Here is a 55,243-nt window from a genome sequence, read left to right on the forward strand (position 1 = left end):
GTGCGAACGGGTGCAGCACCCACAGGCCCTCGGCGCTTTTGCGAAAGCAGTCGGTGCTGCGCGTGTCGAGGTCAATGAGCGCGTATTCCTCGAGGCTCTCGAGGCGCCGGTAATGGCTGAACTTGAGGCCGCGGTCGTAGGCGGCGGTGCTCGGCGAGAGCACTTCGACGATCAGTTTGGGCTCGGTCTTGACGAGCGGGCTCGCGAGGTCGCGGGCGCTGCAAGTCACCATCACATCGGGGTAAAAGTAGCCATTGGCCGCGGCCACATGCAGGCGCATCTCGCTCATGTAGGTGCGACACGGGCTGCCGCGCAGGTGCTGGCGCAGCGCAAAAGCGAGGTTCATGCTGACCGTCACGTGCCGGTCTTCGGCGCCGGCCATGGCGAACACTTCACCGTCGAGGTATTCATGGCGCTCGGGCTGCTCGGCCTCCCAGGCAAGGTAATCCTGTGGAGTGAAAACAGGTTTTTCTGCGGCTTGGCCCATGGCGAGGTCCTCGGGTGGTGGATGAAAGCGCAAGGCTCAATCGATCACATCGGCAAACAGCTGCTCTGGCGGCAGCTCCAGGCCCACGCTTGCGAGCACCACGGTTTCGTCGCATGCGAACGGGTGCAGCACCCACAGGCCCTCGGCGCTTTTGCGAAAGCAGTCGGTGCTGCGCGTGTCGAGGTCAATGAGCGCGTATTCCTCGAGGCTCTCGAGGCGCCGGTAATGGCTGAACTTGAGGCCGCGGTCATAGGCAGCGGTGCTGGGCGAGAGCACTTCGACGATCAGCTTGGGCTCGGTCTTGACGAGCGGGCTCGCGAGGTCGCGGGCGCTGCAAGTCACCATCACATCGGGGTAAAAGTAGCCATTCGCCGCGGCCACATGCAGGCGCATCTCGCTCATGTAGGTGCGGCAGGAGCTACCGCGCAGGTGCTGGCGCAAGGCCATGTAGAGGTTGCCGGACACCGTCACGTGCCGGTCTTCGGCGCCGGCCATGGCGAACACTTCACCATCGAGGTATTCATGGCGCTCGGGCTGCTCGGCCTCCCAGGCGAGGTAGTCCTGCGGCGTGAAAACGGGTTTTTCTGCGGCTTGGCCCATGGCAACTCCCCGGTTGGTAGGTAGGGCATATTACCGGCAAACAATACGGGTGCGACGCTGGTCAATGATTTCAAGCGTTTTTGGCCTTCTGACAAGGCATATCAAGCGCTGAAGGCTATGATTAAAGAAGCATCTGCACCGATGGGACAATCTCCGCCATGAACACCGCAGCCACCACCCTGACCCTCACCCGCCCCGACGACTGGCACCTGCATGTGCGCGACGGGGCCGCACTGCAGACCGTGGTGCCGCACACGGCGGCGCAGTTCGGGCGCGCGATCATCATGCCCAACCTGCGCCCGCCCGTGACCACGACGGCGCAGGCGCTCGCGTACCGGCAGCGCATCCTTGCCGCCGTGCCTGCGGGCCTGCACTTCGAGCCGCTCATGACGCTGTACCTCACCGACCAGCTCGCCCCCGCGGAGGTCGAGCGCGCGCACGCGGCCGGCGTAGTCGCGGTCAAGCTCTACCCGGCCGGCGCCACGACCAACAGCGACGCGGGCGTGACCGATCTGCGCAAAACCTACCCCACGCTCGAAGCCATGCAGCGCCTGGGCATGCCGCTGCTGCTACACGGCGAGGTCACCGACCCCGCGGTCGATGTGTTCGACCGCGAGGCCGTGTTCATAGACACGCGCCTGATCCCGCTGCGGCGCGACTTCCCCGCGCTCAAGATCGTCTTCGAGCACATCACCACACGCGAGGCCGCGCAATACGTGGCCGGCAGCGACGCCTGCACGGCCGCGACGATCACCGCGCACCACCTGCTGTTCAACCGCAACGCGATCTTCCAGGGCGGCATTCGGCCGCATTACTACTGCCTGCCCGTGCTCAAGCGCGAGGTGCACCGCCAGGCGCTCGTGCAGGCGGCCACGAGCGGCAGTCCCAAGTTCTTCCTCGGCACCGACAGCGCCCCGCACCCCGCGCACCTCAAGGAGCACGCCACGGGCTGCGCGGGCTGCTACACCGCGCACGCCGCGCTCGAGATGTACGCCGAAGCCTTCGACGCGGCCGGCGCGCTCGACAAGCTCGAAGCCTTTGCGAGCTTCCACGGCCCGGCCTTTTACGGCCTGCCGCGCAACCCGGGCCGGGTGACGCTGCGCCGCGAAAGCTGGACGCCGCCCGAGCGCTTTGCCTTTGGCGAGGGTGAACTCAAGCCGCTGCGCGCGGGCGAGGCGCTGCCCTGGCGCCTGGTGAGAAACGGGGTATAGGAAAAAGAGAAGGCAAGCATCCCCTCGTTGTGACAGAATCCGCGCGCATTCATTTTCGGAGCACATATCTTCATGGAAAGTCCCAGTTGTCAGCCACTCATTGGCACACCAGAGGCAGGTGTCACGACCGGGTAATGCGCGGTTGCTACCCTGCCTCAGCGGCGGGTAGTGAAGCACTGGCGGTAAGGCAAGGCCGTTTTCTCACTTCCCAAAAATCAACGAAAACAGGTTTGGAACTCGGGCTCCTACAGGCGTCCGAGCCGGGAAGTCATGCACAAAATCCCTTCTCAGCGCCGTAGGGCGCTCGCTTCCATGGTGGCCCTTTGCGGCTGTATAACGTTCACCGGCGAGGCACTGGCCGGCCAGGACGCAGGCAGCGAATCCTGGAATGCCAAGTTCCAGGCAACCTATATCTGGCAGGCCAAGAATGCGTTTGCTGCAGCGTATTCAGGGCCGAACAGTCTGTCGCCAGCACACGAAAAAAGCTATTCTTTTACGAGCACCGCCTTTTTCGGATTCCGTCCCTGGCCGGCTGGCGAGCTCTATTTCAATCCGGAGGTCGCGCAAGAGGCGCCCTTGAGCAATTTGACCGGTCTGGGTGGATTCACCAACGGCGAAATGGCGCGCGGCGCCTCGACCACGCTCAAATTCAACGTGGCACGTTTTTTCCTGCGCCAGACCTGGGGTGAAGAGGGTGAGCGCACGGTGGTCGAATCGGGGCAGAACCAGCTCGCAGGCTCGGTCGCTGCGCGGCGTTGGGTGTTTACTGCCGGTAAGCTTGCCGTGACGGACATTTTCGACGCCAACGCCTACAGCCATGACCCGCGCACCCAGTTCATGAATTGGGCGTTGATGGCAAATGGCGCTTACGACTACCCCGCAGATGCGAAAGGCTACACCTGGGGCACCGTGCTCGAGTGGTACCACGACGCCTGGGCCGTGCGCGCCGGGCGCTTCATGCAACCCAAAGATCCCAATGGTTTACCCATAGATACGCGTATCTTCGAGCACTACGGCGATCAGGTCGAACTCGAGCATGCCCACAAAGCCCTCGGCCACCCGGGCAAATTGCGTCTGCTCGTTTTCCGCGGCCGCGCAAAGATGTCGCGCTTTCAGGATGCACTTGACGTCGCTGCGACCACTGGCACGACACCCCATCTCGATGCGGTACGTTGGCGCGAACACCACAAGACAGGTTGGGGGTTGAACATCGAGCAGGAAGTGGCTTCTGGCGTAGGTGTGTTCGTCCGCGCAAGCCGCTCCGATGGCAAAACCGAGACTTACGCTTTTACCGAGATCGACAACACTGTCTCTGGCGGTGCGCTCGTGCAAGGCCAAGCGTGGGGTAGAGAGCAGGATGTCGTGGGCGTGGCGGCCGTGCGCAACGGCATCTCCGGCCAGCGGCAAGCCTACCTGGCCCGCGGCGGTATCAGCGCCTTCATTGGTGATGGCAGCTTGGAGTACCGTTGCGAAAAGATCACCGAGGTTTTTTACAGCTGGGCAGCCGTGCGGCACGTGTGGTTGACCTTTGACTGGCAGCATGTCGAACATCCTGCCTACAACGCGTCTCGTGGTCCGGTGAACTTTTTTGCCGTTCGCCTGCACTCCGAGTTTTGACACCCACAACGCATCCACCCAGGCGGCCGCCGCTGGCGATTGATTTCTGTGCGGTCGCAAGGAGCCAACCATGAACCTGTCCCTGCTCAAAGAACTCTTTGCCAGCTTCGTGCGCTCGCGTGGACTTGGGCGGCACTTTCGGCGCCTGGTCATGCTCGACAGCGTCGCCAGCACGACCGTGAGCCGCGAGGTGCCGCCTGCGCTCGCGCAGACTCTGGTGGCCGCGGCGCAAAGCGATCCGGATGCGCTGCTGCAGCAGCTCGGCAGCCATCCCGAGGGCCTGACCGAGGCGCAGGTCGAGCAGTTGCGCGAGCGTGTCGGCCCCAATGTGATCGAGCAGGACAAGCCCGTGCCTTGGTGGTTGCACCTGTGGCGCTGCTACAAGACACCGTTCGACCTGCTGCTGACGCTGCTTGCGGTGATCTCCTACCTCACCGAGGACATGAAGGCGACCATCGTGATCGGCTCCATGGTCGTGCTCTCGGTGGCCATCCGTTTCTGGCAGGAGCGCAAATCGCACGTCGCCGCCGACAAGCTCAAGGCCATGGTCAGCAACACCGCGACGGTCATGCGGCGATCGTTCGGGCAGGACGTGGTCAACACGGCGGCGACGTATTTCGACGTGCAGCTGCACGTCAAGCCGCCGCGGCGCGTGGAAGTGCCCATGGCCGAGCTCGTGCCCGGCGACATCGTGCTGCTCTCGGCCGGCGACATGATCCCGGCGGACTGCCGCATCCTCTCGGCCAAGGACTTGTTCGTGAGCCAGGCGGCCATGACGGGCGAGTCGCTGCCGGTGGAAAAATTCGCCACCTTGCGCAGCACCGACGTGGGCAATCCGCTCGAGCTCGAGAACATCGTGTTCATGGGCACCAACGTGGTCTCGGGCTCGGCCACGGCGGTGGTGGTGCACACGGGCGGGCGCACCTACTTCGGCGCGCTGGCCCAGCGCGTGACGGCGACCAGCCAGGCGCCCACGCAGTTCCAGGCAGGCGTGAACAAGGTGGCGTGGCTGCTGATCCGCTTCATGTTCGTGATGTCGCCGCTGGTGCTGCTGATCAACGGCTTCACCAAGGGCAACTGGACCGAGGCGTTTTTGTTCGCCATGTCCATCGCCGTGGGGCTGACGCCCGAAATGCTGCCGATGATCGTCACCTCCACGCTGGCCAAGGGCGCGGTGCTCCTGTCGCGCCAGAAGGTGATCGTCAAACGCCTCGACGCGATCCAGAACTTCGGCGCCATGGACGTGCTGTGCACCGACAAGACCGGCACGCTCACGCAGGACAAGATCTTTCTCGCGCGCCACATCGACGTGTGGGGCGAAGAATCCGACGACGTGCTCGAGATGGCCTACCTCAACAGCTACTACCAGACCGGTCTGAAAAACCTGCTCGACGTGGCGGTGCTCGAACACACCGAAGTGCACAAGCAGCTCAACCCCGCGGCCAACTACCGCAAGGTCGATGAAATCCCGTTCGACTTCCAGCGCCGGCGCATGTCGGTCGTGGTGTCCGAGCGCGAAGACCACCACCTCTTGATCTGCAAGGGCGCGGTGGAAGAAATCCTCTCGATCTGCAACCGCGTGCGCCACGGCGAGCAGGACGAGCCGCTCACGCCCGAGCTGCTCGAGCGCGTGCGCGCCGTGACGGCCGACCTCAACGAAGACGGCCTGCGCGTGGTCGCCGTGGCCTGCAAGGAAGAGCCGCCGCAGAAAGACTCCTACGGTGTGGCCGACGAGCAGGGCCTCACGCTGATCGGCTACGTCGCCTTTCTCGATCCACCCAAGGAATCGACCGCACCCGCGCTCAAGGCGCTGGCCGCGCATGGCGTCAAGGTCAAGGTGCTCACGGGCGACAACGACCTGGTCACGGCCAAGATTTGCCGCGAAGTCGGGCTTGCGGCGGGCGCCATCGTGCTTGGCGCGGCCATCGAAGGCATGGACGACGCGGAACTCGCGCGCGTGGTCGAGGCGCACGATGTGTTTGCCAAGCTCACGCCGGCGCACAAAGACCGCATCGTGCGCCAGCTCAAGCGCAACGGCCACGTGGTCGGCTTCATGGGCGACGGCATCAACGACGCCCCGGCGCTGCGCAGCGCCGACATCGGCATTTCGGTCGATACGGCGGTCGATATCGCCAAGGAGGCCGCCGACATCATCCTGCTCGAAAAGAGCCTGCTGGTGCTCGAAGAAGGCGTGGTCGAGGGGCGCAAGACCTTCGCCAACATGCTCAAATACATCAAGATGACGGCGAGCTCGAACTTCGGCAACGTGTTTTCGGTGCTCGTGGCCAGCGCCTTCATCCCCTTCCTGCCCATGCTGCCCATGCACCTGCTGGTGCAAAACCTGCTGTACGACTTCTCGCAGACCGCGATTCCGTTCGACAACGTCGATGAAGAGCTGGTCAAAGACCCGCAGCGCTGGAACCCGGCCGACATCGGCCGCTTCATGCTGTTCTTCGGGCCGGTGAGCTCGGTGTTCGATATCGTCACCTTTGCCGTCATGTGGTTCGTCTTCGGTGCCAACTCGGCCGAGCACCAGACGCTGTTCCAGTCGGGCTGGTTCGTCGAAGGGCTCATGACGCAAACCCTGGTGGTGCACATGATCCGCACGCGCAAGATTCCATTCCTGCAAAGCCGCCCTGCGCCCTTGTTGCTCGCCACCACGGCCGCGATCATGGCCATCGGCATTTTTCTGCCCATGGGACCGCTCGCGCACTACTTCAAGCTGCAGCCGCTGCCGCTCGCGTACTTTCCAATACTCGGGCTGATTTTGCTCGGCTACATGCTGCTGACGCAGGCCATGAAGGGTTTTTACGCGCGGCGCTTCGGCTGGCAGTGACACCCACACGTTAAACGCATCAACATGCAGGCCGTAGCCAACATCAATCCCGTTTCCGCGCTGGATACGGCCGTGAGCCTGCTCGCGGCCTTCGTGCTGGGCGGGCTCATCGGCCTCGAGCGCCAGTACCGCCAGCGCACGGCAGGTCTGCGCACGAACGTGCTCGTGGCCGTCGGCGCGGCGATTTTCGTGGACTTGGCCAACCGCCTCGGCGGGCCTGATGGCGCGGTGCGCGTGATCGCCTACGTCGTTTCGGGCATAGGCTTTCTGGGCGCGGGCGTGATCATGCGCGAGGAGGGCAACGTGCGCGGGCTGAACACTGCGGCCACCTTGTGGGGCTCGGCCGCGGTGGGCGCCTGCGCCGGTGCGGACATGATCGTGGAGGCAGCGCTGGGCGCGCTGTGCGTGCTCGCGGCCAATACTTTGTTGCGCCCGGTGGTCAACCGCATCGAACGCCAGCCGCTCGATACCAAGGCGGTGGAGGCGACGCACACAGTGTTCGTCATCGCCCCCAAAGCGCGTCAGCGCGAGGCCCTGGACCGGCTCGAAGAAGCGCTCGAAGCCGCGGAATACCCGACGCGGGGCCTGAACGTGCACGCCTTCGGAGCCGACGCGGTACAGATCGAAGCCGTGCTCTCGGCCAGCTCGGTCGATGGCGAACACCTGGACGCCCTCATCGACCGGCTTGCAGCGCTCGATTGCATCACGCAGGCCTTCTGGAGTCCGTCGACCACGGAGTGAGACGCTGCTGTGCGAGCGCGGCCCTCAGGCTTTTACCCGTACGGAATACCGGTTTTCTCCTTCCGCTGGCGTCGTTGTTCTTATCATGCGCCGCTCGGCACGGTACGTCCTCAAAAGCACAACATCGCGTAGCCGGGCTGGGCCTGCTTATTGAACCGCCTTGCGCCGCCCCTATGTGCTGGCGCAGTTGCCCTCTTGCATTGACGAGGAGAACCCATGAAACGCATTTTTCTGTTCCTTTTGACCAACCTCGCCGTGGTGGTCGTGCTGGGCGTGGTCGCCAGCCTGCTCGGCGTGAACCGCTACCTCACGGCCCAGGGGATGAACTTTGGCGCCCTGCTGGGCTTTGCCTTTGTGATGGGCTTTGGCGGCGCGATCATCTCGTTGCTCATGAGCAAGCCCATGGCCAAGTGGAGCGCAGGCGTGCAGGTGATAGAGCAGCCGCGCAACGCCGATGAAGCCTGGCTGCTCGATACCGTGCGTCGGCTCGCCGACAGGGCCGGCATCGCGATGCCCGAGGTCGGCATCTTTGACGGCGACCCGAATGCCTTTGCGACGGGCGCGTTCAAGAATTCGGCGCTCGTGGCCGTTTCCACGGGCTTGCTCGAGAACATGACGCATGAAGAAATCGAGGCCGTGCTGGGCCACGAAATCGCGCACATCGCGAATGGTGACATGGTTACCATGGCGTTGATCCAAGGGGTGATGAATACCTTCGTGGTGTTTCTCTCGCGCGTCATCGGCTTCATGGTCGACAGCTTTTTGCGCCGCAATGACGAGCGCGACAGCGGCCCGGGCATAGGCTACATGGTCACCACCTTCGTGCTCGACGTCGTGCTGGGCTTTCTGGCTGCGATCATCGTCGCCTGGTTCAGCCGCCAGCGCGAATTTCGTGCCGACGCCGGCTCGGTGCTGCTTTTGGGGCGGCGCGAGCCCATGATCCATGCGCTTGCACGCCTGGGCGGACTGCACCCGGCCGAGCTGCCCCAGAGCATGGCGGCGTTTGGCATCGCGGGCGACATAGGCAAGCTTTTCAGTACACACCCACCGATCGAGGAGCGCATCGCGGCGCTGCAGCGGCTGCAGGCTTGAGCGCGTCATCGGTTCATTTTTGAGGTTTTTGCATGGTGAATCCTGCCCCTTCTACCGAAAAAGCGCCTGCGGGCGCTTTTTCGCTGCCCTTTCGTCCCATTGCCGATCTCGTGCATGCACACGCGCTCGCGCAGCCGCAGGCCCTCGCGCTTGCCGACGGGCAGACGCACCTGAGTTATGCGCAGCTCGATGCGCTGATGGATCGCATCGCCGCAAGCCTGCAGCTCTCTGGCGTGCGGCCGGGCGAGGCCATCGCGCTGTGCGCGGCTCCTTCGGTGCGCTATGCAGCTTTGTGCCTGGGCGCCCTGCGCGCCGGCGTGGTGGTCGCGCCGCTCGCGCCCTCGGTGACGGCAGATGCGCTTGCGGCCATGCTCGGCGACGCGCAGGCGCGCCTTTTCTTCGTCGATGCGCAGGCCGTCCCCTTGCTGCCGCGGGAAGGCATGATGCCTCTGGTTGCGCTCGATACCGTGGCGCCGGGGCAGCCGTGGGACGCCTGGCTCGCGCCCGAAGGCGCGGCCCCCGCGCCCGTGCAGGTGCAGCCGGGCGACGCCTTCAACATCATCTATTCGTCAGGCACCACGGGCACGCCCAAGGGCATCGTACAGTCGCACGGCATGCGCTGGGGTCACGTGTTGCGCGGCCAAACCCACGGCTACGGGCCCGGTAGCGTGACGCTGCTGGCCACGCCGCTGTATTCGAACACCACGCTCGTGTCCTTCTTTCCCTCGCTCGCCTGGGGCGGCAGCGTGCATCTGATGCCCAAGTTCGATGCCCTGCGCTACCTGCAACTCGCCGAGCAGATCCGCGCGACGCACACCATGCTCGTGCCCGTGCAGTACCAGCGCATCATGGCGTTGCCGGAGTTCGACCGTTTCGACCTTTCCTCGTTTCGCGCCAAGTTTTGTACGAGCGCGCCGTTCGCGGCCGCGCTCAAGGCCGACGTGCTGGCGCGCTGGCCCGGCTCCTTGTTCGAGTTCTACGGCATGACCGAGGGCGGTGGCACCTGCATCCTGGCTGCGCACGAGCATCCCGACAAGCTGCACACCGTGGGCCGCCCTGCGGCGGGCAGCGACATCCGGCTGATCGACGAAGCCGGGCGCGAGCTGCCGCCCGGTGAAATCGGCGAAGTCGTGGGGCATTCGCCGAGCATGATGACGGGCTACCACCGCCAGCCCGAGAAGACGCGCGAAGCCGAATGGTTCGACGCCACGGGCAAGCGCTTCATCCGCACGGGCGACGTGGGGCGCTTCGATGCGGACGGTTTTCTCATCCTGCTCGACCGCCGCAAGGACATGATCATCAGCGGCGGCTTCAACATCTACCCGAGCGACATCGAGGCGCAGTTGCGCGCGCATCCCGCGGTCGAGGACGTGGCCGTGACGGGCGTGCCCTCGGCGCAATGGGGTGAAACGCCGGTAGCCTTCGTGCGCCGGCGCGCGGGTGCGGATGAAGAGGCGGCGCAAATCATGGCTTGGTACAACGCGCGCGCCGGCAAGACGCAGCGCCTCGCGGCACTGCACCTGATCGACGAGCTGCCGCGCAGCGCGATCGGCAAGGTGCTCAAGCGCGAATTGCGTGCCTTGCACGCGCGGCTCGCCGCGGCCGCCTGACTGACTGTAGCGAGGACTCTACGCGGCGAGGACTCTACGCGGCGAGGACTCTACGCGGCGAGGATGCTGCGCGCCACGGCTTCGCCGACCTTGATGCCGTCGACGCCGGCCGACAAGATGCCGCCAGCGTAGCCTGCGCCCTCGCCCGCAGGGTAGAGGCCCTGCGTGTTCAGGCTCTGAAAATCTGCGCCGCGCTCGATGCGCAGCGGCGACGAGGTGCGTGTCTCCACGCCCGTGAGCACGGCGTCGTGCCGATCGAAACCCGCGATCTTGCGCCCGAATGCAGGCAGGGCTTCGCGCAGCGCCGCCACGGCGTAATCGGGCAGAACCTCACGCAGGTCGCCGGGTGTGACGCCCGGGCGGTACGAGGGCAGCACGCTGCCCAGCGCCTGCGAGGCGCGCCCCGCGAGAAAGTCACCCACGAGCTGCACGGGTGCGTTGTAATTGCTGCCGCCGAGCACATAGGCGCGCCCCTCCAGCGCGCGCTGCAGCACGATGCCTGCGAGCGGATGCGTCTGCGCGGCTGGCAAGGCTTCGACGCCGTAGGTGCCGCCGAGCAGGGCCGCAAAGGCTTGCGCATCGCGCGGGTAGTCGCGCGGCTCTATGCCTACCACCATGCCGGCGTTGGCGTTGCGCTCGTTGCGCGAATACTGGCTCATGCCGTTCGTCACCACGCGGCCCGGCTCGCTCGTCGCCGCGACCACGGTGCCGCCCGGGCACATGCAAAAGCTGTACGCGGTGCGCCCGTTGTGCGCATGGTGCACGAGCTTGTAGCTCGCCGCGCCCAGCAGCGGGTGGCCCGCATGGCGGCCCCAGCGTGCGCGGTCGATCAGGCTTTGCGGATGTTCGATGCGCACGCCGATCGAAAACGGCTTGGCCTGCATGTGCACGCCGCGCGCATGGAGCATGGCAAAGGTGTCGCGTGCGCTATGGCCCAGCGCCAGCACGACGTGGTCGGCGCGCAGTTCGTAGCTCTCGCCGCTGGCCTGGTCTTGCACGCGCAGGCCGCGCAGGTGACGCTGGCCACGTGCGTCGGGGTCGATGAGCAGGTCGGTCACGCGCTGCTGAAAGCGCAGCTCGCCGCCCAGCGCGAGGATTTGTGCGCGCAGGTTCTCCACCACCTTGACGAGCTTGAACGTGCCTATGTGCGGGTGTGCCTCGGTGAGGATTTCGGGCGGTGCGCCGGCCTGCACGAGCTCCTGCATGACCTTGCGGCCCAGGTGGCGCGGGTCTTTGATCTGGCTGTAGAGCTTGCCGTCGCTGAAAGTGCCCGCGCCGCCTTCGCCGAACTGCACGTTGCTCTCGGGGTGCAGCTGGCGGCGGCGCCACAAGTCCCAGGTGTCGCGCGTGCGCTCGCGCACGCGCTTGCCGCGCTCGAGCACCAATGGCCTGAAACCCATTTGTGCGAGCACGAGCGCCGCAAAAATGCCGCAGGGGCCAAACCCGACCACGACGGGGCGCAGCGCCAGCTCGGCAGGCGCACGCCCGGGCGACTGCCACTGCATGTCGGGCGTGGCCTGGATGCGCGGATGGCCCGTATACCGGGCGAGCAGCGCGGGCTCCTGCGCTGGATCGGCCAGCGTGACATCGACGATATACACCGCATGCAGCTCGGCTTTGCGCGCGTCGAAGCTGCGCTTGAAAATTTGCAGTGCACCGAGCGCCACAGGTGGCACGCCGAGCATTTGCGCTGCAGCGGCGCGCAGCGCAGCTTCGGGGTCGGCTGCTGCGCTCAGTGGCAGTTTGATTTCAGACAGGCGGATCATGGGAGCCGGGCGATCGGACATGCCGCACGCGGGGTCGGCGGGGTTGGCATTGTATGGGCGCTGCCGCTGGAAATTTTGGCTGGAAACTTTGGCACAGTATGGTCGCTAGGAGCCTGTCGGACTTTGGAATCGTCGGCTGCGAATGCGCCGCAGCGGCCCATTTTTTACCGTCTTCTTGCCCCATAGCACCACTATGGGGCTGCGAATCCGGCAAAAACTGGCCTCGCTGGGGCCCATTCTCGCTTTCGACGCCCAAAGTCCGACAGGCTCCTAGGATGCGGAGAGCGGTGAGGCAGCTTGCCGGGCACTCCCATCGGTGCCTGGGGCGATTCCAGTTCCAGCCAAGGCCAGGTGTTGACAAGGCTTTTCTTTGTGCCATAATTCGCGGCTTCGCATCTTTTCGTGCGAAATTTCTTGCCCATCAGTATGCGTTGTAAGTGGTTTACAGCGCAGACAGCGGGCCCAAGACTGACCGGCTAATGCTGCTTCGGAGTGGTTTCGAGGGGCGAGTTTGCTGGTGCAAGTTGGGAATAAAGCAATGATCCAAACAGAATCTCGGCTAGAGGTTGCCGACAATACGGGTGCCAAGTCCGTCTTGTGCATCAAAGTGTTGGGCGGCTCCAAGCGGCGTTATGCCAGCGTTGGTGACATTATCAAGGTGAGTGTCAAAGAGGCTGCCCCACGCGGGCGCGTCAAAAAAGGCGAAATCTATAACGCGGTGGTGGTGCGTACGGCCAAGGGCATCCGCCGTGCGGATGGCTCGCTCGTCAAGTTCGATGGCAATGCTGCGGTGTTGCTCAACAACAAGCTGGAGCCCATCGGTACCCGGATCTTCGGCCCGGTCACGCGTGAGTTGCGGACCGAGCGCTTTATGAAGATCGTTTCTTTGGCTCCGGAAGTTCTCTGAGGTTACGCCATGAACAAAATTCGCAAAGGCGATGAAGTCATCGTGTTGACGGGGCGCGACAAGGGTCGGCGTGGCACCGTTTTGCTGCGCAAAGACGATGAGCATCTGATCGTTGATGGTGTCAACATGGTGAAAAAACATGTCAAGCCAAACCCGCTCAAGAATGAGATGGGAGGCATCATCGAAAAAGCCATGCCCATCCACCAATCCAATGTGGCGATATTCAATCCGGCCACAGGAAAGGCGGATCGCGTGGGAGTCAAAGTGCAAGCGGACGGAACGCGTATACGCGTTTTCAAGTCCAGCGGAGCGGAAATTAAGGCGGCCTAAGGAATAAAAAATGGCACGACTCCAACAGATCTACCGCGAAAAAATCGCTCCCGAATTGATGAAGCAATTCGGATATACCTCACCAATGGAAGTACCGCGTCTCGTAAAAATCACCCTCAACATGGGGGTGGGAGAGGCTGTTGCCGATAAGAAGGTGATGGACAATGCAGTCGCTGATTTGACAAAGATTGCCGGGCAAAAACCCGTGGTGACCAAAGCAAGAAAAGCCATTGCTGGATTCAAAATCCGCGAGGGCCAGCCCATTGGTTGCATGGTGACGTTACGCGGTGTGCGTATGTATGAGTTCCTCGATCGTTTCGTGACGATCGCCCTGCCTCGTGTGCGTGACTTCCGTGGTATTTCCGGCCGTGCATTTGACGGCCGGGGAAATTACAACATTGGCGTCAAAGAGCAGATCATTTTCCCTGAAATCGAGTATGACAAGGTGGATGCCTTGCGCGGTCTCAATATCAGTATCACCACGACGGCGAAAACCGATGCGGAAGCCAAGGCGCTTCTTTCTGGTTTCCGTTTTCCCTTCAAGAATTGAGGTGGCGTATGGCTAAAGTAGCTTTGATCCAGCGCGAGCTCAAGCGCGCAAAATTGGTGGCGAAGTACGCAAATAAATATGCGGAACTAAAGGCCATCGTTGGCGATGCCAAGCGTAGTGATGAAGAGCGTGAAGCAGCGCGCGCAGCATTGCAGCAAATGCCGCGGAATGCCAATCCGACGCGGCAGCGCAACCGGTGTGAGATTACGGGTCGCCCACGCGGTACCTTCCGCCAATTTGGTTTGGGCCGCGCCAAAGTACGTGAAATGGCATTTGCCGGCGAAATCCCGGGTATCACCAAGGCCAGCTGGTAAGCAAGCAGGAGAAATTCGACATGAGTATGAGTGATCCCATTGCCGACCTGCTGACCCGCATTCGCAATGCGCAAATGGTCTCAAAGGCATCCGTGAAAGTTCCATCCTCCAAAGTGAAGGTGGCAATCGCCCAGGTCTTGAAAGACGAGGGCTACATAGACGGTTTTCAGGTCAAAACTGAAGCGGGCAAGTCTGAGCTTGAAATTGCCCTCAAATACTACGCTGGCCGTCCGGTGATCGAGCGCATTGAGCGTGTCAGCCGACCAGGCTTGCGAGTTTACAAAGGACGCGACGCAATCCCTCAAGTCATGAATGGGTTGGGTGTCGCGATCGTAACTACCCCTAAGGGTGTTATGACCGATCGCAAAGCGCGCGCTGCCGGTGTTGGTGGCGAAGTGTTGTGCTATGTGGCTTAACGTGGCATTGAGGAGAAGCTGAATGTCCCGTGTAGGAAAATTACCTGTGACCATTCCCGCCGGCGTGGATGTGTCTATCGAAGAGAATCTCATTGGTGTCAAAGGCGCGGGTGGTGTGCTGTCGATGGCCCAAAGCCGATGGGTTCGAGTCATCAAAAACGACGATAAGCTGTGTTTTGAACCCGTCGATGATTCACGTGAAGCCAATGCAATGAGCGGTACCATGCGTCAGTTGGTCAACAACATGGTGCTCGGTGTCAGCAAAGGTTTCGAGAAGAAGTTGAATCTCGTTGGGGTCGGCTATAAAGCCCAGGCTTCTGGCAGCAAATTGAATCTGAATGTCGGGTTTTCGCATCCCGTCGACATTGAGATGCCTGCTGGAATTACCGTAGCAACGCCTTCGCCCACAGAGATCGTCATCAAAGGTGCAGATCGTCAGCGTGTAGGTCAAATCGCTGCGGAGATCCGTGCCGTGCGCCCTCCTGAGCCTTATAAAGGCAAGGGCGTGCGTTATGCGGACGAGAAGATCACGATCAAAGAGACCAAGAAGAAATAAGGAGCTGCAGCATGCTAAACAAAAAAGAGCAGCGTCTTCGCCGTGCCCGTCAAACCCGTATTCGCATTGCAGAGCAAGGTGTCGCACGTTTGACTGTCAATCGCACGAATTTTCATATCTATGCCCAAGTCATATCGGGCGACGGCAGCAACGTGTTGGCAAGTGCTTCCACTTTGGAAGCCGATGTGCGCCCGTCGCTTGGCGCAGGCAAAGGTGGAAATACAGCTGCGGCACAGTTGATCGGCAAGCGGATTGCTGAAAAAGCCAAGGCTGCAGGGATAGAAAAAGTAGCGTTTGACCGTGCTGGTTATGCGTACCATGGTCGCGTGAAAGCATTGGCAGAGGCGGCGCGCGAAGCCGGGCTGCAGTTCTAAGCGAAGCGAGATAAAAATGGCGAAATTTCAACCCAAAGTGCAGGACGAAGGTCGTGATGACGGTTTGCGCGAAAAAATGATCGCTGTCAACCGTGTGACTAAAGTCGTGAAAGGTGGTCGTATTCTCGGCTTCGCGGCTTTGACGGTCGTGGGGGATGGCGATGGCCGTGTTGGCATGGGCAAAGGAAAATCGAAAGAGGTTCCAGCAGCTGTGCAAAAAGCGATGGAAGAGGCGCGACGCAATCTGGTGAAGGTTTCCCTCAAAAACGGTACTATTCATCACAATGTAACAGGTCATCACGGTGCATCGGTCGTGATGATGATGCCTGCACCGAAAGGCACGGGTATCATTGCTGGCGGCCCTATGCGCGCAGTGTTCGAAGTCATGGGGATCACGGACATCGTGGCAAAGAGTCATGGCTCCTCGAATCCTTACAACATGGTGCGTGCGACTTTCGATGCCTTGACAAAATCCACAACGCCAGCCGAGGTTGCTGCAAAGCGTGGCAAAGCGGTCGAAGACCTTTTTGCCTGAATCGGAGTTTGTAAATGACAACCCAACAAACCCTCAAGGTGCAATTGGTGCGAAGCACGATTGGCACAAAAGAGTCCCACCGTGCCACCGTGCGTGGATTGGGGCTGCGCAAGCTCAATAGCGTCCGCGAACTGAAAGATACACCTGAAGTACGCGGCATGATTAACAAGGTCAGTTATCTGGTCAAAGTTCTTTGAGAATCGATCATGCAACTCAATAGTATCAAGCATGCCGAGGGTGCCAAACATGCCAAACGCCGTGTAGGCCGTGGCATTGGTTCTGGTCTCGGTAAGACTGCGGGCCGAGGACATAAAGGACAAAAATCGCGTGCTGGCGGTTACCACAAGGTTGGCTTCGAAGGTGGCCAAATGCCCCTGCAACGGCGTTTGCCAAAGCGCGGTTTCAAATCACCACACGTGAAGTTCAATGCCGAGGTCACGCTCTCCGATCTAGATAAACTTGGATTGAGCGAAGTCGATTTATTGGCGCTCAAGAAAGCTGGGCTGGTGGGCGAGATGGTTAAATCCGTCAAGGTCATCTGCACCGGGGCCATTCGCCGCGCCATTACACTCAGTGGCGTACGTGCTACTGCGGGCGCCAAGGCGGCCATTGAGTCTGCCGGCGGCAGCATTATGGCTTAATGGCTTTTGTTCGAATTTCGAAAGAAGGCATTTGTGGCTAGTAAACCCATGGCTGCGAGCGCAGGGCGAATCGCTAAGACCGGGAAATTCGGCGACTTGCGTCGCCGGCTAGTTTTTCTATTGTTGGCGTTGGTTGTCTACCGAATTGGTGCGCACATACCCGTTCCTGGTATTGATCCCATTCAGTTGCAAAAACTCTTCAGTGGGCAGCAGGGCGGCATTCTTAACCTATTCAACATGTTCTCGGGTGGGGCGTTGTCGCGCTTCACGGTGTTTGCGCTAGGGATCATGCCGTATATTTCGGCATCGATCATCATGCAGCTCATGACATATGTCTTGCCAGCCTTCGAACAGTTGAAAAAAGAAGGTGAAGCGGGTCGTCGCAAAATCACCCAATACACCCGCTATGGCGCATTGGCCCTTGCCCTGTTTCAATCGTTAGGAATAGCGGTTGCCCTTGAGGGTTCTCCGGGCCTGGTCTTGAGTCCTGGTTTTGGATTTCGCATGACAGCGGTTGTGAGTTTGTCGGCTGGGACAATGTTTCTCATGTGGTTGGGAGAGCAAATTACGGAACGTGGTTTAGGCAACGGCATTTCGATTCTGATCTTCGCGGGTATTGCTGCCGGTCTTCCTGGTTCTGTCGGCGGATTGCTGGAGTTGGTACGGACAGGCGCTATAGGTGTGTTTTCGGCAATTTTCATCGTATTGATCGTCTGTGCCGTCACCTATTTTGTAGTATTCGTCGAACGCGGACAGCGTAAAATCCTTGTGAACTATGCGCGCCGACAAGTGGGTAACAAGGTTTATGGTGGGCAATCATCTCATTTGCCTTTGAAGCTGAATATGGCTGGAGTGATACCTCCGATTTTTGCTTCCTCCATCATATTGTTGCCCGCTACGGTAATGAATTGGTTTGGTACTGGCGATTCAATGCGCTGGTTGCGCGATATTGCTGCGACCTTGACGCCGGGACAGCCCATTTATACCTTGCTCTATGCGGCAGCCATCATATTCTTCTGTTTTTTTTACACGGCCTTGGTGTTCAATAGCCGGGAGACGGCAGATAATTTGAAGAAGAGTGGCGCGTTTATTCCCGGGATTCGACCGGGTGAGCAGACCGCAAGATACATCGACAAAATACTGGTTCGCTTGACATTGGCAGGTGCTGTGTATATCACTTTCGTGTGCCTGTTGCCGGAATTTTTGATCATTAAATACAATGTGCCATTTTATTTTGGGGGCACTTCATTATTGATCATTGTTGTTGTGACCATGGATTTTATGTCGCAAGTGCAAAACTACATGATGTCGCAGCAGTATGATTCCTTGCTGAAAAAAGCCAATTTCAAGGCATACTGAGCAGTTTAAAAATTCGCTGCGATCTGAAATGATACTTCATCGAAACATGTTGAAATTTAGGAGAACGTAATGAAAGTTTCGGCTTCGGTCAAGAAAATTTGCCGTAACTGCAAAATCATTCGCCGCAAAGGTGTGGTGCGCGTGATTTGCACAGACCTTCGTCACAAGCAGCGCCAAGGTTGATAAAGAGAGGACGCTAATATGGCACGTATCGCTGGCATTAATATTCCGCCGCACCAACACGCCGAGATCGGCTTGACGGCAATCTATGGCATTGGACGCTCTCGCGCCAGGAAAATTTGCGAAGCTTGTGGCATTCCCTATGCCAAAAAGATCAAAGACCTTACGGACGGCGATCTCGAAAAAATTCGCGATCAAATCGCGCAATACACCATCGAAGGTGACCTGAGGCGCGAGACCACCATGAACATCAAGCGCTTGATGGACATTGGTTGCTATCGCGGATTCCGCCATCGTCGCGGGTTGCCAGTGCGGGGCCAGCGTACGCGTACCAATGCACGCACCCGCAAAGGGCCGCGTAAAGGCGCTGCCGCCTTGAAGAAGTAAGTCGCGGCTTGCGCAAATACCACCTCAGTCCGGATGAATGGTGCTTCACGGAGTCGATTCACTACGTCTGATTTTGCGTAAGTACCAGAATAGAAAGATATAGTCATGGCCAAATCTCCCGCCAGCAGTGCAGCGCAGCGTGTGCGCAAAAAGGTTCGCAAGAACATTTCTGATGGCATTGCCCACGTGCATGCTTCATTCAACAACACCATCATTACGATCACAGACCGTCAGGGCAATGCTTTGGCATGGGCCTCCTCCGGGGGGCAGGGTTTCAAGGGATCGCGTAAGTCGACGCCGTTTGCTGCACAAGTCGCCTCTGAGGTTGCTGGTCGTGCTGCAATGGAGCAGGGTATCAAAAATCTCGATGTCGAGATTAAAGGCCCCGGTCCCGGCCGTGAATCTTCTGTGCGCGCTCTTGGTGCGCTTGGTATCCGGATCACGTCGATTTCCGATGTGACACCGATTCCCCACAATGGGTGCCGCCCGCAAAAGCGCCGGCGTATTTGATTTTTTAAGACCACCGCCATCTCCGATGCGATGAGATTGCATGGGTGTGGCTCCCGCACAGCGTTGCGGTAGTTGACATAGAGGAAGTTCAAGTGGCACGTTATCTCGGCCCCAAGGCCAAATTGTCCCGCCGTGAAGGCACAGACCTGTTTCTCAAGAGTGCACGTCGATCGATCGCCGACAAGGCGAAATTCGATTCGAAGCCCGGCCAACACGGGCGTACCTCGGGTGCCCGCACTTCGGACTACGGTCTGCAATTGCGTGAAAAACAAAAAGTCAAGCGCATGTACGGTGTGCTCGAAAAGCAGTTCCGCCGCTATTTCGAGGCTGCAGAGCGCCTGCGCGGCAACACCGGCGCAAATTTGCTTGCTTTGCTCGAGTCCCGCCTTGACAACGTGGTATATCGCATGGGTTTCGGCTCCACCCGTGCCGAGGCACGTCAGTTGGTGTCGCACAAAGCGATTACGGTGAATGGCCAGTCGGTGAATATTCCATCGTACCGGGTCAAGCCCGGCGATGTGATCGCGGTGCGCGAAAAATCCAAGAAGCAAAACCGTGTCGTGGAAGCCCTGCAATTGGCAGCACAAGTCGGTATGCCTGGCTGGGTTGAAGTGAATGCAGACAAGGCCGAGGGCGTCTTCAAGAAAATCCCTGACCGCGATGAGTTTGGAGCCGACATCAATGAATCCTTGATCGTCGAGCTTTACTCGCGTTGATTGCGCGGTTCTTAATATTAAATGCGCTCCCTGCCGCGAGTCATCGCGGTTTGGGCGTTTTATCAGCCTTACCGGTGTAACGAGCTGGGGGCATTGAGAGGAAGTCTGCATGCAAACCAATTTGCTGAAACCCAAGGCGATTGCCGTGGAACAATTGGGTAATAACCGCGCAAAAGTGATTTTAGAGCCTTTCGAGCGCGGTTATGGCCATACGCTTGGTAATGCCTTGCGCCGCGTCCTGCTGTCGTCCATGGTGGGGTATGCAGCGACCGAGGTCACCATCGCCGGTGTCTTACACGAATATTCTTCGATTGACGGAGTTCAAGAAGACGTAGTGAACATCTTGCTGAATCTCAAAGGTGTTGTCTTCAAGCTTCATCATCGCGATGAGGTGACGCTGAGCTTGCGCAAGGAAGGCGAAGGTGCCGTGACCGCTGGGGATATCCAGACACCACATGATGTCGAGATCATCAATCCTGATCACGTGATTGCCCATTTGTCGCAAGGCGGCAAGTTGGACATGCAAATCAAAATTGAAAAAGGTCGTGGTTACGTGCCTGGAACTGTGCGCCGCTATAGCGATGAGCCTACAAAAGTCATGGGGCGCATCGTGCTTGACGCATCGTTTTCTCCCGTCAAGCGCGTAAGCTATACCGTTGAGAGCGCACGTGTGGAGCAGCGCACGGACCTCGACAAGTTGGTGCTGGAAATCGAAACCAATGGTGCGGTTTCAGCGGAAGACGCCGTTCGCGCGTCGGCCAAAATTTTGGTCGAACAGCTGTCGATATTCGCACAGCTCGAAGGTGGTGCGGAGGCTGCTGCTGGAATGGGGGCAGGTGAAGCACGTGCAGGTGCTGCATTCGATCCGATTCTTTTGCGTCCTGTGGATGAACTGGAGTTGACGGTACGCTCGGCGAATTGCCTCAAAGCCGAAAATATTTACTACATCGGCGATTTGATCCAGCGCACTGAAAATGAACTGCTCAAGACGCCGAATCTTGGGCGCAAATCTCTCAACGAAATCAAGGAAGTGTTGGCCTCACGCGGATTGACCTTGGGGATGAAGCTCGAAAATTGGCCGCCGGCGGGACTCGAAAAACGTTGATAGCATAAGCCTGAGATCTCATCATTGGGTGAGTGTCTTGGGTGAGTTCAGTAAAATAAGCCATATCGATCCAGGCTTATTCATTCCCTTTCAGGGGAAGGTGCATCGGGTGGTACCTGATCCGGCCACGCGATATTTTTATAAATGATCTCAAGGAAAGCACTATGCGTCACGGACATGGACTGCGCAAGCTCAACCGTACCAGCTCACATCGTCTTGCGATGTTGCAAAACATGATGAACTCGCTCATCCAGCATGAAGCGATCAAAACGACACTGCCCAAGGCGAAAGAACTACGCCGTGTGGTTGAGCCCATGATTACTTTGGCCAAGGTGGACAGTGTTGCCAATCGGCGCCTGGCTTTCAGCCGTCTGCGCAATCGCGACAGCGTAACCAAATTGTTCAACGAGCTAGGGCCGCGCTTCAAGGCGCGTCCAGGCGGCTATACCCGCATTCTCAAGATGGGATTTCGCGTAGGAGACAACGCGCCCATGGCTTATGTGGAGCTTGTCGACCGCTCCGCTGAGGTTTCTGAGGAACCATCGAGCTTGTCTCAATAAAATTTTTGTTGTATAATTCGATTTTGCCGCGCGATGGAGCAGTCTGGTAGCTCGTTGGGCTCATAACCCAAAGGTCGGAGGTTCAAATCCTTCTCGCGCAACCAAATCTTTCAACCCCGCTGGTCATGCCAGCGGGGTTTTTTTATTGCTTTTACCAAAGTCTCCAGCCTGTGAAGGTGGCTGGCATCCACCTCTAGTGCAGTGTTCGACGCTATCTGCGACATAAAACCGCGTCTTTTCGGCCTGGGCCGCGTTGCAAATCCTCGCGATACCGCCCGGTATCGCTGCGGTTTGCGCCTTGCCCAGACCAAAAATCCATCGGTTTTATTTGTCGCTTCAAGCATCAAACACTGCACTAGCGACCGGTTTGTCAGGCTGCTTTGGATGCCGGCCTGGCGACGACTCTTTCCGGCAGATGCTGAAGCGCTTGCAATAGCTGTTCGCGCTCGCTCGCGGCAGCTTGGGCGCTTGCCAGTTTGACGTGCCCAAAGCCGCGAATTTTTTGCGGCAGCGCGGCGAAAGCCACCATTTGCGTGTAGTTGTCCGCATTCAGCCTGGGCAGCAGCGCGCGCAGGTCTTGCTCGTATTGGGCAACCAGCGCTTGTTCAAGCTTGCGCTCGGCGTTATGGCGGAACGGATCGAGCAGCGTGCCGCGCAGCCCGCGCAGGCGCGCCATCACGGCGAACGCGCGCAGGAGCCACGGGCCCACTTCGCGCTTGACGGCCTTGCCCGTTTTGGGGTCGGTTTTGGCGAAAGGGCCGCCACCGATGTGAAAGTGCAGTGCGTAGTCGCCTTCGAAGGTTTGCGCGATTTCCTGGCGGAAGCTCGGCAGCGTGTACAGGCGCGCGACCTCCCATTCATCCTTGGCGGCCAGCAGCTTGAAGTAGCTTTGTGCGACGGCCAGGCTCAGCGCCTGCTTGTGCTCGGGCTGTGTATCGACGCGCTGCACTTCGGCAATGAAATTTTGATAGCGCTCGGCGTAGGCGGCGTTTTGGTATTCGGTCAGATAGGCGACGCGGCGCGCGATGGTTTCTGCGAGGTTTGGCTGCGCGCGGCGCGGCTGGAACTGGATCACCTGGGCGCCAGAAACCATGCGTTCGACACGTGCGGGGTCGTGTGCGATGCAGCGGCCCCAGTGGAAGGCTTCGCGGTTCATTTCGACCGAGACGCCATTGAGCTCGATCGCGCGCTCGATGGCCGCGAGCGACAGCGGCAGTAGCCCGCGCTGCCAGGCCACGCCCACCATCAGCATGTTGCAGGCGATCGCATCGCCGAGCAGCGCCACCGCCAGGCGCTGGCCTTCGACCAGCGTGGTCGCTGCGCCGGTGATGCGGCGCACGCGCTCTATGAGCTGCTCGGGGCTGGCGTCCCAGTCGGGGTTGCGCGCAAATTCGGCCGTCGCCGTGACTTCGCTGCAGAGCACGGCGCGGCTGCGCCCAGGTGCGAGCATGGACACGGGCTCGTCGCCCGAGGCCACGATCAAATCGCAGCCGATCAGCGTGTCTGCCTCGCCTGGGCCTATGCGTGGCGCCGTGAGCTGCTCGGCACTCGGCGCGAAGTGCAGGTGCGAATAGACCGCGCCGTATTTTTGCGCCAGGCCCATCACGTCGAGCGAGAGGCAGGGCGTGCCATCGACGTAGGCCGCCATGGCCAGCACCTGGCCTATGGTCACGACGCCGGTGCCGCCAATGCCGCCCACGAGCACGTGCACGGGTGCAGCGAGCGGTGCCTGCTCGGGCTCGGGCACGTCGAAGCGCTGCGGCGCGGCGGCGCTTTTTTCGGGCTTGCGCAGGCGCCCGCCGTGCACGGTGACGAAGCTCGGGCAAAAGCCCTCGACGCAGCTAAAGTCTTTGTTGCAGGTCGATTGGTTGATGCGCCGCTTGCGCCCGAATTCGGTGTCGAGCGGTTCGATGGACAGGCAGGTGGAGACCTTGCCGCAGTCGCCGCAGCCTTCGCACACGGCGCTGTGGATGAAGCTGCGCTTGGGCGGGTCTTCCCACTGGCCTTGCTTGCGCAGGCGCCGGCGCTCGGTGGCGCAGGGCTGCTCGTAGATGATGGCCGAGACGCCGGGAAACTCGCGCATCTCGGCCTGCACGCGCTCCATTTCGCTGCGCGGAAGCAGCGGCACGCCCGCGGGGAACTGCACGCCCGCATACTTTTGCAGGTCGTCGGTGACCACGGCGATGCGCTGCACGCCGTCGGCGCGCAGGGCTTCGACCATTTGCGGCACAGTCTGGCCGCCGCTGATGGGCTGCCCGCCGGTCATGGAGACGAAGCCATTGGCAAGCAGCTTGTAGGTGATGGGCACGCCCGCGGCCACGGCGTGGCGGATGGCGAGCGAGCCCGAGTGCGCGTAGGTTCCGTCGCCGAGGTTGGCGAACACGTGGCGCTCTTGCGTGAAGGGCTGCTGGCCCACCCACTGCGCGCCCTCGCCGCCCATTTGCGAGATGGTTTTGCAATTGGCCGGGTCGAGGATCAGCTGCATGCCGTGGCAGCCTATGCCGCCGAGCGTGCGGCTGCCCGGCGGCAGCTTGGTCGAGCGGTTGTGCGGGCAGCCCGAGCAAAAACTCGGCGTGCGGCGCACGGCGGGCGTGCTCTGCAGCGCGACCGTGTTGGGCGGCGCCTGCCAGTTCGCGAAGCTCGGATCGCGCTCGGCGAGCAACTGGCTGAGCACGCGCGTGACCATGAGGGCGTTGATTTCGCCCGCGTTGGGAAAGAGCCACGCCGGGCTTGCGTCGAACAAATGCCCCGTGCGCACCTTGCCGAGCACGCGCGGCGCACCAGGTGCACCGTAGAGGATGGAGCGCACCTGGTCTTCGACGAGCGGGCGCTTTTCTTCGACCACGAGCACGGTGTGCAGCCCGCGCGCGAATTGCCGCACGATCTCCGGATCGACAGGCCAGACCATGCCGAGCTTGAGCACGCGCACGCCCAGTGCCTGTGCGCGTTCGGCGTCGAGGCCCAGATTGGCGAGCGCCTTGCGCACTTCGTGGTAGGTTTTGCCCGCGCAGATGATGCCAAGCCACGCCTCGTGCGCATCGTGCGTGATGCGGTTGAGGCCGTTGGCGCGCGCATAGGCGAGGGCGGCGTAGAGGCGCCGGTGGTAGAGCGTTTCTTCGGCGGGCAGGATGGTGGCCAGGCTCGCGGGCTGGATCCAGCGCTCGGTATCGAACGTCGCGTCCGCGTCTGGCAGGGTGATGTGCGGATGCGTGGGCGAAAGCTGCAGCACGCTCGCGCTCTCGACCACGTCGGTCACGAGCTTGAGGCTGGCCCAGGCGCCGCTGTAGCGGCTCATGGCGATGCCGTGCAGGCCGTAGTCGAGAATTTCCTGCACGTTGCTCGGGTAGAGCACGGGCATGCCCAGCGATTCGAGTGCGATGTCGGAGTAGCAGGCCACGGTGGAGGACTTGGCGCCGTGGTCGTCGCCGACCAGCGCGAGCGATCCGCCCAGGCGGCTCGTGCCGGCCCAGTTGGCGTGACGCAGGGCGTCCATCGCGCGGTCCAGCCCCGGCCCCTTGCCGTACCAGAGGCCGAACACGCCGTCGTATTTCGCGCCGGGGAACATGTTCACGTACTGCGAGCCCCACACCGAGGTGGCGCCGAGCTCCTCGTTCACGCCGGGGCGAAAGACGATGTGGTTCTCTTGCAGCAGCTTGTGCACTTTGCGCAGCGCACCATCGATCGCCGCGAGCGGCGAGCCCTGGTAGCCAGAGATGAAGCCCGCGGTGTGGTGGCCGGCGGCCACGTCGCGCCGGCGCTGGTCGAGCGCGAGGCGCACCAGCGCCTGCGTGCCGGTCATGTAGGCCCAGCCTTCGGTGAGGGTGTATTTGTCGTCGAGCGAAGCGTCGAGACGGCGTGGCAGCGTGTGGGTCATGAGGGGCTCCTCGGGGTGATGGTGGATGCCGGGCGGAATGCGATGCTGGGCGCGGAAATAGAGGCTCAATACGAGCGCGGCATGCCCAGCTGGTGCTGCGCCACCTGCGCGAGCACGAGGTTGTTGGAGATCGGCGCGGTGCGAAACAGCCGCGTTTCCTTCCATTTGCGCTCGATGTCGTATTCGCAGGCCACGCCGAAGCCGCCGTAGGTGGTCATCGCGGCCTCGGCGGCCTCCCAGGCGGCTTCGCTTGCGAGGTACTTGGCCATGTTGCTTTCGGGGCCGCAGGGGCGGTTTTGGTCGAACAGGGCCGCGGCCTTGTTGCGCATGAGTTCGGCGGCTTCGAGGTTCATGTGCGCGCGCGCGATCGGGAATTGCACGCCCTGGTTCGCGCCTATGGGGCGGTCGAAAACCACGCGTTCGCCCGCATAGCGCGACGCGCGCTCGACCATCCACTGGCCGTTGCCGAGGATTTCGCCCGTGGCGATGATGCGCTCGGCGTTGAGCGAGTCGAGCAGGTAGTAAAAGCCCTTGCCTTCCTCGCCGATGCGGTCGTCATCCGACACTTCGAGGTTGTCGATGAACACCTGGTTGGTGTGGTGGTTGAGCATGGTGCGGATAGGCTTGGCCTGCAGGGCGGGGCCGGCTTTTTTGATGTCCACGAGGAACAGCGTGAGGCCGTCGGTCTTGCGCTGGGCTTCTTCATACGGCGTGGTGCGTGTGATCAAAAGGTACAAGTCGGACTGCAGGAAGCGCGAGGTCCAGATTTTTTGTCCGTTGATCACATAGCCGCCCGGCACCTTGCGCGCAAAAGTCTTGATGCGCAGGGTGTTCGAGCCCGCGTCGGGCTCGGTCACGCCGAAGGCCTGCAGGCGCAGGCTGCCGTCGGCGATGCGCGGCAGGTATTTGCGCTTTTGCTCGGGGCTGCCGTGGCGTAGCACTGAGCCCATGGTGTACATCTGCGCGTGGCACACGGCACCATTGCCGCCGCAGCGGTTGACCTCCTGCAGGATCAGGCTGGCGTCGAGGATACCCAGGTTGGAGCCGCCGTATTCCTCGGGGATCAGCGCCGCGAGCCAGCCCGCCTTGGTCATGGCCTGCACGAATTCCTCGGGGTAGGCGTGCTGCTCGTCGAGCCTGCGCCAGTATTCGTCGCCAAACTCCTTGCACAGCGCGCGCACTGCGGCGCGCATTTCGTTCTGGGTGTCGGTGTAGTCGAAGTTCATGAAGTTGCTCTCAGGGAATGGATCAAAAAGCGCGGAGGCCAAGAGGGTGCGGCTATCGGTGCGGCTATCGGTGCGCTGCTTCCGGCAATGTCAGCCAATCACCCCCTGCTCGCGCAGCGCCGCGATCTGCGCATCGCTGCAGCCCAGGCCCTGCAGCACTTCGAGCGTGTGTGCGCCGAGTTCTGGCGGAGGCGCCCATTGCTGGCTGCGCTGGTGGTCGAGCGCGAGCGGCAGGGCCATGGCGCGGTGTTCGGGCACGTTGGGCAGGGGCAGGTTTTTGAGCATTTGCATGGCCTGCACCTGTTCGTGCGCGATCATTTGCGCGATGTTGTGCATCTCGCTGCAGGGTGCGCCATGGCGGCGCAGGCGTGCGACGATTTCCTGGGTGGGCAATCGCTGCGTGCGCTGCTCGAGCGCTTCATGCAGGGCTTTGCGGTTCGCGGTGCGCTGGGCATTGGTGGCAAAGCGCGGGTCGGTGGTGAGTTCGGGGCAGTCGAGCGCGGCGCAGGCGTTGGCGAACAGGCGGTCGTTGCCCGCGGCGATGAACACCATGCCGTCGGCGGACTTGAACAGCTCGTACGGTGCCATCGAGGTCATGGCCGAGCCCATCTTTTTGGGGAGCTGGCCCGAGGCAAGAAACATTGCGGTGAGCAGCGACATCCAGGACATGGCGGTTTCGAGCAGGCTCGCGGTAACGCAGGCGCCCTGGCCGGTGCGGTTGCGCTGCAAAAAGGCCGCGAGCGTGCCCATGGCGGCCCACATGCCCGTGCCCAGGTCGATCACCGAGGGGCCCACGCGCACCGGGTCGTCGCCCTCGTTGCCGGTCACGCTCATGATGCCGGTGAAGGCCTGCATCACCGGGTCGTAGCCGGGCAGCGAGCGCAGCGGGCCGACCTGGCCGAAGGCGCTGATGGCGCAGTAGATCAGCCCCGGCTGGGCTGCGCGCAGCGCCTGCTCGCCCAGGCCGCGCGACTCGGCGCTGCCGGGCTTGAGCGAGTGCACGAACACGTCGGCCGTGCCTATGAGCTGGCGCACCAGCGCCTGGCCGGCTTGCTGGTCGAGGTCTATGCAGACGCTTTTCTTGTTGCGGTTGAGCGCCGCGTAGGTGGCCGAGTCGCCCGAGGGAAAGAGCGGCGGCCAGGCACGCGTGTCGTCGCCCGCGCCGGGGCGTTCGATCTTGATGACTTCGGCGCCCATGTCGCCGAGGATTTGCGTGCAAAAAGGGCCCGCGACGTTTTGCGTGAGGTCGATGACGCGGTAGCCGGAGAGTACGTTTTCGAGCATGGAGAGTCGTTTTTTGCGTAGTGTGCGAAGAAGAAACGCAGCCCGCGGGTGCGGCCCAGGCGCCGGCGCGCGGCGCAAGCCAAAGCCGGTTCCCGGGTGGTGGATGCGCGTGGCAGCAACTGCGCCCAGTCACCTTGTCTGCTTGTTCGGACAAATAGTGCCACCGCCGGGGTGTGAGCGTATGCGGGTAATCCCTAGGAGCCTGGCGGACTTTGGAATCGTCGGCTGCGAATGCGCCGCAGCGGTCCATTTTTTACCGGCTTCTTGCCCCATAGCACCACTATGGGGCGGCGAATCCGGCAAAAACTGGCCTCGCTGGGGCACCTTCTCGCTTTCGACGCCCAAAGTCCGACAGGCTCCTATGGCTGCGGGGATGACGCGCTGCTTTGCCTGCTGTGCAGCACGCGGAGGGGCTTGCTTTTTGCAGGTAAAAAACGGCCTCAGCGCTTATCCATCAAGCGCTGATAGCTTCTTTTATGGGAGCATCAACGCCCGTAGGCCTGCGCTACGGCCTGCCCGAGCGCGAGTACGGCCATGGCGTAGTAGCTGGACCAGTTGTAGCGCGTGAGGGTGTAGAAGTTGCCCGTGCCGGCGACGTAGCTCGGCGCGGCGCTGCCGTTTTTGAGCTCGATCAGCGCCAGCATGCCCTCGTGCGCCTGGCCTGCGGCGTCGAGCAGCACGCCTTGCGCCTGCAGCTGCGCGGGGCTGAAACTGGGCAGGATGTCGGGCGCGAGCAGGGCGTCGAGCTGCAGGTGTGCCGGGTCGAACTGCAGCGCGTAGTACGCGGGCATGCCGGGCGTCCAGCCGTGGCCCGCCAGGTAGTTGGCCACCGAGCCTATGGCGTCGGCGGCGCTGTGGCTCAGGTCCACGCGGCCGTCGCCGTCGTAATCGATGGCCCAGCGCACCCAGCTCGAGGGCATGAACTGCGGCATGCCCATGGCTCCGGCGTAGCTGCCGCGCGGCGCGGTGGGGTCGGTGCCGGTGTGGCTGCACAGGCTCAGGAACTGTTCGAGCTCGCCACGAAAGTACGCCTGGCGCTGGGCCGCGCGCGGGTGTTCGGTGGGGAAGTCGAAGGCCAGCGTGCTCAGCGTGTCGAGCACGCGCAGCGTGCCCATTTGCTGGCCGTAGATGGTCTCGACGCCGAGGATGCCGACGATGACCTGCGCGGGCACGCCGTATTCGCGCTCGGCACGCGCGAGCGTGGTGGCATTGCTGCGCCAAAAGCGCAGGCCGGCGCGGATGCGCACGGGCTCGACGAAGCGGCTGCGATAGACCTGCCAGTTCTTCACCGCACTGCCCGGCGGGGGCGGCAGCACGAGTTTGCCGAGCTGCGGCAGATAGCGCGCCTGCGCGAGCGCCGCGCGCACCCAGGCCGCATCGAGCCCGCGGCGCGCGGCCAGGTCGTCGGCGAAGGCGAGGGCGTCGGGGCGGGCTGCGTAGTTGCCGGGGGATGCAGCCGGGGCGAGGGGGAGAGAGGCGGTCGCGGAGGAAACGGCTGGCGTGGAAGCGGAGGCAGAAGCGGGCGCGGAGGTAGGTGCAGAAGTAGGTGCAGAAGTAGGTGCAGAAGTAGGTGTTTGCGCCGGGGCAGGCTGCGCTGTAGATGGCACTGCACGCAGATCGTCGGCGGCAATGTTCAGGTGTTTTTGGGCGTTTGCGCTGATGGATACTGCGCAAGCAGCTATCGATGTGATTGCAATCCGGGAGAGTTTCGGCATGGCGGCGGGTACGTGTCAGCCGCCATTGTCGCGCCGGCGTGGCTGCGGGCGCGGCCAGGGCAGGCGGCGCCACGCGCGTGCGAGGGTGCGCAGGGTTGGCTCCGGCTGCGGCGCAGCGCCCTGCGCCGGCGTGGCGTAACGCAGCTGCTCCAGGCGCAACAGCCACTGCGCGAGCGGCTGGGCGGCGGGGCCGAAGTGCGTTTGCACCTCACGGGCCATGGCGCGCGGCGGCAGGTGTGCGGGCAGCGGCAGGCCCGCGCGCGCGAGGCGCCGGCGCGTGCGCGCGAGCAGGCGCAGCCAGGGGTCGTGCTGGCGCCGCTCCCACAGCGTCCAGGCGGCGCCGCCCAGCGCGGCCGCGGCCAGCAGCGCGCCCAGCAGGCGGATCAGGTCGGGCCACGCGGGCGCGTCGAACCCCAGCGCACGCAGCAGGTCGAGTTGGCGGCCCTGCGTGTAGTTGAGCACCCACTGGTTCCAGCCGTTGTTCATGGCCTCCCACACGGCGCGCAGCTGCTGCAGCATGCCGGGGCTGATGACCGTGTTCATGGCCGTGGCAAAGGCGCCGGCCGGGGCTTGCAGGCGCGCGAAGCTGCCCACACGCCCCGGCGCCACCGCGGCCGTGGGATCGACGCGCACCCAGCCCTGGCCCGCGAGCCAGACCTCCGTCCAGGCGTGCGCGTCGCTCTGGCGCACCGTCCAGTAGCCATCGACGGGGTTCACCTCGCCGCCCTGGTAGCCGGTGACGATGCGCGCGGGCAGGCCCATGGCGCGCAGCAGCACCACGAAGGCCGAGGCGATGTGCTCGCAAAAGCCCTGCTTGCGGTCGAACCAGAACTCGTCGGCGCTGTGTGTGCCAAACACGCCGGGCTCCAGCGTGTAGCGGTAGCCGCCCGTGCGCAGGCGCGCAAGCGCCGCCTGCACCAGCGCAGGGGCCGGGTCGGCGCCGGGCGCCACCGGCGTTTGCGCGCGCAGCTGCGCCGCAAGCGCGAGCGTGCGCGGGTTGAAGCCCGCCGGCAGCTCGGTGTAGGCGTGCAGCGTGGCGTTGCGCTGCAGCGGGCCGTGGCGGAACTGCAGATAGCTCTCGGCGCGATAGCGCAACACGCTCATCACGGGGCGACTCGTGCGCCACAGCAGCTCGGGCGACAGGGTTGCCTGAAAGCCTTCGGGCAAGGCGGGTGGCGTGGGCGCGGCGTCGATCAGCAGCAGCCAGTTTTGCTGGTGCGGCTCGAGCGTGACTTCGTAGCGCAGCGGCGCACCGCTGACCTGCAGCGCCGCAGGGCTGGCCAGGCGCCGCCACGGCCCGCCCTGCGCCATGTCGTCGAGCGGCCGCCAGGTGCGCCCGTCGAAGCTCGACAGCACCGGCCCGCGAAAATACAGCGCGCTTTGCGGCGGGTGCTTGCCCCCTGCCAAGTTGAAGCGCACGCGCAGCGCGATGCCGTCGTCGAGCGCGAGCGCGGCGATGCGCCCCACCTGCATCTCGCCCGCAAGGCCGCTGCGTCCCAGTGTGTCGTTGGGCAAACCCCACAGCGGCGCGATGCGCGGAAACAGCAAAAACAGCGCCGCCATCACCGGCGCGCCCAGCAGCATCAGGCGCAGCGCCATGCGCATGGCGAGCAAAAGCGGCGGTCGGCCCACGGGCATGTGGGCCTGCACCAGCGCCGTGAGCAGGCCCAGCAGCGCGAGCAGCATGGCTGCGGCGGTGGTGAGCGATTGCGAGAAGAAAAAATTGCTCAGCAGCGTGAAAAAACCGAGGAAAAACACCACCATGGCATCGCGCCGCGCGCGCAGCTCCAGCGTCTTGAGCGCGAGCAGCAGCACGATCAGCGTCACGCCCGCATCGCGCCCGGCCACCGTCTTGAACGTGAGCCCCGTGCCCGCCACGGCCAGTGCGAGCAGCCCGCCCAGCACCCAGCGCCCCGGCAGCGGCCGCCCCTGCCACGCGAGCACCGCGCGCCACAACAGCAGCGCCGCCGCAAAAGCGCCGGCCCACAGCGGTATCTGGGGGGCGAGCGGGGCGATGACCCAGCCCACTACGCCGAGCAAAAACAGCGTATCGCGCGCTTCGCGGGGCAGGCGGGAGAGGGCGGAGAGCACCGAGGTCATGGCGCAGAGGTAATTGGGGTCAGATTCCAATTATTGGGGGTTTTCTTAGTCAAAAAGGCATTTTGACAAGGTGCATCAAGCGCAAGCAGCTATCAAAAAAGGATTGGTGGCAAAGGAAATAGGGGGCAAATTCGAATGAGGTTCACGCGAGCGCCAGCGCCTCCAGGCAGCGCCGCTGGTGGGCCGGCCCCAGGTCGGGGGCGATCTCCACGCCCGGCAGGCGCAGGCCGTAGCGCAGGCCCAGGCGCTCGGCTGCGAGCACCCAGGCCGTGAGGCGTGACAGGCGCGCCTCCAGTGTAGGCAGGCCGGCTTGCGCGGGCGTGAGCCAGAGCGTCTGGCGCGGCGTGGCGACGGCGTCGCGGCTGATGAGCGCGTCCGAGCCCGCGGCCAGCGCCTGCGCGGCTTTTTTCCAGACGATCTGCTTGCGCGTGTCGCCGCGCCGGTAGGCGCGCACGCCGTCCCATTCGTCCTGCCCGCTGCCTTTGGCCACGGTGCGGGCGCCGTGCGGGCCTGCGGCTGACGCGCCGGTCGGCAGCGGCGGGGCAGGGGATTCGGGCTGCGGATAGACCAGCACCTGCGCCGCGGGCCGCCAGTAGCTCCAGGCGCGGAAGGTGCCGAGCGGAAAGCGCGTCTGCAGCACGATGGGCGGCACGCGCTGGTAGCCGCGTTGCGTGGGGCGCCAGGTCAGTTGCACCTGCATGCTGCCTTGCGCGGGCACGTCGCACCAGACCCAGGCGGGCGCGGCGTCGTTGCGCAGCGCCAGCGCGATGGCGTAGCGCGGGCTGCGGCGCGGGTTCGTGAGCTGCACGTGCAGGGGCACGCTCGCGCCCAGGAATTGCGGCGCGGGCGGCAGCAGGTGCAGCTGCAGGCCGCGCAGCGTGGCGTGGCACATGTGCATGCCCGCGATGGTGCTGCCCGCTATCAAAAACGTCAGCAGGTAGCCAAGATTGAGCTGGAAGTTGATCGCCGCCACGAGCAGCACGAGCAGCGTGAGCGCGAGCATCCAGCCCGCCCCCGTGGGCAGGATGTAGATGGTGCGCTGCGTGAGCGTGAGCTGGTCGGAAAGCGGCAGCCGCGCCTGCCACCACTGCGCAAAGCGCGCGCGCAGCCAGGCGCGCGGGCGCAGCAGCTTGCTGGGGCGGGCAGGTGCGGCGCTGGTGTCGGCAGGTGCGGGGGATGCGGAGGATGCGGGCATGGGGCGCGCAGGGCGGACGTGTGATGCGGCCAAGCTCAGCGCAATGGCACGGCCTCGAGCATGGCGTGCACCTGTTCGACGGCGCCGCGCCCCCCTTCGCTCGTGCTGCCCGCGGGCAGCACGGGCACGAGGCGGTGCGCGATGGTCTGCGGCAACACGGCCTGCACGTCGTCGGGGGCGACGTAGTCGCGCCCCTGGATCAGCGCCTGCGCCTTGGCCGCGCGCACGAGTGCGATGCCCGCGCGCGGCGACAGCCCCTGCACGAACCAGCGCCCCGAGCGCGTTGCGGCGATCAAGTCCAGCACGTAGTCGAGCAGCGCCTGCGAGGTGTGCACCGCGAGCACGGCGTCTTGCAGCGCGCGCAGGTCTTCGCCCGACAGCAGCGGCAGCATGCCCTCGAGCAGCGCGCGCCGGTCGCCGCCCGCGAGCAGGGCGCGCTCGGCGGCGCGGTCGGGGTAGCCGAGCGAGATGCGCATCAAAAAGCGGTCGAGCTGCGACTCGGGCAGCGCGTAAGTGCCCAGCTGGTCGTTGGGGTTTTGCGTGGCGATCACGAAAAACGGTTGCGGCAGGGCGTGCGTTTGGCCGTCGATGGAGACCTGCTTTTCTTCCATGGCTTCGAGCAGGGCGCTTTGCGTGCGCGGGCTCGCACGGTTGATTTCGTCGGCCAGCAGCACCTGCGCAAACACCGGCCCAGGGTGGAACACGAAGCCCTCTTGCGCGCGCTCATAGACGGACACCCCCAGCAGGTCGCTGGGCAGCAGGTCGGCCGTGAACTGCACGCGCGCAAACTGCAGGCCGAAGCTGCGCGCGAGCGCCTGCGCCAGCGTGGTCTTGCCCACGCCTGGCACATCCTCTATGAGCAAGTGGCCGCCCGCGAGCAAGCAGCACACGCAGTCCTGCACCTGCGCCGGCTTGCCGACGATGACCGTGTTAAGCTGAGCCAGCAGCGAGTGGATTGTGCGTTGTGCATCCATGGAAAGTTCGGAAAAATCGAGACACAGGGCCGCATTGTGAGCAAGACTGGTTACTTCACCCATCCCGACTGTAAAAAACATGAAATGGGGCCGGGCCACCCCGAGTGCCCCGAGCGGCTCGACGCGATCGAAGACCGGCTGCTCGTCACCGGGCTGGACTTGGCGCTCGAGCGCTACGAGGCCCCGCCCGCGGCGCTGGCCGACATCGAGCTGGCGCACACGCGGCTGCACATTGCGGCGCTGCGCGGTCTGCACGACTGGCTGCTCGAGGACATGGAGGCCGGCGGCCCGCCTTATTCGCAGATCGACCCCGACACCGCCATCAACGCCTACACCTGGCCTGCGGCGCTGCGCGCGGCGGGCGCGGCGATTGCGGCCACTGACGCAGTCATGGCCGGCGAGATCGAAAACGCCTTTTGCGCCGTGCGCCCGCCCGGCCACCACGCCACGCGCGACAAGGCCATGGGGTTTTGCTTTTTCAACAACGTCGCTATCGCCGCCAAGTACGCGCTGCAGCGCTACAACCTGCAGCGCGTGGCCGTGGTGGACTTCGACGTGCACCACGGTAACGGCACCGAGGACATCCTCGCGGGCGATCCGCGCGCGCTCATGGTGGGCATTTTCCAGCACCCGTTCTACCCCTACAGCGGCGAGCATCCTGCGGGCCCGAACATGCTCAATGTGCCCGTGCCGGCTTACACGCGCGGCATGGAAATCCGCGAAATCATCGATGTCACCTGGATGCCGCGGCTCGAGGAGTTCAAGCCCGAGCTGATCTTTGTGAGCGCCGGATTCGACGCGCACCGCGAGGACGACATGGGGCAGCTCGGCATGACCGAGCAGGACTACGCCTGGATCACCATGCGCATCAAGGACGTGGCGCGGCGCTTCAGCAACGGGCGCATCGTCTCGTGCCTCGAAGGCGGCTACGCTTTGAGCGCACTCGCGCGCAGCGTCGAAGCCCATCTGCGCGTGCTCGCGGATGTTTGAAGGAGCGCCGTCCATGAATGACCCGCTTTCGACCTCCGCCAGCCCGCTCGCCGTGCAGCGCGACGCGCGCGGCGTGGTCACGCTGACGCTCAACGACCCGGCGCGCTTCAACGCGCTCGGCGACGAGATGCTCGCGGCGTTGCAGCACACGCTCGATGCCCTGCAGGGCGACGAAAACGTGCGCGTGCTCGTGCTGGCCGGCGCGGGCAAGGCGTTTTGCGCCGGGCACAACCTCAAGGACATGGCTGCGCATCCTGATCTGGCCTGGTATCAGCGCTTGTTTGCGCAGTGCAGCCGTGTGATGCTGAGCCTGCAGCAGCTGCCCGTGCCCGTGATCGCGCGCGTGCATGGCATGGCCACGGCGGCGGGCTGCCAGCTCGTGGCGCAGGCCGACCTGGCCGTGGCGGCCGCAGACGCGCGCTTTGCCACGAGCGGCATCCACTACGGCTTGTTTTGCGCCACGCCCAGCGTGCCGCTGGTGCGCAACATGCCCATCAAGCAGGCCATGGAGATGCTGCTCACGGGCGAGTTCATCGACGCGCGCACGGCGCAGGCGCAAGGGCTCGTGAACCGCGTGGTGCCGGCCCAAGCGCTCGACGACGCCGTCGAAACGCTCGTGCGCGCCATCCTCGAAAAGCCGCGCGTGGCCGTGGCCATGGGCAAGGCGCTGGTGTATCAGCAGCGCGAACTCGGGCTCGCGGCGGCCTACCAGCTTGCGGGCCAGACCATGGCCGCGAACATGATGGACGAGGCGGCCCAGGAGGGCGCACGCGCCTTCGCCGAAAAGCGCAAGCCACGCTGGAAGCCCTGAGCCCGGGCTGACCAAGGATCGATGGTACGAGGCTCAATGGTCAAGACGCCACCACCCCCTGCGCTCGCCCAGATCGAGCACCTGCTGCGTTCTTTTTTCCATCCCACGGTGCTCATCGAACTCGCCGCGCTGGCCTTGTGCGTGGGCCTCGCGTGGCTGGCCGTGGCAGCGCTGCGCCGGGCCTTTCATCACCAGGACGACAGTCGGCCTTCGATTCTGCTGGGGCGCAAAGTCGTCGATGGCGCCCTGTTCCCCATCGTGCTGCTCGGCCTGGGCTATGTGGCGCGTGCGCTGCTGCGCGAGTGGATTTCGCTCGCCGCCTTCGAGATTGTGATCCCCGTGCTGATCGCGCTCGTGGCGATCCGCGTGGGCGTCAAGGTGCTGCAGGCAGCGTTCCCGCGCTCGCCCTGGGTGCGGCCCATGGAGCGCACCATTTCGTGGCTCGCGTGGTTCATCATGGTGTTGTGGGTCACGGGCCTGCTGCCGCGCGTGCTGCAGGAGCTCGACGAGATCAGCTGGAAGGTGGGCGGCTCGCGCATGTCGGTGCGCACCCTGCTCGAAGGCGTGCTCACGACGGGTGCCGTGCTGCTCGTCACGCTGTGGATTTCTTCGGCCATCGAGGCGCGCCTGCTGCGCTCGGCCACCGGCAGCGTGCTCTCGGTGCGCAAGGCGCTGAGCAATGCCTTGCGCGCGCTGCTGCTGTTTCTGGGCCTGGTGCTGGCGCTCTCGGCCGTGGGCATAGACCTCACGGCCTTGTCGGTGTTCGGCGGTGCGCTCGGCGTGGGCATAGGTTTCGGTCTGCAAAAACTCGCCTCCAACTACGTGAGCGGCTTCGTCATCCTGGCCGAACGCAGCGTGCGCATCGGCGACAACGTGCGCATCGACGGCTTCGAGGGGCGCATCACCGACATCGCGGGCCGCTACACGCTGATCCGCTCGGCCGTGGGGCGCGAATCCATCGTGCCCAATGAAATGCTCATCACCCAGCGCGTGGAAAACCTCTCGCTCGCCGACCCGCGCGTGTGGCATTCCACGGTGGTCAGCGTGGGTTACGACAGCGACGTCGAGCTGGTCATGCGCCTGCTCGGCGAAGCCGCGCTCGTGAGCCCGCGCGTGCTGCGCGACCCTGGCCCCAGCGTGGCCCTATCGGCCTTCGGCGCCGACGGGCTCGAATTCACCATCGGCTTTTGGATCGTCGACCCCGAAAACGGCGTGCTGAGCCTGCGCTCCGAAATCAACCTGGCCGTTTTGCGTGCCCTGCGTGCGCACGGCATAGACATCCCTTACCCGCAGCGCGTGCTGCATTGGGCGGGGGCTGGCGCGGGAGGGGACGCCATTGCGGAGCCTGCCGCCAAGCCACCGTCTGACGCTGCCGATGCACCCCGCGCGTGATCCTGTGCCGCTTTGCAGCCGCTTTGCAGCGCGGGCCTCGCCTATAATCGCCCACGCAAAAACGCACGACCGTTCTATTTTTTGCCGGACACGCGTGACGCCTTCAGACCTGTCGATGGGCAAGGTCTGCCTTGCGTGCGCCCCAGAAAGAATCGGTCGCTCAGCCTAACAAGCATTAGAATCGACTGCTCTCGCAAGCATTCCAATCCATTCAACCCCATCAAGGAGTCGCAGTAATGAAGGTCTTGGTCCCTGTCAAGCGCGTGGTGGACTACAACGTCAAAGTCCGGGTCAAATCGGACGGTACCGGTGTGGACATCGCCAACGTCAAGATGAGCATGAACCCGTTTGACGAAATCGCCGTCGAGGAAGCCGTGCGCCTGAAAGAAAAGGGCGTGGCGACCGAGGTCATTGCCGTCTCCTGCGGCGTGGCGGCCTGCCAGGAAACCCTGCGCACGGCCATGGCGATCGGCGCCGATCGCGGCATCCTGGTCGAAACCGACGTCGAGCTGCAGCCGCTGGCCGTCGCCAAGCTGCTCAAGGCCATCGTCGACAAAGAGCAACCGGGCCTCATCATCGCGGGCAAGCAAGCCATCGACGACGATGCGAACCAAACGGGCCAGATGCTCGCCGCGCTCGCCGACCTGCCGCAGGCCACTTTTGCGAGCAAGGTCGAAGTCGTGGGCGACAAGGTGCGCGTGGCGCGTGAAATCGACGGCGGCCTCGAAATCCTCGAGCTCACGCTGCCCGCGGTCATCACCACCGACCTGCGCCTCAATGAGCCGCGCTACGTCACGCTGCCCAACATCATGAAGGCCAAGAAAAAGCAGCTCGACACCTTCAAGCCCGCAGACCTGGGCGTCGATGTCACGCCGCGCCTCAAGACCCTCAAGGTCAGCGAGCCGCCCAAGCGCGGCGCCGGCGTCAAGGTGCCCGACGTCGCCACGCTGGTGGACAAGCTCAAGAACGAAGCCAAAGTGATCTAAGGAGTTCAACGAAATGACCGTTCTCATCGTTGCCGACCACGACAACGCCACCATCAAGGCGTCCACCCTGAACACCGTTACCGCAGGCAAGGCCTGCGGCGGTGACGTGCACGTGCTCGTCGCGGGCCACAACGCTGGCGCCGCCGCCGCTGCCGCCGCGCAAATCGCCGGCGTCAGCAAGGTGATCCACGCCGACGGCGAAAGCCTCGCGCACGGCCTGGCCGAAAACCTGGCCGAGCAGGTGCTCTCGATCGCCAAAAATTACACGCACATCTTGTTTCCGGCCACGGCCAGCGGCAAGAACGTCGCTCCGCGCGTGGCGGCCAAGCTCGATGTGGCGCAGATCAGCGACATCATCAAGGTCGTCTCGCCCGACACCTTCGAGCGCCCAATCTACGCGGGCAACGCGATCGCCACGGTGCAAAGCACCGATCCGATCAAGGTCATCACCGTGCGCACCACGGGTTTCGACGCTGCGCCCGCCACGGGCGGCAGCGCCGCGATCGAAACCATTGCGGCAGTGCCCGATTCGGGCAAGAGCCGCTTCGTGGGCAGCGAAATCGTCAAGAGCGAGCGCCCCGAACTCACCGCGGCGAAGATCGTCGTATCGGGTGGCCGGGCGCTGGGCAGCAAAGAAAAGTTCGACGAAATCATCACCCCGCTGGCCGACAAGCTCGGCGCTGCGATCGGCGCGAGCCGCGCTGCCGTCGATGCCGGTTACGCCGCCAACGACATGCAGGTCGGCCAAACCGGCAAGATCGTCGCGCCGCAGCTCTACGTCGCGGTCGGTATCTCGGGCGCCATCCAGCATTTGGCCGGCATGAAAGACTCCAAGGTCATCGTCGCGATCAACAAAGACCCTGAAGCGCCGATCTTCAGCGTGGCCGACTACGGCCTCGAAGCCGACCTGTTCCAGGCGGTGCCGGAACTGGTCAAGGCGCTGTAAGGCTTTAAGCTGTGCGCCTTTGCCGGTCTCGCGCCGGCATTTTTCGGAATTGAGGGCATCGTTCGCGGTGCCCTCTTGTCGTTTTCCCTTTCAACTGCGGAGCCCCCATGAGCTACATCGCCCCTGTCAAAGACATGCTGTTCGACATCGAGCACCTTGCAAACATCGAGCAGATCGCGCAAATCCCCGGCCTCGAAGAGGCAGGTCTGGACACCGCGCGCGCCGTGCTCGAAGAATGTGCGCGCTTGAGTGGCGATGTGCTTGCACCGCTCAACGTCGAGGGCGACCGCAACCCCTCGCGCTGGGAGGCCGGGCGCGTCATCACCACGCCGGGTTTCAAGGAGGCATACCAGCAGTATGCCGAGGGCGGTTGGCAAGGGCTGCAGCACCCGCCGGCGTATGGCGGCCAGGGCTTGCCCAAGACCATAGGCGCGGCCTGCGTGGAGATGATCAACAGCGCGAACATGAGCTTTGCGCTGTGCCCCTTGCTCACCGACGGTGCGATCGAGGCGCTGCTCACCGCCGCGGACGACGCCCTCAAAGCCACGTACCTGCACAAGCTCGTGAGCGGCGAGTGGACGGGCACCATGAACCTCACCGAGCCGCAGGCGGGCTCCGACCTCGCGCTGGTGCGCACCCGCGCCGAGCCACAGCCTGACGGCAGCTACAAAATCTTCGGCACCAAAATCTTTATCACCTACGGCGAGCACGACATGGCCGAGAACATCGTGCACCTGGTGCTCGCGCGCGTGCAGGGCGCGCCCGAGGGCGTCAAGGGCATCAGCCTGTTCGTGGTGCCGAAGTTCCTCGTGAACAAAGACGGCAGCCTGGGCGCGCGCAACGACGTGCAGTGCGTGTCGATCGAGCACAAGCTCGGTATCAAGGCCAGCCCCACGGCGGTGCTGCAATATGGCGACGGCCTGGCCGGCAGCGTGGCCGAGCAAGGCGGCCCCGGCGCCATCGGCTACCTCGTGGGGCAGGAAAACCGCGGCCTCGAATACATGTTCATCATGATGAACGCGGCCCGCTACGCCGTGGGCGTACAAGGCGTGGCGATCGCCGAGCGTGCCTACCAGAAGGCGGCGCGCTATGCGCAAGAGCGCGTGCAAAGCCGCCCTGTCGATGGCAGCGTGCCTGCGAGCACCACCATCGTGCACCACCCCGACGTGCGCCGCATGCTCATGACCATGCGCGCGCTCACCGAAGGCTGCCGCGCGATGGCGACCGTAGCCGCCGCGGCCTACGACGCCGCGCACCACCACCCCGACGCCGAGGTGCGCAAGCAAAACGCGGCCTTCTACGAATTCCTCGTGCCGCTGGTCAAAGGCTACAGCACCGAGATGAGCCAGGAAGTCACTTCGCTGGGCGTGCAGGTGCACGGCGGCATGGGCTTCATCGAGGAAACGGGCGCGGCGCAGTATTACCGCGACTCCAAAATCCTCACCATCTACGAAGGCACGACGGCGATCCAGGCCAACGACCTCGTAGGCCGCAAGACCGCGCGCGATGGCGGCCAGACCGCACGCGCCATCGCCGCGCAGATCGCGCAGACCGAGGCCGTACTGCAAGCCAGCGCCACGCCGGCCGCGCTCGCAATGGCGCGGAGCCTGCGGGCCGCGCGCGAGGCGTATCTGGAGGTGGTGGATTTCGTCGTCGGCGGCACCAAGGCTGCGCCCAACGCCGTCTATGCAGGCAGCGTGCCCTACCTGCTTGCGAGCGGTAACCTCGTCGCGGGCTGGCAGCTCGCGCGCAGCCTGCTGGTTGCGCAGGAGCTGCTCGCCAAGGGGCAAGACGCGCCCTTCATGCAGGCCAAGATCGCGACGGCACGTTTTTACGCCGAGCACATCCTCGTGCGCGTGCCGGGTCTGCGCGATGCCATCGTCGCAGGCGGAGAGAGCGTGATGGCGCTGCCCAATGATGCTTTTTGAGGTGTGCGGAAGTGTCGCAACCGCTTCGTAAATAGTAGCTGCTAGCGCTTGATTATCAAGCGCTACAGGCCATTTTCATTGAAAAAGGAGTGAGCCATGCCCCGTCTGCCCGCCGCGCTGCAGCGCCCGTCGCTGCCCGTGATCGCCTCGCCGCTGTTCATCATCAGCAACCCGCAACTCGTGATCGCGCAGTGCAAGGCGGGCATCGTCGGCTCCATGCCCGCGCTCAATGCGCGCCCGGCTTCGCAGCTCGATGAATGGCTCGCCGAAATCACCGAGGCGCTGGCCGCGCACGACCGCGCGCACCCCGAGCGGCCCGCCGCGCCCTTTGCGATCAACCAGATCGTGCACAAGAGCAACGACCGCCTCGACCACGACATGGAGCTGTGCGCCAAATACAAGGTGCCCATCATCATCACCAGCCTGGGCGCACGCCCCGAGGTCAACCAGGCCGCGCATGGCTGGGGCGCGGTGGTGTTGCACGACGTGATCAACAACGCCTTTGCGCACAAGGCCATCGACAAAGGCGCCGACGGCCTGATCGCCGTGGCGGCGGGCGCGGGCGGGCATGCGGGCACCAAGAGCCCGTTCGCGCTCGTGCAGGAAATCCGGGAATGGTTCGACGGGCCGCTCGCGCTCTCGGGCGCGATCGCCAACGGCGGCGCGATTTTGGCGGCGCAGGCCATGGGTGCGGACTTCGCCTACATCGGCTCGGCCTTCATCGCCACGCACGAAGCACGCGCGAGCGACGCCTACAAGCAGGCCATCGTCGATGGCACCTCCGACGACATCGTCTATACCAACCTGTTCACGGGCGTGCACGGCAACTACCTGGCGCCGTCGATCCGCGCTGCCGGGCTCGACCCCGAGCACCTGCCCGAATCCGACCCGAGCAAGATGAATTTCAGCGAGAGCGGCAAAAAAGCCTGGAAGGACATCTGGGGCAGCGGCCAGGGCATAGGCGCGGTGCATGCCGTGACCAGCGCAGCCGAGCTGGTCGAGCGTCTGCGCCGTGAATATGTGCAGGCGCGCCAGCGCCTGTGCGGCGCGACCGATTAGCCGCTGGTCGGCGCCTTGCACGTGCGGCGTTGGTTGCCGAGGATGTGCCGAGTGACGGCTTGCGCCAGCGCTTGCACCGTCCAGGCGCTGGCCCCTCCCACACACCAGGCGGCCAATACGTCCGAGGGGAAATGCAGCCCGAGCGCGATGCGGCTCCAGCTCACCAGCAGGGCGACGCCGATCAGCACGCTGCGCACGGCCCACGGCATGGGCGCCAAGCAGGCCGAAGCCGCAAACGCCATCGCCATGGCCGCATGTGAGCTCGGAAAGCCGGCGGATGGGCCATGCGGCAGCCACTGGATGCCCAGGCCCAGCGTGAAGGGGCGGGGAAACTGCGCCGCCTGCTTGATCCAGTGGGCCAAGAGCACGGCCAGCGCGATGCTGGCCAAAACCTTCCATGCCTGCCCGCGCCAACCTTGGCGCCCGACCAGGGCCACGGTGAGCGTCGTGGCGACGAGCCAGTGGGGCAGATACTGCGTGGCAAAGAGCGCAAGATTCAACACCGACGAGGGCGTTTGCGGCCCCAGGTTGAGCCACAGAAAGACGGTTTGGTCCAGGGCGGTCATGAAAGCTGCTCCTCAGGTTCGCTGCGCGCAAGTCGTTTTGCGCGCAATTTATCGGCACCCTGCCTTCAGTTTTCTTTCAGCTTGCAGACCGTAACCAGGGAAAACCCTGAGTTTTCTGCCTGGGTTTGCCGCGAAGGGCACGCAAAAAGAGGAGCAAGGGCGCAAAATTGCCGTTTTTCGAAGTCGGGAGCATCGTTCGGGTCTGTGTCGTCGCATCCCTCATCCATCCCCCTATGTCTTCTACTTCTTCGCGCGCGCCCTTGATCGACGTGGTCAAGGGCCTTGCCTGTTTGCTCATCGTCGCCCACCACCTCGCCTTTTACGGCCCTATGTCGGACATTGCCGAGCCGCTCGCGCCGCGCTTGCTGGCCTGGCTTTCCAGCCATGGGCGCATGGCCGTGCAGGTGTTTTTGGTGTTGGGCGGCTATCTGGCTGCCGCCAGCCTCGCGCCGCAAGGCGTGGCGCGCTTTGCAAGCGCCCGCCAGCAGGTGGCGCGCCGTTTCGCACGGCTGATCGTGCCTTACGCCGTGGCCTTGCTCGTCACGGTGCTCGTGTCGGCGCTGGTGCGGCCGTGGCTTGCGCACCATTCGGTGCCGGCCGAGCCCGATCTTGCGCAGCTGTTTGCCAACGCTTTGCTGCTGCAGGACATCCTGGGGTACGAGGCACTCTCGGCTGGTGTGTGGTACGTGGCGATCGATTTTCAGCTCTTTGCATTGGCCGTGTTGCTGTTTGCTGCCGTGCGCGCCTGGGCCGGGCGCAGCGCGCGGATCGATGCGGCGCGCTGGGGGCAAGCAGCCGTAGTGGCGGGCGTGGCGGCGTCGCTGCTGGTCTTCAACCGCCTGCCGCAACTCGACGTCTGGGCGGTGTATTTCTGGGGCGCCTACGGCCTGGGGATGATGGCCTACTGGGCTGCGCATGCGCCGCGCGTGCGGCCCTGGCTGCTCATGATGGTGGCGTTGGGCGTGGCCGCGTTGGGGGTGGAGTTTCGCCCGCGCATCGCAGTGGCTTTGGCTGCGGCACTGGCGCTCGCAGGGGCCATGCGCACGCCGGCCCTGCGCCGGTGGCAAGGTGTGCCGGCCCTGAACCGGCTCGGGCAAATGTCGTACTCGGTTTTTTTGCTGCACTTTGCCGTGTGCCTCGCCGTGAACGCCGCCGTGACCACGCTGTGGCCCGATGCGCCCGGCTGGAATGCGCTGGGCATGTTGCTGGCCGTGCTGCTGTCGCTCGCGGCGGGGCGGTTGATGTACGAGCGCATCGAAAAGCAGAGCATCTCGTGGCCGGCCATCCTGCGTTGGCAGGCGGGTTTGCTGGGCGTGGGGTGGCTGGCGTCGTTCGCGGGGAATTTCGGCTGATGGGGGCCGGCTCAGCGATGTAACTCGCCCGCGCGCTCCGGCTGATAGACGACTTCTTGCACGCGCACGGTCATCGTTTTGCCGCCCGGCCCGGGCCAGGTCAGCTCGTCGCCCACGGAAAGGCCGAGCAAGGCAGCGCCCACGGGCGCCAGTATCGAAATACGATCTGCGCTGCCGTCCATGTCACGCGGGTAAACGAGCGTGAGACAAAACTCCTTGCCTGTCTCGGCAATCGCAAAGCGCACGGTGGAATTCATGGTGACGACGGTGGGAGGGATGGCCTGCGGCTCCGCCACATCGGCGCGATCGAGCTCGGCTTGCAATTCCGCCTTGCCGGGAAAGACGCTTGCAGGCAAGGCAGCCAAAACAGCTTCGATGCGCTCCAAGTCCAGAGACGACAGGATGATTTGCGGCTTGCTGCGTGCCATGGTTTCGCTGACCTCCTGGTGATGCGGACAAACAGAGGGCGGGACTGTAGTCGATCGTGAATCTCGCACCGCAGCATGCGGTCATCGCAGTAGAGTTGCTGTATATTCATACAGCATGAAACCCGAAGATCGCATTGACGAACGTGCCGACGCACCTGCGCTCCTGGTGCGCGTGCCGCTGCAGGCGGTGCGCGGGCGCGGGGCGGCGAGCCGCATTGCGCACCGCTTTGCGCGCGACACGCGCGATCGGCTCGAGGGGGCGGACGATGGTTGGCCCGGCGATGCGCATGAAGCAGATAGCGAAGACGCACAGGCGGCTCCGCCCGCGACCGAGGTGCTGCACGAGACCGCGCGCAGCGCCTTGTGCCGCAATGATTCGCCCGACATTCCCTTCATCTACTCGGTCAACCCCTACCGCGGCTGCGAGCACGGCTGCATCTACTGCTACGCGCGGCCCACGCACAGCTACCTGAACCTCTCGCCAGGGCTGGACTTCGAGACGCGCATCGTCGCCAAGACCAACATCGCCGCGGTGCTGCGGCGCGAGCTCGCGCGGCCCGGCCATGTGCCCAGCGCGCTGAGCCTCGGTTCGGCCACCGATTGCTACCAGCCCGTGGAGCGCACGCTGCGCCTCACGCGCGGCTTGATAGCGGTGCTGCGCGACGCGCGCCACCCGTTCGGCCTCATCACCAAGAGCAGCGGGGTGGAGCGCGACATCGACCTGCTCGCGCCGCTGGCCGAGCGGCGCCTCGTGGCGGTGTATGTGACGCTGACCACGCTGGACGCCGAGCTCGCGCGCCGGCTCGAGCCGCGCGCCGCTGCGCCGCACCGGCGCCTGCGTACCATTGCCACCCTGGCCGCGGCGGGTATTCCGGTGGGCGTGAGCGTGGCGCCGCAGATACCGTTTTTGAACGAAGACATGGAGCAGGTGCTCGACGCCGCCTATGCAGCCGGGGCGCGCAGCGCTTTTTATAGCGTGCTGCGCCTGCCCTGGGAGCTCGACGCGCTGTTTCGCGAGTGGCTGGAGGTGCACTACCCGCAGCGCGCGGCGCGCATCATGGCGCGCGTGCAAGACCTGCACGGCATCAGCGCCGAAGCGCGTCGAGAGGGCAAAAGTTACACCGGCGGCTTTGCCACGCGCATGCACGGCAGCGGCCACTGGGGCGATCTGCTGCGCCAGCGCTTTGCGCTCGCGTGCCGGCGCCTGGGCTTGAACCGCACGCCGCTCGAACTCGACTACAGCCAGTTCCGCCCGGCGCTGGCGCGTGGGCAGGGGTGTTTGTTTTGACTAGACCCGAATGGATGCTCAATCCGTGAGCACGCGCGCACGCCCTGGCAGTGGCAATTGCAGCGATTCGCCGCGGCCGATCGCGAAGTAGTGGATGCCCTTGCGCGCGAGGCGCTGCGGGTCGTAGAGGTTGCGCCCGTCGAAGATCACCGGCGCGCGCAGCTGCCGCTTGATGAGCTCGAAGTCCGGCGCCTTGAACACCTGCCACTCGGTGCAGATCACGAGCGCGTCGGCGCCGGGCAGCACGGCTTCGGGCGTGCCCATGAGGGCCAGGCGCTCGTCGTGGCCGTAGATGCGCTGGGCCTCGGCCATGGCCTCGGGGTCGTAGGCGCGCACCTTGGCGCCCGCGGCCCACAGCGACTCCATGAGCTCGCGGCTCGGGGCGTCGCGCATGTCGTCGGTGTTGGGCTTGAAGGCCAGGCCCCAGAGCGCGAACGTGCGGCCCTTGAGGTCGCCCTGGTAATAGGCGTGGATGCGCTGGAACAGTTTGCGCTTTTGTCGCTCGTTCACGGCTTCGACGGCCTGCAGCAGGTCGCTGCCGCAGCCGGCCTCTTGCGCGGTGTGGATCAGCGCCTTGATGTCCTTGGGAAAGCACGAGCCGCCGTAGCCGCAGCCGGGGTAGATGAAGTGGTAGCCGATGCGCGGGTCGGCGCCTATGCCTTTGCGGATCGCCTCGATGTCGGCGCCCAGGTTTTCGGCGAGCTCGGCGATCTGGTTGATGAAGCTGATCTTGGTGGCGAGCATGCAGTTGGCCGCGTACTTGGTGAGCTCGGCGCTGCGCAGGTTCATGCACAGGATGCGGTCGTGGTTGCGGTTGAAGGGCGCGTAGATTTCGCGCATCAGGTCGAGCGCGGCTTCGTCCTCGCCGCCGAGGATGATGCGGTCGGGGCGGCGGCAGTCGTTGAGCGCCGAGCCTTCTTTGAGGAACTCGGGGTTTGAGACGATGGTGAATTCGAGCCGCTTGCCGCTGTGTGCGAGTTGTGCTTCGATGTGCGCCTTGAGCCGGTCGCCCGTGCCCACGGGCACGGTGGATTTTTCGACGATGATGACCGGCTCGCTGCGGTGGCGCGCAATGCCCTCGGCCACGGCAAACACGCCGCTCAGGTCGGCGCCGCCGTCGGGCCCGGGCGGCGTGCCCACGGCGATGAACTGCACCGCGCCGTGCTGCACCGCCTCTGCCACGTCGTGCGTGAAGCGCAAATGGCCCGCGGCCACGCCTTCGCGCACCAATTCCGCGAGGCCGGGCTCGTAGATGCCGACCTGGCCTTGCTGGAGCTGTTCGATTTTGGCCTGGTCTATGTCCATGCAGAGCACGTCGTGCCCGACTTCGGCCATGACGGCCGCTTGCACCAGTCCTACATAGCCGGTGCCGAAGATCGTGAGTTTCATGGTGAGTGTGTCGAAATAAAAAATCAGTGCGAGGGTGCCGCAGGTGTCGCAGGCCGCGCGTGGATCAGCAGCACGCCGCCGACCACCAGCGCCACGCCCAGCGCCTTGCCCATGCTCAGCGCTTCGCCCCAGCCCGGCAGCAGCGCCGCGCCCAGGTGCACCAACGCGTAGCTGAGGCTGAGCAAGGCGTAAGCGCGCGACAGCGGCAAGTGCTGCAGCGCGCCCAGCCAGCACAGCATCGAAAGCGCGTAGGCCAGGATGCCAGAGCATACGCTGGCGAGCGCGGCCGCATCGAGCGAGTGCGCTTGCCAGGCCGTGAGCCAATCCATAGGCAGCGGCAGGCGCGCCATGCCCCAGCGCAAAGCGAGTTGCGCGGCGCTGACCAAGAGCGTACTCGCGAGCGCCAGGCCCAAGCCCTTGCCCACGCCTTTGCTTTGCTTCATGCCTGCGCCCCGAGCAGCGCCACGCCCGCCATGATGAGCGCGACGCCCGCCCAGTGGCGCGCATCGACGGCCTCGTGGAACAGCCAGCGCGCGGCGAGCGTGACGAACACGAAGTTCAGGCTCAGCATGGGGTAGGCCAGGCCCACGGGCATGCGCTGCAGCAGCAAAAGCCATAGCAGCAAGCCCGCGCCCATACTGCCAAAAGCCAGCAAAAGCCATGGAGACTTGAGCTTGGCCCAGCCGCCTAGCGCGCGCCCCTGCCAGTGCAGTACCGCGTATTTTTGCGCGATCTGCCCGAGGCAGGTCAGCAGGCAGGCGCCGAGCAGCAGTATCCAGCTCATGGAACGATGGCGATCACGAGCCGGCCCGCGCGGTGCACGCGGGTGTCGGGCGGCAGCAGCGCGAGCAGTGGTTCTTCTTCCGCGTCGCCCAGGCGCAGCACGATGCCCACGGGGCCGTTGCGGCGCGCCTGCGCGAGCCAGGCGGGGAAATCGGCGCGCGTGACGTAGCGCCCCTGCACATCGGGCTGCGACAGGCCGTAGGCCAGCTCGCCCTGCGTGTCGAGCATGACCACGTCGGTGCGCGCAAGGCGCCAGGCGAGCGCCGCCGCCGTGCCCACGTCGTCGCTCACGAGCGTGTGCGCGCCGCGCAACGCGTCGCGGTGCGCGAGGATGAACTGGTCGGGCATTTTGTTGTGCACGAGCGCAAGCGGCAGCGCGGCGGGCACGAGCGCGAAAAACGTCCATACCCCGAAGGCCGGGGCCGCCCAATGGCGCAGCGGCTGCCAGCACTGCAGCGCGGCGCAGAGCAGCCAAACGCCAAGCACCGCCACGACGAGCGCGAGGCGCGAACCTTCGCCCGCGGAGTACAGCGGATCGTGCAGTTGCAGCCAGACCAGCCCCGCCACGGCGCCAGCGCCAATCAGCAGGTTGAGCGCGCCGTTCACGCGCAGGGCGCGCGCAGACCGTTGCGAGCGTGCCTGCACCACAAAGCGCCCGACGCCCAAGGCCAGCGGCGCAAAGCACGGCAGGATGTAGGTCGGCAGCTTGCCCTTGCTCAGGCTGAAAAAGACGAAAGGCACGGCAAACCACAGCAGCACGAAGGCCGTGGCGCGCTCACCGCGCTGGCTCCAGGCCAGGCGCAGCGCGGGCGGCAGCAAAGCGGCCCAGGGCAGGGCGCCGGCGAACACGATGGGCACGAAGAACCACCACGGCCGCATGTGTTGCGCGGTGGCGCTCGCAAAGCGGCGCACATGCTCGTTCCAGAAAAAGAAGTTCCAGAAATCGGGCTCGCGCCAATGCACCGCGAGCGCCCAGGGCAGGCACACGAGCAGCGCCACGCCCACGGCGAGCGGCCCCCAGGCGAGCAGCACGCGCCAGCGGCCCTGCCACAGCGCGTAGGGCAGCGCGACGAGCACCGGCAGCGCGAAGGCCAAAAAACCCTTGGTCAGGAAGCCGAGCCCGCAGGCCAAGCCCAAAACAGCCCACCAACGCAGGCGGGACGCGCGCGAGCCGCTCTCGAAAGCGAAGTAAAGCGCGACCATGCCCAGCGTGACCCAGAGGTTGAACTGCGGGTCGAGGTTGCTATAGCCCGCCTGCCCGGCGACGAGCGCGCAGCTCAAAAAGACCAGCGCCGCCGCGATGGCCGTGCGCGCGTCGCGCCACAGGCGCTGCGCAAAGCCGTACACGAGCAGCGTCGTGAGCAGCGTCACGAGCGCTGAGGCAAAGCGCGCGCCAAACAGGTTTTCGCCAAAAACCGCCTCGCTGAGCGCGATCAGCCAGTAGCCGCCTATGGGCTTTTCGAAATAGCGCAGGCCCAGAAAATGCGGCGCGATCCAGTCGCCGCTGCGCAACATCTCCTGCCCGATCTGCGCGTAGCGCGACTCGTCGGGAATCCACAGCCCGTGCAGTCCCAGCGGCACGAGGAAAAAAAGCGCAAAGACGGCGCCCAGCGCGAGCGCAGCGCGGCGCGGCGTCATGCCTGCACCCCCAGCCAGCCCTCGCGTCCAGGAACGCTGCCGCGCGTGAGGCGCCCCGTGGGCAGCGTGGCGGGGTCGGCGGGCAGCAGCGCGCCGAGCGGCGCGAAGGTGATGGAACGCTCCTGCGCGCGGCGCAGCAGTTCGGCAAAAGCAGGGGCCATGAGGATGCCTTCGACCTCGGCGTGGATCGTGTAAACCTGTAGCGCAGACGGCAAGCCCGGTGCGGGCTCAGGCCGGATTTGGCTCAAAATGAAGTCGTTGAAGTCGGGTGCCGCGAGCTGCGGGCCCACGACTTCGTCGAAGGTGGGCAGCGTGACCGGAATCTGCGGCGTGCCCGGCTGGCCGGATTCAAGCAGCGGCCGAAACAGGCTGTGGCCGCGACAGTCGCTGTGGTAGCGCAAGGCAAAGTCCTGCTCGACCTCGACCACGCGCTCGTCGGCGCGCCAGCCGGCGACGGCCGAGCAGTCCACGCGCCGGCCCAGAATGTCGGAAAGCGCGTCCAGCCCGCGCCGGTATTCGGCCGCGAGCCGCGCGCGGCTCCAGTCGCCCGCGTGCGCCTGCCAGGCGTGGTGATCCCAGGCGTGCAGGCCCACTTCGTGGCCGGCTTCCTGGGCGCGGCGCATCAAGGGGCCCAGGTCGCGCCCGATCGGGCGGCCGGGCCAGGCCGTGCCCGCGAGCAGAATGTCCCAGCCGTACAGGCTCGCGGCCCTGGAGCGCAGCATCTTCCACAAAAAGCGCGGCTTGACGAGCCGCCACAGATGCCGGCCCATGTTGTCCGGCCCCACGCAGAAGAAAAACGTCGCCTTGACCTGCGCGGCCGCGAGCAGGTCGAGCAGGCGCGGCACGCCCTCGCGCGTGCCGCGGTAGGTGTCCACGTCGATGCGCAGGCCGACCGGCATCAGGCGCTCCGCGCCTCCTGTGCGGCTGCTGGTGCGGCGGCGATGGGTTCGTCGCGCTCTTCTTGCGCGGCGAGCATGCCGGGCTCGGCCAGCGCTTCGCGCAGGAAGAAGTCCAGCGTTTTTTCGATGGTCACGTGCATGGGCACCGTGGGGTTCCAGCCGAGCAGGCGGCGCGCGTTCTCTATGCTGGGCTTGCGGTGCGACACGTCCTGGTAGCCGGCGCCGTAGAACGAGCGGCTCTCGACGGCGCGAAAGCCAGCGAACGGCGGGAAGTGGCCGCGCAGCGGGTGCTGCTCGAACTGGCGCAGCAGCTCGTGGGCGAGTTCGGCGATGCTGGCCTCGTTGTCGGGGTTGCCGATGTTGATGATTTGCCCGTCGCAGCGCCCGCCCGCGTTCTCGACGATGCGCGCGAGCGCCTCGATGCCGTCGTCCACGTCGGTGAAGCAGCGCTTTTGCGCGCCGCCATCGACGAGGCGGATCGGCGTGCCTTCGACCAGGTTCAGGATCAGCTGCGTGATCGCGCGCGAGCTGCCGATGCGTGCCGAGTTGAGCCTATCGAGCCGCGGCCCCATCCAGTTGAACGGGCGAAAGAGGGTAAAGCGCAGGCCCTGCTGCCCGTAAGCCCAGATCACGCGGTCGAGCAGCTGCTTGGAGACGGAATAAATCCAGCGCTGCTTGTTGATCGGCCCGACCACGAGGTTGGACTTGTCTTCGTCGAAGCGCTCGTCGGTGCACATGCCATAGACCTCGGAGGTCGAGGGGAAGATCACGCGCTTGCGGTACTTGACGCAGTGGCGCACGAGTTTGAGGTTTTCCTCGAAGTCGAGCTCGAACACGCGCAGCGGGTTGCGCGTGTATTCGATCGGCGTGGCGATCGCGACCAGCGGCAGCACCACGTCGCACTTTTTGATGTGGTATTCGATCCACTCGGTGTGGATGCTGATGTCGCCCTCGACAAAGTGGAAGTCGGGGTTGCTCTTGAGGCGTTCGATCGCGTCCGAGCTTATGTCCATGCCATAGATTTCATAGCGACCGTCGCGCAGCAGGCGCTCCGACAAATGGTTGCCGATGAAGCCGTTCACGCCCAGGATCAGCACGCGCGTCTTGCGCTGCGGGCCCATCGGGGCTGCGTGCAGGCGCGAGCCTTCGACCAGGCCGAGCTCCTGCGCGAGCTGCGGGCCGGCCAGGTACAGGCCCGCATCGCCCTGCTGGCCCGCGAGGATTTCGAGCGCGTCTTCGCCGCAGGCGATGCGCAGCGGCGCGGTGCTGAGCACCGTGCCCGGCGCCCGCCCGTGCGCACCGGGCACCACGCGCGAGGCCCAGACGATCAGCTTGCGCTCGCCCACGGGCGCGAACGCGCCCGGGTAAGGCTGCGTCACGGCGCGCACCAGGTTGTGCAGCGCGCGCGCGGGGCGGCTCCAGTCGATGCGGCCGTCTTCGGGCGTGCGCCGGCCGAAGTAGCTGGCCTGCGCTTCGTCTTGCGGCACTTCGGGCAGCTCGCCGCGCGCGAGCCGGGGCAGCGCGGCGTCGAGCAGTGCGCGCGCGGCTTCGCGCAGTTTGCCGTGCAGCGTGTAGGCCGTGTCTTCGTCGGCGATGGGCACGCGCTGCTGTGCGAGGATGGGGCCGGCGTCGGGCCGCTGCACCATGCGGTGCAAGGTCACGCCGGTTTCCGTTTCGCCGTTCACGAGCACCCAGTTCACCGGCGCGCGTCCGCGGTAGCGCGGCAGCAGCGAGCCGTGCAGGTTGTACGCGCCGCGGCGCGCGCTCGCGAGCAGCTCCGCGCCGAGCAGGTGGCGGTAGTAGAACGAAAAAATGAAGTCCGGCTGCAGCGCGCGCACCTGCTCTATCCACAGCGGGTGGTTGGCGTCTTCGGGCGCGTGCACCGGGATGCCCAGGCGCGCGCACAGCTGCGCGACCGAGCCGAAAAAGCGGTTTTCTTTCGGGTCGTCGGCGTGCGTGAAGACGGCCGAAATGGTGTAGCCCGCGGCGCGCAGCGCTTCAATGCCGGTGCAGCCGATGTCGTGGTAGGCGAAAACGATGGTGTTGAGACTCATGGATCAAGACCCGCAAGAAGGTGGAGTGCAGCAAGGGGCAGGGGCATTCGCCCCGACGTTCGTGGCGGCAGGCGGCGGCAGGGGCGCAGCGGCTGCGCCGCGCGCTACGCGTTCGATGAAAAAGCGCGGCCGCGCGCGCACGTCGTCATACACGCGCCCCAGGTATTCGCCGAGCATGCCCATGCCCAGAAGCTGCACGCCGCTGAAGAAAAACAGCACGGCGAACAGCACGAACAGCCCGTTGCCGGCCCACTGCGCGCCAAAAACCAGACGCAGCACGAGCAGCAGCAGCCCGAAGCCGAAGCCCAGCAGCGCGAGCCCAGCGCCAGCCAGGCTCAAAAGGCGCAGCGGCGCCGTGGTCATGCAGGTGACCAGGTCGAACATCAGGTTGATGAGGCGCAAAAAGTCGTACTTGGAGGTGCCGTGCTCGCGCTCGGCGTGGCCGACTTCGATCTCGGTGGTGTGGCGCGCAAAACTGTTGGCGAGGATGGGGATGAAGGTGCTGCGCTCGGGGCAGGCGAGCATGGCCTGCACCACGCTGCGGCGGTAGGCGCGCAGCATGCAGCCGTAGTCGCTCATGCCCACGCCCGTGGCGCGGCGCACGGCCCAGTTGATGAGGCGCGACGGCCAGCGGCGTAGCGCCGAGTCCTGGCGGTTTTGGCGCACGCTGCCGACCACGTCGTAGCCCAGCGCGGCCTGCTGCACCAGGCGCGGGATTTCTTCGGGCGGGTTTTGCAGGTCGGCGTCGAGCGTGATGACCAGGTCGCCGCGGCACTGCGCAAAGCCCGCCATGATGGCTGCGTGCTGGCCGTAGTTGCGGTTCAGGATCACGGCGACGACGTGGCTGCCCGGCGCGGCCGCGGCTTCGAGCAGCATCTCGGCCGAGCGGTCGCGGCTGCCGTCGTCGATCAGCACGATTTCGTAGGCGCGCCCCAGGCTCTCGCAGGCGGCCGTAGTGCGCCGCAGCAGCTCGGGCAGGCTTTCCTGCTCGTTATAGACCGGGATGACCACCGAGACGCAATCAATCGGGTAGGGCTTGAGCGTGTTCATGCGACGATGCTTTCGATGGCGCCGACCACGCGGTCGATGTCGGCCTGCGTCATGTCCGGAAACAGCGGAATCGAGCACAGGCGCGCCGAGTTCCACTCGGTGTGCGGCAATTGCACCTGCGGGAATTGTTGCCGGTACCAGGTGTGCAGGTGCGCGCCGATGAAGTGGATGCCCGTGCCGATCTGGCGCTCTTGCAGCGCCTGCATGAAGCCGTCGCGGTGGACGCCGCAGCGCTCGGCGTCTATGCGCAGGATGAACAGATGCCAGGCGTGCTGCTGCGGATAGGTAGGCAGCGCGAGCGGCTGCACGGGCAGCGCGGCCAGGCGCTGCAGGTATTGCGCGGCAATCTCGGCGCGGCGCGCGTTGATGGCGGCCAGGCGCTCGAGCTGCACCAGCGCGATCGCGGCGTTGAGGTCGGCCAGGTTGTATTTGAAGCCCGGCTGCTGCACCAGCGCCTGCGGTTTGCGCCCGTGCGTGTGGCGGTCGTAGGCATCGACGCCCAGGCCGTGGAACTTGAGCATGCGCACCTTTTGCGCGAGCGCCGCGTCGTCGGTGACGAACATGCCGCCTTCGGCGCAGGTCATGTTCTTGATCGCATGGAACGAAAAAATCGCCGTGCCCTGCGCGCCCACGGGCCGGCCGCGGTACAGCGTGCCGGCCGCGTGCGCGGCGTCTTCGATCAGCGGAATGCCGTGCCGACGCGCGACGGCGTAGAGCGGATCGAGGTCGAGCGACGCGCCCGCGTAGTGCACGGGCACGATGGCGCGCGTGCGCGGCGTGATCGCGGCCTCGACGCGCGCAGCATCGACCATCAGCGTGTCGCGATCCACATCGACGAACACCGGCGTGGCGCCGAGCAGGCAGATCATGTTGAGCGTGGAAACCCAAGTCTGCGACGGCGTGATGACCTCGTCGCCGGGCCCTATGCCCAGCGCGAGCAGCGCCAGGTGCATGCCGCCCGTGGCCGAGCTCACGGCGACCGCGTGCTGGCAGCCGAAATGCGCGCAAAAACGCTGCTCGAGCTCCTGGTTTTTGGGGCCGGTGGTGATCCAGCCCGAGCGCAGCACCTGCGCGACGGCCTCGATCTCGGCCTCGCCCATGCTGGGGCGCGAAAAGGGGAGAAAGGGGGGTTCCATAAGGCTGGATTTGCGCAGAAGGGAGAGCGGCGCGGCGCTGACGGTGGCGGCAAAAGTCGGATGGCGGGCGAGGGCGTGGTACACACTGAGCCCAAAGGGGCCGTAGGATGAGGGCGGACCTTTGCGCGGCAGCCTGCAACCGGAGGCACGCGGCATCCCGCCAATGGTGGCTGGGCGGCAGTTTAACAGGCGCGCGGGACGATTTCGGGGCTGCCGTGGCGCAGCCGCCGGGCGCGTGGGGCTACCTGCTTCCGACAGGTTTTTGAAAGGGAAACTATGGCGCACACACGCTTGCTCGCCGACATCGGCGGCACCAACATCCGTCTGGGCTGGCAAGCCGGGCCCGGCGACGCCTTGCACGACCTGTGGGTGCGGCCGTGCGCGCAGTTTGCCTCGCTCGAAGCCGCGATCCGCGCCTACGTGGCCGAGGCGGGCATCGCCATGCCCGAGGAAGCCGCGCTGGGCATCGCCAACCCCGTGACGGGCGACGCGGTGCGCATGACCAACCGCGACTGGAGCTTTTCGCAAAGCGCCTTGCGTGCGGCGCTGGGGCTGCGGCGGCTCGTCGTGCTCAACGACTTCACGGCGCTCGCGCTCGCCATTCCGCTGCTCACGCCGCAGATGCTGCGCCAGGTCGGCGGCGGCGCGCCGGTCGCGGGGGCAGCCGTCGGGCTGCTCGGGCCGGGCACGGGTCTGGGCGTGTCGGGGCTGGTGTTTGCGCCGGACGGCATGGATATTCCCCTCGCGGGCGAAGGCGGCCATGCCACGCTGGCCGCGCAG

The 55,243-nt window shown here is 64.6% G+C and carries 54 protein-coding genes and 1 tRNA gene (1 of these 55 only partly in view); 34 read left to right on the forward strand and 21 right to left on the reverse strand.

Going from position 1 to position 55,243, the window contains the following annotated elements:
- Window positions 1–487: Uma2 family endonuclease (locus DFR45_RS06465; protein WP_147269958.1), on the reverse strand; the 487-nt coding region annotated here is incomplete at its 3' end.
- 36 nt (window positions 488–523) lie between these two features.
- A complete protein-coding gene (locus tag DFR45_RS06470; protein ID WP_114482880.1) occupies window positions 524–1,087 on the reverse strand; it encodes a Uma2 family endonuclease in 564 nt (187 codons plus the stop codon).
- Between the two features lie 158 nt (window positions 1,088–1,245).
- Here DFR45_RS06470 and pyrC point away from each other — a divergent pair, with 158 nt between their 5' ends.
- The 6 genes from pyrC to DFR45_RS06500 all read left to right on the forward strand — a co-directional run bounded on the left by pyrC (window position 1,246) and on the right by DFR45_RS06500 (window position 10,194).
- A complete protein-coding gene (pyrC, locus tag DFR45_RS06475) occupies window positions 1,246–2,298 on the forward strand; it encodes a dihydroorotase (RefSeq protein ID WP_114482881.1) in 1,053 nt (350 codons plus the stop codon).
- Window positions 2,299–2,568: 270 nt separating this feature from the next.
- Window positions 2,569–3,915 carry a carbohydrate porin gene (locus DFR45_RS06480; protein WP_241659288.1) on the forward strand — a complete coding sequence of 449 codons (1,347 nt, stop codon included), beginning with the start codon at window positions 2,569–2,571 and terminating at the stop codon, window positions 3,913–3,915.
- Window positions 3,916–3,985: 70 nt separating this feature from the next.
- Window positions 3,986–6,751: a magnesium-translocating P-type ATPase gene (gene mgtA / locus DFR45_RS06485; RefSeq protein ID WP_114482883.1), complete on the forward strand. Its 2,766-nt coding sequence runs from the start codon at window positions 3,986–3,988 to the stop codon at window positions 6,749–6,751.
- Between the two features lie 24 nt (window positions 6,752–6,775).
- Window positions 6,776–7,492 (forward strand): MgtC/SapB family protein, encoded by a 717-nt coding sequence (locus tag DFR45_RS06490; protein WP_114482884.1) that lies wholly within the window; start codon window positions 6,776–6,778, stop codon window positions 7,490–7,492.
- A gap of 216 nt (window positions 7,493–7,708) precedes the next feature.
- Complete coding sequence (gene htpX / locus DFR45_RS06495; RefSeq protein WP_114482885.1) at window positions 7,709–8,584, forward strand: protease HtpX; 876 nt, start codon at window positions 7,709–7,711, stop codon at window positions 8,582–8,584.
- Between the two features lie 32 nt (window positions 8,585–8,616).
- Window positions 8,617–10,194 (forward strand): class I adenylate-forming enzyme family protein, encoded by a 1,578-nt coding sequence (locus DFR45_RS06500; protein WP_114482886.1) that lies wholly within the window; start codon window positions 8,617–8,619, stop codon window positions 10,192–10,194.
- A gap of 50 nt (window positions 10,195–10,244) precedes the next feature.
- Here the strand turns inward: DFR45_RS06500 and DFR45_RS06505 are convergent, their stop codons facing one another.
- Window positions 10,245–11,960 (reverse strand): NAD(P)/FAD-dependent oxidoreductase, encoded by a 1,716-nt coding sequence (locus DFR45_RS06505; RefSeq protein WP_114482887.1) that lies wholly within the window; start codon window positions 11,958–11,960, stop codon window positions 10,245–10,247.
- A 538-nt stretch (window positions 11,961–12,498) separates the two neighbouring features.
- On the opposite strand from DFR45_RS06505, the gene rplN reads away from it, so the two are divergent.
- From rplN to DFR45_RS06595, 18 genes are all read left to right on the forward strand, one after another.
- On the forward strand, window positions 12,499–12,867 hold the full coding sequence (rplN, locus tag DFR45_RS06510) for a 50S ribosomal protein L14 (protein WP_114482888.1): 369 nt from the start codon (window positions 12,499–12,501) through the stop codon (window positions 12,865–12,867).
- 9 nt (window positions 12,868–12,876) lie between these two features.
- A complete protein-coding gene (gene rplX, locus DFR45_RS06515; RefSeq protein WP_114482889.1) occupies window positions 12,877–13,197 on the forward strand; it encodes a 50S ribosomal protein L24 in 321 nt (106 codons plus the stop codon).
- A gap of 10 nt (window positions 13,198–13,207) precedes the next feature.
- Entirely contained in the window at window positions 13,208–13,747 is a 540-nt protein-coding gene (rplE, locus tag DFR45_RS06520; protein ID WP_114482890.1) for a 50S ribosomal protein L5, read from the forward strand.
- 8 nt (window positions 13,748–13,755) lie between these two features.
- On the forward strand, window positions 13,756–14,061 hold the full coding sequence (rpsN, locus tag DFR45_RS06525; protein WP_114482891.1) for a 30S ribosomal protein S14: 306 nt from the start codon (window positions 13,756–13,758) through the stop codon (window positions 14,059–14,061).
- A 20-nt stretch (window positions 14,062–14,081) separates the two neighbouring features.
- Window positions 14,082–14,477, forward strand: coding sequence for a 30S ribosomal protein S8 (gene rpsH / locus DFR45_RS06530; RefSeq protein ID WP_114482892.1), 396 nt, complete (start codon window positions 14,082–14,084; stop codon window positions 14,475–14,477).
- A 22-nt stretch (window positions 14,478–14,499) separates the two neighbouring features.
- Window positions 14,500–15,033 carry a 50S ribosomal protein L6 gene (gene rplF / locus DFR45_RS06535; RefSeq protein ID WP_114482893.1) on the forward strand — a complete coding sequence of 178 codons (534 nt, stop codon included), beginning with the start codon at window positions 14,500–14,502 and terminating at the stop codon, window positions 15,031–15,033.
- A gap of 11 nt (window positions 15,034–15,044) precedes the next feature.
- On the forward strand, window positions 15,045–15,407 hold the full coding sequence (gene rplR, locus DFR45_RS06540; protein ID WP_114482894.1) for a 50S ribosomal protein L18: 363 nt from the start codon (window positions 15,045–15,047) through the stop codon (window positions 15,405–15,407).
- 16 nt (window positions 15,408–15,423) lie between these two features.
- On the forward strand, window positions 15,424–15,942 hold the full coding sequence (gene rpsE / locus DFR45_RS06545) for a 30S ribosomal protein S5 (RefSeq protein ID WP_114482895.1): 519 nt from the start codon (window positions 15,424–15,426) through the stop codon (window positions 15,940–15,942).
- A gap of 14 nt (window positions 15,943–15,956) precedes the next feature.
- Window positions 15,957–16,139: a 50S ribosomal protein L30 gene (rpmD, locus tag DFR45_RS06550; protein WP_114482896.1), complete on the forward strand. Its 183-nt coding sequence runs from the start codon at window positions 15,957–15,959 to the stop codon at window positions 16,137–16,139.
- Between the two features lie 9 nt (window positions 16,140–16,148).
- Complete coding sequence (gene rplO / locus DFR45_RS06555) at window positions 16,149–16,583, forward strand: 50S ribosomal protein L15 (RefSeq protein ID WP_114482897.1); 435 nt, start codon at window positions 16,149–16,151, stop codon at window positions 16,581–16,583.
- Window positions 16,584–16,631: 48 nt separating this feature from the next.
- The gene (gene secY / locus DFR45_RS06560) at window positions 16,632–17,942 is read left to right on the forward strand and encodes a preprotein translocase subunit SecY (protein ID WP_114482898.1); all 1,311 of its coding nucleotides are present in this window, start codon (window positions 16,632–16,634) and stop codon (window positions 17,940–17,942) included.
- Window positions 17,943–18,011: 69 nt separating this feature from the next.
- Window positions 18,012–18,125 carry a 50S ribosomal protein L36 gene (gene rpmJ / locus DFR45_RS06565; protein WP_114482899.1) on the forward strand — a complete coding sequence of 38 codons (114 nt, stop codon included), beginning with the start codon at window positions 18,012–18,014 and terminating at the stop codon, window positions 18,123–18,125.
- Between the two features lie 18 nt (window positions 18,126–18,143).
- Window positions 18,144–18,509: a 30S ribosomal protein S13 gene (gene rpsM, locus DFR45_RS06570; RefSeq protein ID WP_114482900.1), complete on the forward strand. Its 366-nt coding sequence runs from the start codon at window positions 18,144–18,146 to the stop codon at window positions 18,507–18,509.
- 105 nt (window positions 18,510–18,614) lie between these two features.
- Entirely contained in the window at window positions 18,615–19,019 is a 405-nt protein-coding gene (gene rpsK, locus DFR45_RS06575; protein WP_114482901.1) for a 30S ribosomal protein S11, read from the forward strand.
- Between the two features lie 92 nt (window positions 19,020–19,111).
- Entirely contained in the window at window positions 19,112–19,735 is a 624-nt protein-coding gene (rpsD, locus tag DFR45_RS06580; protein ID WP_114482902.1) for a 30S ribosomal protein S4, read from the forward strand.
- A 109-nt stretch (window positions 19,736–19,844) separates the two neighbouring features.
- Window positions 19,845–20,840, forward strand: a complete 996-nt coding sequence (locus DFR45_RS06585) for a DNA-directed RNA polymerase subunit alpha (protein ID WP_114482903.1) — start codon at window positions 19,845–19,847, stop codon at window positions 20,838–20,840.
- A 164-nt stretch (window positions 20,841–21,004) separates the two neighbouring features.
- Window positions 21,005–21,400 carry a 50S ribosomal protein L17 gene (gene rplQ / locus DFR45_RS06590; protein WP_114482904.1) on the forward strand — a complete coding sequence of 132 codons (396 nt, stop codon included), beginning with the start codon at window positions 21,005–21,007 and terminating at the stop codon, window positions 21,398–21,400.
- A 27-nt stretch (window positions 21,401–21,427) separates the two neighbouring features.
- Window positions 21,428–21,504, forward strand: a tRNA-Met gene (locus tag DFR45_RS06595).
- Between the two features lie 266 nt (window positions 21,505–21,770).
- Here the strand turns inward: DFR45_RS06595 and DFR45_RS06605 are convergent.
- From DFR45_RS06605 to DFR45_RS06635, 8 genes are all read right to left on the reverse strand, one after another.
- Window positions 21,771–25,274 (reverse strand): indolepyruvate ferredoxin oxidoreductase family protein, encoded by a 3,504-nt coding sequence (locus DFR45_RS06605; RefSeq protein ID WP_114482906.1) that lies wholly within the window; start codon window positions 25,272–25,274, stop codon window positions 21,771–21,773.
- 65 nt (window positions 25,275–25,339) lie between these two features.
- Window positions 25,340–26,500: an acyl-CoA dehydrogenase family protein gene (locus DFR45_RS06610; protein WP_114482907.1), complete on the reverse strand. Its 1,161-nt coding sequence runs from the start codon at window positions 26,498–26,500 to the stop codon at window positions 25,340–25,342.
- A 90-nt stretch (window positions 26,501–26,590) separates the two neighbouring features.
- Window positions 26,591–27,784, reverse strand: a complete 1,194-nt coding sequence (locus DFR45_RS06615) for a CaiB/BaiF CoA transferase family protein (protein ID WP_114482908.1) — start codon at window positions 27,782–27,784, stop codon at window positions 26,591–26,593.
- A gap of 129 nt (window positions 27,785–27,913) precedes the next feature.
- The gene (locus tag DFR45_RS14495; protein ID WP_170132847.1) at window positions 27,914–28,057 is read right to left on the reverse strand and encodes a hypothetical protein; all 144 of its coding nucleotides are present in this window, start codon (window positions 28,055–28,057) and stop codon (window positions 27,914–27,916) included.
- A gap of 212 nt (window positions 28,058–28,269) precedes the next feature.
- Window positions 28,270–29,499 (reverse strand): lytic murein transglycosylase B, encoded by a 1,230-nt coding sequence (gene mltB / locus DFR45_RS06620; protein ID WP_114482909.1) that lies wholly within the window; start codon window positions 29,497–29,499, stop codon window positions 28,270–28,272.
- Between the two features lie 15 nt (window positions 29,500–29,514).
- Window positions 29,515–31,599: a transglutaminase TgpA family protein gene (locus tag DFR45_RS06625; RefSeq protein WP_114483029.1), complete on the reverse strand. Its 2,085-nt coding sequence runs from the start codon at window positions 31,597–31,599 to the stop codon at window positions 29,515–29,517.
- A gap of 142 nt (window positions 31,600–31,741) precedes the next feature.
- Window positions 31,742–32,794, reverse strand: coding sequence for a DUF58 domain-containing protein (locus tag DFR45_RS06630; RefSeq protein WP_114482910.1), 1,053 nt, complete (start codon window positions 32,792–32,794; stop codon window positions 31,742–31,744).
- A 35-nt stretch (window positions 32,795–32,829) separates the two neighbouring features.
- The gene (locus DFR45_RS06635) at window positions 32,830–33,768 is read right to left on the reverse strand and encodes an AAA family ATPase (RefSeq protein ID WP_114482911.1); all 939 of its coding nucleotides are present in this window, start codon (window positions 33,766–33,768) and stop codon (window positions 32,830–32,832) included.
- An 84-nt stretch (window positions 33,769–33,852) separates the two neighbouring features.
- On the opposite strand from DFR45_RS06635, the gene DFR45_RS06640 reads away from it, so the two are divergent.
- From DFR45_RS06640 to DFR45_RS06670, 7 genes are all read left to right on the forward strand, one after another.
- A complete protein-coding gene (locus DFR45_RS06640; RefSeq protein ID WP_114482912.1) occupies window positions 33,853–34,758 on the forward strand; it encodes a histone deacetylase family protein in 906 nt (301 codons plus the stop codon).
- Window positions 34,759–34,771: 13 nt separating this feature from the next.
- Window positions 34,772–35,569, forward strand: coding sequence for an enoyl-CoA hydratase (locus DFR45_RS06645; RefSeq protein WP_114482913.1), 798 nt, complete (start codon window positions 34,772–34,774; stop codon window positions 35,567–35,569).
- Window positions 35,570–35,605: 36 nt separating this feature from the next.
- A complete protein-coding gene (locus DFR45_RS06650; RefSeq protein ID WP_114482914.1) occupies window positions 35,606–36,961 on the forward strand; it encodes a mechanosensitive ion channel family protein in 1,356 nt (451 codons plus the stop codon).
- 236 nt (window positions 36,962–37,197) lie between these two features.
- On the forward strand, window positions 37,198–37,947 hold the full coding sequence (locus DFR45_RS06655; RefSeq protein WP_114482915.1) for an electron transfer flavoprotein subunit beta/FixA family protein: 750 nt from the start codon (window positions 37,198–37,200) through the stop codon (window positions 37,945–37,947).
- 13 nt (window positions 37,948–37,960) lie between these two features.
- The gene (locus tag DFR45_RS06660) at window positions 37,961–38,893 is read left to right on the forward strand and encodes an electron transfer flavoprotein subunit alpha/FixB family protein (RefSeq protein ID WP_114482916.1); all 933 of its coding nucleotides are present in this window, start codon (window positions 37,961–37,963) and stop codon (window positions 38,891–38,893) included.
- A 107-nt stretch (window positions 38,894–39,000) separates the two neighbouring features.
- Window positions 39,001–40,821 carry an acyl-CoA dehydrogenase gene (locus DFR45_RS06665; RefSeq protein ID WP_114482917.1) on the forward strand — a complete coding sequence of 607 codons (1,821 nt, stop codon included), beginning with the start codon at window positions 39,001–39,003 and terminating at the stop codon, window positions 40,819–40,821.
- A gap of 96 nt (window positions 40,822–40,917) precedes the next feature.
- Window positions 40,918–41,880, forward strand: a complete 963-nt coding sequence (locus DFR45_RS06670; RefSeq protein ID WP_114482918.1) for an NAD(P)H-dependent flavin oxidoreductase — start codon at window positions 40,918–40,920, stop codon at window positions 41,878–41,880.
- On the opposite strand, the gene DFR45_RS06675 is transcribed toward DFR45_RS06670, so the two are convergent.
- Entirely contained in the window at window positions 41,877–42,446 is a 570-nt protein-coding gene (locus DFR45_RS06675) for a phosphatase PAP2 family protein (RefSeq protein WP_114482919.1), read from the reverse strand. The two genes, DFR45_RS06670 and DFR45_RS06675, sit on opposite strands and share 4 nt — an antisense overlap.
- A gap of 233 nt (window positions 42,447–42,679) precedes the next feature.
- On the opposite strand from DFR45_RS06675, the gene DFR45_RS06680 reads away from it, so the two are divergent.
- Window positions 42,680–43,798 carry an acyltransferase family protein gene (locus tag DFR45_RS06680; protein WP_114482920.1) on the forward strand — a complete coding sequence of 373 codons (1,119 nt, stop codon included), beginning with the start codon at window positions 42,680–42,682 and terminating at the stop codon, window positions 43,796–43,798.
- A gap of 11 nt (window positions 43,799–43,809) precedes the next feature.
- Here DFR45_RS06680 and rnk read toward each other — a convergent pair whose 3' ends face one another.
- On the reverse strand, window positions 43,810–44,226 hold the full coding sequence (rnk, locus tag DFR45_RS06685) for a nucleoside diphosphate kinase regulator (RefSeq protein WP_114482921.1): 417 nt from the start codon (window positions 44,224–44,226) through the stop codon (window positions 43,810–43,812).
- A 115-nt stretch (window positions 44,227–44,341) separates the two neighbouring features.
- Here rnk and DFR45_RS06690 point away from each other — a divergent pair, with 115 nt between their 5' ends.
- Entirely contained in the window at window positions 44,342–45,514 is a 1,173-nt protein-coding gene (locus DFR45_RS06690) for a PA0069 family radical SAM protein (RefSeq protein ID WP_114482922.1), read from the forward strand.
- 18 nt (window positions 45,515–45,532) lie between these two features.
- Here the strand turns inward: DFR45_RS06690 and DFR45_RS06695 are convergent, their stop codons facing one another.
- The 8 genes from DFR45_RS06695 to arnB are packed head-to-tail and all read right to left on the reverse strand — an operon-like array spanning window position 45,533 to window position 54,463.
- A complete protein-coding gene (locus DFR45_RS06695) occupies window positions 45,533–46,903 on the reverse strand; it encodes a UDP-glucose dehydrogenase family protein (protein WP_114482923.1) in 1,371 nt (456 codons plus the stop codon).
- Between the two features lie 23 nt (window positions 46,904–46,926).
- Window positions 46,927–47,346, reverse strand: coding sequence for a 4-amino-4-deoxy-L-arabinose-phosphoundecaprenol flippase subunit ArnF (arnF, locus tag DFR45_RS06700; RefSeq protein ID WP_114482924.1), 420 nt, complete (start codon window positions 47,344–47,346; stop codon window positions 46,927–46,929).
- A complete protein-coding gene (arnE, locus tag DFR45_RS06705) occupies window positions 47,343–47,687 on the reverse strand; it encodes a 4-amino-4-deoxy-L-arabinose-phosphoundecaprenol flippase subunit ArnE (protein ID WP_114482925.1) in 345 nt (114 codons plus the stop codon). The genes arnF and arnE overlap by 4 nt, the downstream gene beginning before the upstream one ends.
- Complete coding sequence (gene arnT, locus DFR45_RS06710; protein WP_114482926.1) at window positions 47,684–49,324, reverse strand: lipid IV(A) 4-amino-4-deoxy-L-arabinosyltransferase; 1,641 nt, start codon at window positions 49,322–49,324, stop codon at window positions 47,684–47,686. Before arnT ends, arnE begins: the two co-directional genes overlap by 4 nt.
- Window positions 49,321–50,223, reverse strand: coding sequence for a 4-deoxy-4-formamido-L-arabinose-phosphoundecaprenol deformylase (arnD, locus tag DFR45_RS06715; protein WP_114482927.1), 903 nt, complete (start codon window positions 50,221–50,223; stop codon window positions 49,321–49,323). The genes arnT and arnD overlap by 4 nt, the downstream gene beginning before the upstream one ends.
- On the reverse strand, window positions 50,223–52,277 hold the full coding sequence (gene arnA, locus DFR45_RS06720; RefSeq protein WP_114482928.1) for a bifunctional UDP-4-amino-4-deoxy-L-arabinose formyltransferase/UDP-glucuronic acid oxidase ArnA: 2,055 nt from the start codon (window positions 52,275–52,277) through the stop codon (window positions 50,223–50,225). Before arnA ends, arnD begins: the two co-directional genes overlap by 1 nt.
- A gap of 3 nt (window positions 52,278–52,280) precedes the next feature.
- Window positions 52,281–53,327, reverse strand: a complete 1,047-nt coding sequence (gene arnC / locus DFR45_RS06725; RefSeq protein ID WP_114482929.1) for an undecaprenyl-phosphate 4-deoxy-4-formamido-L-arabinose transferase — start codon at window positions 53,325–53,327, stop codon at window positions 52,281–52,283.
- A complete protein-coding gene (gene arnB / locus DFR45_RS06730) occupies window positions 53,324–54,463 on the reverse strand; it encodes a UDP-4-amino-4-deoxy-L-arabinose aminotransferase (RefSeq protein WP_114482930.1) in 1,140 nt (379 codons plus the stop codon). Before arnB ends, arnC begins: the two co-directional genes overlap by 4 nt.
- A 276-nt stretch (window positions 54,464–54,739) precedes the next feature.
- On the opposite strand from arnB, the gene glk reads away from it, so the two are divergent.
- Window positions 54,740–55,243, forward strand: partial view of a glucokinase gene (gene glk, locus DFR45_RS06735; RefSeq protein WP_114482931.1) — the 5' portion only. The gene runs 474 nt beyond the window's last position; the window shows 504 of its 978 coding nt (coding positions 1–504); it begins with the start codon at window positions 54,740–54,742; its stop codon lies off the right edge, out of view.

This window comes from Extensimonas vulgaris (assembly GCF_003337425.1).
In the GTDB taxonomy this organism is placed as follows: domain Bacteria; phylum Pseudomonadota; class Gammaproteobacteria; order Burkholderiales; family Burkholderiaceae_C; genus Extensimonas; species Extensimonas vulgaris.

Excerpts from the sequence above, each read along its gene's own strand:
- DFR45_RS06470 (WP_114482880.1), bottom strand. The coding sequence starts at position 1,087 with ATGGGCCAAGCCGCAGAAAAACCCGTTTTCACGCCGCAGGACTACCTC.
- pyrC (WP_114482881.1), top strand. The coding sequence starts at position 1,246 with ATGAACACCGCAGCCACCACCCTGACCCTCACCCGCCCCGACGACTGG.
- DFR45_RS06480 (WP_241659288.1), top strand. The coding sequence starts at position 2,569 with ATGCACAAAATCCCTTCTCAGCGCCGTAGGGCGCTCGCTTCCATGGTG.
- mgtA (WP_114482883.1), top strand. The coding sequence starts at position 3,986 with ATGAACCTGTCCCTGCTCAAAGAACTCTTTGCCAGCTTCGTGCGCTCG.
- DFR45_RS06490 (WP_114482884.1), top strand. The coding sequence starts at position 6,776 with ATGCAGGCCGTAGCCAACATCAATCCCGTTTCCGCGCTGGATACGGCC.
- htpX (WP_114482885.1), top strand. The coding sequence starts at position 7,709 with ATGAAACGCATTTTTCTGTTCCTTTTGACCAACCTCGCCGTGGTGGTC.
- DFR45_RS06500 (WP_114482886.1), top strand. The coding sequence starts at position 8,617 with ATGGTGAATCCTGCCCCTTCTACCGAAAAAGCGCCTGCGGGCGCTTTT.
- DFR45_RS06505 (WP_114482887.1), bottom strand. The coding sequence starts at position 11,960 with ATGATCCGCCTGTCTGAAATCAAACTGCCACTGAGCGCAGCAGCCGAC.
- rplN (WP_114482888.1), top strand. The coding sequence starts at position 12,499 with ATGATCCAAACAGAATCTCGGCTAGAGGTTGCCGACAATACGGGTGCC.
- rplX (WP_114482889.1), top strand. The coding sequence starts at position 12,877 with ATGAACAAAATTCGCAAAGGCGATGAAGTCATCGTGTTGACGGGGCGC.
- rplE (WP_114482890.1), top strand. The coding sequence starts at position 13,208 with ATGGCACGACTCCAACAGATCTACCGCGAAAAAATCGCTCCCGAATTG.
- rpsN (WP_114482891.1), top strand. The coding sequence starts at position 13,756 with ATGGCTAAAGTAGCTTTGATCCAGCGCGAGCTCAAGCGCGCAAAATTG.
- rpsH (WP_114482892.1), top strand. The coding sequence starts at position 14,082 with ATGAGTATGAGTGATCCCATTGCCGACCTGCTGACCCGCATTCGCAAT.
- rplF (WP_114482893.1), top strand. The coding sequence starts at position 14,500 with ATGTCCCGTGTAGGAAAATTACCTGTGACCATTCCCGCCGGCGTGGAT.
- rplR (WP_114482894.1), top strand. The coding sequence starts at position 15,045 with ATGCTAAACAAAAAAGAGCAGCGTCTTCGCCGTGCCCGTCAAACCCGT.
- rpsE (WP_114482895.1), top strand. The coding sequence starts at position 15,424 with ATGGCGAAATTTCAACCCAAAGTGCAGGACGAAGGTCGTGATGACGGT.
- rpmD (WP_114482896.1), top strand. The coding sequence starts at position 15,957 with ATGACAACCCAACAAACCCTCAAGGTGCAATTGGTGCGAAGCACGATT.
- rplO (WP_114482897.1), top strand. The coding sequence starts at position 16,149 with ATGCAACTCAATAGTATCAAGCATGCCGAGGGTGCCAAACATGCCAAA.
- secY (WP_114482898.1), top strand. The coding sequence starts at position 16,632 with ATGGCTGCGAGCGCAGGGCGAATCGCTAAGACCGGGAAATTCGGCGAC.
- rpmJ (WP_114482899.1), top strand. The coding sequence starts at position 18,012 with ATGAAAGTTTCGGCTTCGGTCAAGAAAATTTGCCGTAACTGCAAAATC.
- rpsM (WP_114482900.1), top strand. The coding sequence starts at position 18,144 with ATGGCACGTATCGCTGGCATTAATATTCCGCCGCACCAACACGCCGAG.
- rpsK (WP_114482901.1), top strand. The coding sequence starts at position 18,615 with ATGGCCAAATCTCCCGCCAGCAGTGCAGCGCAGCGTGTGCGCAAAAAG.
- DFR45_RS06585 (WP_114482903.1), top strand. The coding sequence starts at position 19,845 with ATGCAAACCAATTTGCTGAAACCCAAGGCGATTGCCGTGGAACAATTG.
- rplQ (WP_114482904.1), top strand. The coding sequence starts at position 21,005 with ATGCGTCACGGACATGGACTGCGCAAGCTCAACCGTACCAGCTCACAT.
- DFR45_RS06605 (WP_114482906.1), bottom strand. The coding sequence starts at position 25,274 with ATGACCCACACGCTGCCACGCCGTCTCGACGCTTCGCTCGACGACAAA.
- DFR45_RS06610 (WP_114482907.1), bottom strand. The coding sequence starts at position 26,500 with ATGAACTTCGACTACACCGACACCCAGAACGAAATGCGCGCCGCAGTG.
- DFR45_RS06615 (WP_114482908.1), bottom strand. The coding sequence starts at position 27,784 with ATGCTCGAAAACGTACTCTCCGGCTACCGCGTCATCGACCTCACGCAA.
- DFR45_RS14495 (WP_170132847.1), bottom strand. The coding sequence starts at position 28,057 with ATGGGGCAAGAAGCCGGTAAAAAATGGACCGCTGCGGCGCATTCGCAG.
- mltB (WP_114482909.1), bottom strand. The coding sequence starts at position 29,499 with ATGCCGAAACTCTCCCGGATTGCAATCACATCGATAGCTGCTTGCGCA.
- DFR45_RS06625 (WP_114483029.1), bottom strand. The coding sequence starts at position 31,599 with ATGACCTCGGTGCTCTCCGCCCTCTCCCGCCTGCCCCGCGAAGCGCGC.
- DFR45_RS06630 (WP_114482910.1), bottom strand. The coding sequence starts at position 32,794 with ATGCCCGCATCCTCCGCATCCCCCGCACCTGCCGACACCAGCGCCGCA.
- DFR45_RS06635 (WP_114482911.1), bottom strand. The coding sequence starts at position 33,768 with ATGGATGCACAACGCACAATCCACTCGCTGCTGGCTCAGCTTAACACG.
- DFR45_RS06640 (WP_114482912.1), top strand. The coding sequence starts at position 33,853 with ATGGGGCCGGGCCACCCCGAGTGCCCCGAGCGGCTCGACGCGATCGAA.
- DFR45_RS06645 (WP_114482913.1), top strand. The coding sequence starts at position 34,772 with ATGAATGACCCGCTTTCGACCTCCGCCAGCCCGCTCGCCGTGCAGCGC.
- DFR45_RS06650 (WP_114482914.1), top strand. The coding sequence starts at position 35,606 with ATGGTCAAGACGCCACCACCCCCTGCGCTCGCCCAGATCGAGCACCTG.
- DFR45_RS06655 (WP_114482915.1), top strand. The coding sequence starts at position 37,198 with ATGAAGGTCTTGGTCCCTGTCAAGCGCGTGGTGGACTACAACGTCAAA.
- DFR45_RS06660 (WP_114482916.1), top strand. The coding sequence starts at position 37,961 with ATGACCGTTCTCATCGTTGCCGACCACGACAACGCCACCATCAAGGCG.
- DFR45_RS06665 (WP_114482917.1), top strand. The coding sequence starts at position 39,001 with ATGAGCTACATCGCCCCTGTCAAAGACATGCTGTTCGACATCGAGCAC.
- DFR45_RS06670 (WP_114482918.1), top strand. The coding sequence starts at position 40,918 with ATGCCCCGTCTGCCCGCCGCGCTGCAGCGCCCGTCGCTGCCCGTGATC.
- DFR45_RS06675 (WP_114482919.1), bottom strand. The coding sequence starts at position 42,446 with ATGACCGCCCTGGACCAAACCGTCTTTCTGTGGCTCAACCTGGGGCCG.
- DFR45_RS06680 (WP_114482920.1), top strand. The coding sequence starts at position 42,680 with ATGTCTTCTACTTCTTCGCGCGCGCCCTTGATCGACGTGGTCAAGGGC.
- rnk (WP_114482921.1), bottom strand. The coding sequence starts at position 44,226 with ATGGCACGCAGCAAGCCGCAAATCATCCTGTCGTCTCTGGACTTGGAG.
- DFR45_RS06690 (WP_114482922.1), top strand. The coding sequence starts at position 44,342 with ATGAAACCCGAAGATCGCATTGACGAACGTGCCGACGCACCTGCGCTC.
- DFR45_RS06695 (WP_114482923.1), bottom strand. The coding sequence starts at position 46,903 with ATGAAACTCACGATCTTCGGCACCGGCTATGTAGGACTGGTGCAAGCG.
- arnF (WP_114482924.1), bottom strand. The coding sequence starts at position 47,346 with ATGAAGCAAAGCAAAGGCGTGGGCAAGGGCTTGGGCCTGGCGCTCGCG.
- arnE (WP_114482925.1), bottom strand. The coding sequence starts at position 47,687 with ATGAGCTGGATACTGCTGCTCGGCGCCTGCCTGCTGACCTGCCTCGGG.
- arnT (WP_114482926.1), bottom strand. The coding sequence starts at position 49,324 with ATGACGCCGCGCCGCGCTGCGCTCGCGCTGGGCGCCGTCTTTGCGCTT.
- arnD (WP_114482927.1), bottom strand. The coding sequence starts at position 50,223 with ATGCCGGTCGGCCTGCGCATCGACGTGGACACCTACCGCGGCACGCGC.
- arnA (WP_114482928.1), bottom strand. The coding sequence starts at position 52,277 with ATGAGTCTCAACACCATCGTTTTCGCCTACCACGACATCGGCTGCACC.
- arnC (WP_114482929.1), bottom strand. The coding sequence starts at position 53,327 with ATGAACACGCTCAAGCCCTACCCGATTGATTGCGTCTCGGTGGTCATC.
- arnB (WP_114482930.1), bottom strand. The coding sequence starts at position 54,463 with ATGGAACCCCCCTTTCTCCCCTTTTCGCGCCCCAGCATGGGCGAGGCC.